Source organism: Phocaeicola oris (assembly GCF_021295095.1).
In the GTDB taxonomy this organism is placed as follows: domain Bacteria; phylum Bacteroidota; class Bacteroidia; order Bacteroidales; family Bacteroidaceae; genus Phocaeicola; species Phocaeicola oris.
On the sequence record NZ_JAJLQX010000001.1, the window covers coordinates 230,687 to 288,357 of the forward strand.

Annotated in this window: 48 protein-coding genes, 2 tRNA genes, 2 pseudogenes and 1 riboswitch (2 of these 53 running past the window's edge); of the genes and pseudogenes, 22 read left to right on the plus strand and 30 right to left on the minus strand. The window is 37.1% G+C overall.

The window, feature by feature from the left end; all coding sequences use genetic code 11:
- Window positions 1–2,280, minus strand: partial view of a DUF5113 domain-containing protein gene (locus LO761_RS01045; protein WP_272816480.1) — the 5' portion only. 2,163 nt of this gene lie to the left of the window's left edge; the window shows 2,280 of its 4,443 coding nt (coding positions 1–2,280); it begins with the start codon at window positions 2,278–2,280; the stop codon falls past the left edge of the window.
- A 580-nt stretch (window positions 2,281–2,860) separates the two neighbouring features.
- On the opposite strand from LO761_RS01045, the gene LO761_RS01050 reads away from it, so the two are divergent.
- Complete coding sequence (locus tag LO761_RS01050; RefSeq protein ID WP_272816481.1) at window positions 2,861–3,241, plus strand: desulfoferrodoxin family protein; 381 nt, start codon at window positions 2,861–2,863, stop codon at window positions 3,239–3,241.
- Window positions 3,242–3,481: 240 nt separating this feature from the next.
- Here LO761_RS01050 and LO761_RS01055 read toward each other — a convergent pair whose 3' ends face one another.
- The 15 genes from LO761_RS01055 to gyrA all read right to left on the minus strand — a co-directional run bounded on the left by LO761_RS01055 (window position 3,482) and on the right by gyrA (window position 19,700).
- On the minus strand, window positions 3,482–3,970 hold the full coding sequence (locus LO761_RS01055; protein ID WP_272816482.1) for a ferritin: 489 nt from the start codon (window positions 3,968–3,970) through the stop codon (window positions 3,482–3,484).
- A 735-nt stretch (window positions 3,971–4,705) separates the two neighbouring features.
- A complete protein-coding gene (locus tag LO761_RS01060) occupies window positions 4,706–4,882 on the minus strand; it encodes a histone H1 (protein WP_272816483.1) in 177 nt (58 codons plus the stop codon).
- 230 nt (window positions 4,883–5,112) lie between these two features.
- Complete coding sequence (locus LO761_RS01065; protein ID WP_272816484.1) at window positions 5,113–6,900, minus strand: sensor histidine kinase; 1,788 nt, start codon at window positions 6,898–6,900, stop codon at window positions 5,113–5,115.
- 5 nt (window positions 6,901–6,905) lie between these two features.
- Window positions 6,906–7,592: a response regulator transcription factor gene (locus LO761_RS01070; protein ID WP_272816485.1), complete on the minus strand. Its 687-nt coding sequence runs from the start codon at window positions 7,590–7,592 to the stop codon at window positions 6,906–6,908.
- 108 nt (window positions 7,593–7,700) lie between these two features.
- Window positions 7,701–8,747, minus strand: coding sequence for a type I asparaginase (locus tag LO761_RS01075; protein ID WP_272816486.1), 1,047 nt, complete (start codon window positions 8,745–8,747; stop codon window positions 7,701–7,703).
- Window positions 8,748–8,836: 89 nt separating this feature from the next.
- The gene (gene trpA, locus LO761_RS01080; protein WP_272816487.1) at window positions 8,837–9,613 is read right to left on the minus strand and encodes a tryptophan synthase subunit alpha; all 777 of its coding nucleotides are present in this window, start codon (window positions 9,611–9,613) and stop codon (window positions 8,837–8,839) included.
- Window positions 9,614–9,633: 20 nt separating this feature from the next.
- Window positions 9,634–10,254 (minus strand): phosphoribosylanthranilate isomerase, encoded by a 621-nt coding sequence (locus tag LO761_RS01085; RefSeq protein ID WP_272816488.1) that lies wholly within the window; start codon window positions 10,252–10,254, stop codon window positions 9,634–9,636.
- The gene (gene trpC, locus LO761_RS01090; RefSeq protein WP_272816489.1) at window positions 10,251–11,030 is read right to left on the minus strand and encodes an indole-3-glycerol phosphate synthase TrpC; all 780 of its coding nucleotides are present in this window, start codon (window positions 11,028–11,030) and stop codon (window positions 10,251–10,253) included. Before trpC ends, LO761_RS01085 begins: the two co-directional genes overlap by 4 nt.
- A 1-nt stretch (window position 11,031) precedes the next feature.
- Window positions 11,032–12,027, minus strand: coding sequence for an anthranilate phosphoribosyltransferase (gene trpD / locus LO761_RS01095; RefSeq protein ID WP_272816490.1), 996 nt, complete (start codon window positions 12,025–12,027; stop codon window positions 11,032–11,034).
- Between the two features lie 10 nt (window positions 12,028–12,037).
- Window positions 12,038–12,601, minus strand: a complete 564-nt coding sequence (locus LO761_RS01100; protein WP_272816491.1) for an anthranilate synthase component II — start codon at window positions 12,599–12,601, stop codon at window positions 12,038–12,040.
- 21 nt (window positions 12,602–12,622) lie between these two features.
- A complete protein-coding gene (locus tag LO761_RS01105; RefSeq protein ID WP_272816492.1) occupies window positions 12,623–14,023 on the minus strand; it encodes an anthranilate synthase component I family protein in 1,401 nt (466 codons plus the stop codon).
- The gene (trpB, locus tag LO761_RS01110; protein WP_272816493.1) at window positions 13,992–15,221 is read right to left on the minus strand and encodes a tryptophan synthase subunit beta; all 1,230 of its coding nucleotides are present in this window, start codon (window positions 15,219–15,221) and stop codon (window positions 13,992–13,994) included. The genes LO761_RS01105 and trpB overlap by 32 nt, the downstream gene beginning before the upstream one ends.
- 295 nt (window positions 15,222–15,516) lie before the next feature.
- Window positions 15,517–15,801: a hypothetical protein gene (locus LO761_RS01115; RefSeq protein WP_272816494.1), complete on the minus strand. Its 285-nt coding sequence runs from the start codon at window positions 15,799–15,801 to the stop codon at window positions 15,517–15,519.
- A 74-nt stretch (window positions 15,802–15,875) separates the two neighbouring features.
- Window positions 15,876–17,099: a tetratricopeptide repeat protein gene (locus tag LO761_RS01120; RefSeq protein WP_272816495.1), complete on the minus strand. Its 1,224-nt coding sequence runs from the start codon at window positions 17,097–17,099 to the stop codon at window positions 15,876–15,878.
- A 24-nt stretch (window positions 17,100–17,123) separates the two neighbouring features.
- Window positions 17,124–19,700: a DNA gyrase subunit A gene (gene gyrA, locus LO761_RS01125; protein ID WP_272816496.1), complete on the minus strand. Its 2,577-nt coding sequence runs from the start codon at window positions 19,698–19,700 to the stop codon at window positions 17,124–17,126.
- Between the two features lie 588 nt (window positions 19,701–20,288).
- Here gyrA and LO761_RS01130 point away from each other — a divergent pair.
- The 3 genes and pseudogenes from LO761_RS01130 (at window position 20,289) to LO761_RS01140 (ending at window position 25,801) form a co-directional block, all read left to right on the plus strand.
- The gene (locus tag LO761_RS01130; RefSeq protein ID WP_272816497.1) at window positions 20,289–22,805 is read left to right on the plus strand and encodes an ATP-dependent Clp protease ATP-binding subunit; all 2,517 of its coding nucleotides are present in this window, start codon (window positions 20,289–20,291) and stop codon (window positions 22,803–22,805) included.
- A 99-nt stretch (window positions 22,806–22,904) separates the two neighbouring features.
- Window positions 22,905–24,956, plus strand: coding sequence for a molecular chaperone HtpG (gene htpG / locus LO761_RS01135; protein WP_272816498.1), 2,052 nt, complete (start codon window positions 22,905–22,907; stop codon window positions 24,954–24,956).
- Window positions 24,957–25,118: 162 nt separating this feature from the next.
- Window positions 25,119–25,801 (plus strand): annotated as a pseudogene (locus LO761_RS01140) (MIP family channel protein).
- 159 nt (window positions 25,802–25,960) lie between these two features.
- Here LO761_RS01140 and LO761_RS01145 read toward each other — a convergent pair.
- The gene (locus tag LO761_RS01145) at window positions 25,961–26,332 is read right to left on the minus strand and encodes a YccF domain-containing protein (protein ID WP_272816499.1); all 372 of its coding nucleotides are present in this window, start codon (window positions 26,330–26,332) and stop codon (window positions 25,961–25,963) included.
- A 152-nt stretch (window positions 26,333–26,484) separates the two neighbouring features.
- Between LO761_RS01145 and pgeF the strand changes: the two genes are divergently transcribed.
- Complete coding sequence (pgeF, locus tag LO761_RS01150) at window positions 26,485–27,261, plus strand: peptidoglycan editing factor PgeF (RefSeq protein WP_272816500.1); 777 nt, start codon at window positions 26,485–26,487, stop codon at window positions 27,259–27,261.
- On the opposite strand, the gene tilS is transcribed toward pgeF, so the two are convergent.
- A complete protein-coding gene (gene tilS / locus LO761_RS01155) occupies window positions 27,253–28,539 on the minus strand; it encodes a tRNA lysidine(34) synthetase TilS (RefSeq protein ID WP_272816501.1) in 1,287 nt (428 codons plus the stop codon). The genes pgeF and tilS overlap by 9 nt on opposite strands.
- A gap of 112 nt (window positions 28,540–28,651) precedes the next feature.
- Here tilS and LO761_RS01160 point away from each other — a divergent pair.
- A tRNA-Cys gene (locus LO761_RS01160) sits at window positions 28,652–28,723 on the plus strand.
- A gap of 53 nt (window positions 28,724–28,776) precedes the next feature.
- On the opposite strand, the gene LO761_RS01165 is transcribed toward LO761_RS01160, so the two are convergent.
- Window positions 28,777–28,863 (minus strand) — tRNA-Ser (locus tag LO761_RS01165).
- A 113-nt stretch (window positions 28,864–28,976) separates the two neighbouring features.
- Here LO761_RS01165 and LO761_RS01170 point away from each other — a divergent pair.
- A complete protein-coding gene (locus tag LO761_RS01170; protein WP_272816502.1) occupies window positions 28,977–31,478 on the plus strand; it encodes an endonuclease MutS2 in 2,502 nt (833 codons plus the stop codon).
- Window positions 31,479–31,540: 62 nt separating this feature from the next.
- On the plus strand, window positions 31,541–32,749 hold the full coding sequence (locus LO761_RS01175; protein ID WP_272816503.1) for an L-serine ammonia-lyase: 1,209 nt from the start codon (window positions 31,541–31,543) through the stop codon (window positions 32,747–32,749).
- Here the strand turns inward: LO761_RS01175 and LO761_RS01180 are convergent.
- The gene (locus tag LO761_RS01180) at window positions 32,746–33,330 is read right to left on the minus strand and encodes a DUF4738 domain-containing protein (RefSeq protein WP_272816504.1); all 585 of its coding nucleotides are present in this window, start codon (window positions 33,328–33,330) and stop codon (window positions 32,746–32,748) included. The genes LO761_RS01175 and LO761_RS01180 overlap by 4 nt on opposite strands.
- A gap of 166 nt (window positions 33,331–33,496) precedes the next feature.
- Between LO761_RS01180 and LO761_RS01185 the strand changes: the two genes are divergently transcribed.
- Window positions 33,497–34,870: a TrpB-like pyridoxal phosphate-dependent enzyme gene (locus tag LO761_RS01185; protein WP_272816505.1), complete on the plus strand. Its 1,374-nt coding sequence runs from the start codon at window positions 33,497–33,499 to the stop codon at window positions 34,868–34,870.
- Window positions 34,871–35,156: 286 nt separating this feature from the next.
- Here LO761_RS01185 and LO761_RS01190 read toward each other — a convergent pair whose 3' ends face one another.
- The 5 genes and pseudogenes from LO761_RS01190 to LO761_RS01210 form a co-directional block, all read right to left on the minus strand.
- Window positions 35,157–35,639: a TlpA family protein disulfide reductase gene (locus tag LO761_RS01190; RefSeq protein WP_272816567.1), complete on the minus strand. Its 483-nt coding sequence runs from the start codon at window positions 35,637–35,639 to the stop codon at window positions 35,157–35,159.
- Between the two features lie 15 nt (window positions 35,640–35,654).
- Window positions 35,655–36,002, minus strand: a pseudogene (locus LO761_RS01195) (rhodanese-like domain-containing protein); the annotation flags it as partial.
- Between the two features lies 1 nt (window position 36,003).
- Window positions 36,004–37,416, minus strand: a complete 1,413-nt coding sequence (locus LO761_RS01200; RefSeq protein ID WP_272816506.1) for a family 16 glycoside hydrolase — start codon at window positions 37,414–37,416, stop codon at window positions 36,004–36,006.
- Between the two features lie 5 nt (window positions 37,417–37,421).
- A complete protein-coding gene (locus LO761_RS01205) occupies window positions 37,422–37,814 on the minus strand; it encodes a DUF4891 domain-containing protein (RefSeq protein ID WP_272816507.1) in 393 nt (130 codons plus the stop codon).
- Window positions 37,815–37,829: 15 nt separating this feature from the next.
- Window positions 37,830–38,456 (minus strand): HdeD family acid-resistance protein, encoded by a 627-nt coding sequence (locus LO761_RS01210; RefSeq protein WP_272816508.1) that lies wholly within the window; start codon window positions 38,454–38,456, stop codon window positions 37,830–37,832.
- Window positions 38,457–38,638: 182 nt separating this feature from the next.
- Here LO761_RS01210 and LO761_RS01215 point away from each other — a divergent pair, with 182 nt between their 5' ends.
- From LO761_RS01215 to LO761_RS01230, 4 genes are all read left to right on the plus strand, one after another.
- Window positions 38,639–38,902, plus strand: coding sequence for a YtxH domain-containing protein (locus tag LO761_RS01215; protein WP_272816509.1), 264 nt, complete (start codon window positions 38,639–38,641; stop codon window positions 38,900–38,902).
- 574 nt (window positions 38,903–39,476) lie between these two features.
- On the plus strand, window positions 39,477–39,929 hold the full coding sequence (locus LO761_RS01220) for a putative quinol monooxygenase (RefSeq protein ID WP_272816510.1): 453 nt from the start codon (window positions 39,477–39,479) through the stop codon (window positions 39,927–39,929).
- Between the two features lie 207 nt (window positions 39,930–40,136).
- Window positions 40,137–41,390 (plus strand): carboxymuconolactone decarboxylase family protein, encoded by a 1,254-nt coding sequence (locus tag LO761_RS01225; RefSeq protein ID WP_272816511.1) that lies wholly within the window; start codon window positions 40,137–40,139, stop codon window positions 41,388–41,390.
- Window positions 41,391–41,434: 44 nt separating this feature from the next.
- Entirely contained in the window at window positions 41,435–41,818 is a 384-nt protein-coding gene (locus tag LO761_RS01230) for a VOC family protein (RefSeq protein WP_272816512.1), read from the plus strand.
- On the opposite strand, the gene LO761_RS01235 is transcribed toward LO761_RS01230, so the two are convergent.
- Genes LO761_RS01235 through mutY form a run of 4 tightly spaced genes read right to left on the minus strand, consistent with a single transcriptional unit; the run spans window position 41,797 to window position 45,382 of the window.
- Entirely contained in the window at window positions 41,797–42,453 is a 657-nt protein-coding gene (locus LO761_RS01235; protein ID WP_272816513.1) for a 4'-phosphopantetheinyl transferase family protein, read from the minus strand. The genes LO761_RS01230 and LO761_RS01235 overlap by 22 nt on opposite strands.
- Window positions 42,454–42,455: 2 nt before the next feature.
- Window positions 42,456–43,844: a gliding motility-associated protein GldE gene (gene gldE / locus LO761_RS01240; RefSeq protein WP_272816514.1), complete on the minus strand. Its 1,389-nt coding sequence runs from the start codon at window positions 43,842–43,844 to the stop codon at window positions 42,456–42,458.
- A 28-nt stretch (window positions 43,845–43,872) separates the two neighbouring features.
- Complete coding sequence (locus tag LO761_RS01245) at window positions 43,873–44,313, minus strand: single-stranded DNA-binding protein (RefSeq protein WP_272816515.1); 441 nt, start codon at window positions 44,311–44,313, stop codon at window positions 43,873–43,875.
- A 22-nt stretch (window positions 44,314–44,335) separates the two neighbouring features.
- Window positions 44,336–45,382 (minus strand): A/G-specific adenine glycosylase, encoded by a 1,047-nt coding sequence (mutY, locus tag LO761_RS01250; RefSeq protein WP_272816516.1) that lies wholly within the window; start codon window positions 45,380–45,382, stop codon window positions 44,336–44,338.
- A 184-nt stretch (window positions 45,383–45,566) separates the two neighbouring features.
- On the opposite strand from mutY, the gene LO761_RS01255 reads away from it, so the two are divergent.
- The 5 genes from LO761_RS01255 to LO761_RS01275 all read left to right on the plus strand — a co-directional run bounded on the left by LO761_RS01255 (window position 45,567) and on the right by LO761_RS01275 (window position 50,379).
- Window positions 45,567–45,842: an HU family DNA-binding protein gene (locus LO761_RS01255; protein ID WP_272816517.1), complete on the plus strand. Its 276-nt coding sequence runs from the start codon at window positions 45,567–45,569 to the stop codon at window positions 45,840–45,842.
- Window positions 45,843–46,089: 247 nt separating this feature from the next.
- On the plus strand, window positions 46,090–47,664 hold the full coding sequence (locus tag LO761_RS01260) for an Rne/Rng family ribonuclease (protein ID WP_272816518.1): 1,575 nt from the start codon (window positions 46,090–46,092) through the stop codon (window positions 47,662–47,664).
- Between the two features lie 585 nt (window positions 47,665–48,249).
- Complete coding sequence (locus LO761_RS01265; RefSeq protein WP_272816519.1) at window positions 48,250–48,828, plus strand: outer membrane beta-barrel protein; 579 nt, start codon at window positions 48,250–48,252, stop codon at window positions 48,826–48,828.
- A gap of 98 nt (window positions 48,829–48,926) precedes the next feature.
- Complete coding sequence (locus tag LO761_RS01270; protein WP_272816520.1) at window positions 48,927–49,484, plus strand: flavodoxin; 558 nt, start codon at window positions 48,927–48,929, stop codon at window positions 49,482–49,484.
- Window positions 49,485–49,656: 172 nt separating this feature from the next.
- Entirely contained in the window at window positions 49,657–50,379 is a 723-nt protein-coding gene (locus LO761_RS01275) for a hypothetical protein (RefSeq protein WP_272816521.1), read from the plus strand.
- Window positions 50,380–50,404: 25 nt separating this feature from the next.
- Here the strand turns inward: LO761_RS01275 and LO761_RS01280 are convergent, their stop codons facing one another.
- Window positions 50,405–51,322 carry a sirohydrochlorin cobaltochelatase gene (locus tag LO761_RS01280; RefSeq protein WP_272816522.1) on the minus strand — a complete coding sequence of 306 codons (918 nt, stop codon included), beginning with the start codon at window positions 51,320–51,322 and terminating at the stop codon, window positions 50,405–50,407.
- Between the two features lie 75 nt (window positions 51,323–51,397).
- Window positions 51,398–51,609: riboswitch (cobalamin riboswitch) on the plus strand.
- Window positions 51,610–51,662: 53 nt separating this feature from the next.
- Here LO761_RS01280 and LO761_RS01285 point away from each other — a divergent pair.
- The 4 genes from LO761_RS01285 to cobJ form a co-directional block, all read left to right on the plus strand.
- On the plus strand, window positions 51,663–54,011 hold the full coding sequence (locus LO761_RS01285; protein WP_272816523.1) for a TonB-dependent receptor: 2,349 nt from the start codon (window positions 51,663–51,665) through the stop codon (window positions 54,009–54,011).
- A 199-nt stretch (window positions 54,012–54,210) separates the two neighbouring features.
- Entirely contained in the window at window positions 54,211–54,732 is a 522-nt protein-coding gene (locus tag LO761_RS01290; RefSeq protein WP_272816524.1) for a hypothetical protein, read from the plus strand.
- A 30-nt stretch (window positions 54,733–54,762) separates the two neighbouring features.
- Entirely contained in the window at window positions 54,763–56,262 is a 1,500-nt protein-coding gene (locus tag LO761_RS01295; protein ID WP_272816525.1) for a PepSY domain-containing protein, read from the plus strand.
- 115 nt (window positions 56,263–56,377) lie between these two features.
- A protein-coding gene (gene cobJ, locus LO761_RS01300) for a precorrin-3B C(17)-methyltransferase (protein ID WP_272816526.1) crosses the window boundary here: on the plus strand, window positions 56,378–57,671 show its 5' portion. Its footprint extends 116 nt past the window's final position; only the first 1,294 of its 1,410 coding nucleotides appear in the window; the start codon lies at window positions 56,378–56,380; the stop codon falls past the right edge of the window.

Below are 57,671 nucleotides of genomic sequence, written 5' to 3' on the forward strand. Positions count from 1 at the left end.
TGTTTCTTCAGCATAGACATCCACTTCTCCACCTGCAGGCGTATATTTCCGCGCATTATCCATCAAGGTATTAATCATAAAGAGCGTTAATGCCTTATCTGCTTTTGCGATGGTAGTAGTGGGAGAGATATTTAGCTTTTGTTTTTTCACTTCGAAAGACTTACGGTTCTTTGCGACAATATCAAACAGTGAATTAATTTCAAAATTTTGAATGTTCAAACTCAGCGTTCCTTGACGCATCTTGATCCAAAGTGCTAAGATATCATTATACTCATTAATATTTGCAACGAGTTCGTTTATATAACTATATTTCTCTTGCTTAATTTTTTCATTATGAATGTAATCCCAATTAATGAGCTTATGAACTTCATTATTGATACGATCAATGTACGGCATGATACCTGTTACGATAAACAGACATGCTTTCTTGATAATATTTTGCTTCTTGTTTTCTATTAGGTGCTGTTCATGAATGTATTGTTCACTTTCCAACATTTTTTGTTCGTCACCAAGAGAGATAAAAGTGAGTCCGTTTTCTATAGTCCATGCTATGTAAGGAGTAATAACATTCATCAAGGTTTTATGGTCTTTCTTTAATTCATCCTTGGTGTAGAGGTGGACTTCTCCAATAGTTTTATTAGTTGATGAAGCTGTTAATAAGAACTTGTTGCATAGTAGATTATTAATTCTTTCTTCATCCGATGCTCCATCGATTATGTATATCTTTAAAGCCTTTCCATCAACTAATTTAAGAATATCATCTTTCACCGTTTCTTCGATGGCATTCGTTATATCCAAAACGTTTTCTGCATCTACAGGGACACAGGCTGTAATACTCTGACAGATTTCTAATGTCTTCTTTAAGTTCTCTGTGGAGACCGCATTCTTGATTCGCCAATTTCTATTCAAAAAGACAAGCAGGATGATAAGGATAACAATTCCCGCAGCAACAATACTCACAATAAGGTTCAGTTGGCTTGATTCTTTTTGCAAAGCCTGATACCGGCTTTCTAATTCTTTATCCTGACGGGTATAGTTTAACAGGTCTAAGTAAATATTTCTGTTATAATCGGACTCTTGTTTCATGCCTAACGCGGAATAAGTTACGCTGAGCTGCTCGCGTAATCGTGTAATCCATTCATGAACAGTTTTAATTCCATGACTATTCCATTCTAACTCCTTTGATTTTGTAGAGTTTGGAATGAAAGGGAAGAGTTGATCAGTGGAATCTTTGCAATGATAATACAGTTCATGATGCCGATTGACATAATTCAAAGCCTCTGTTAAATTAATAAGCGCATCTTGATATTTGCCTAATGCATTGCAACATGACGCGAGTGTACGATATGATCCTGAAATCTGGTACATATCCCCATATTTCTTGAATTTTTGAAGAGCCTCGTTTGCCATAGAGATAATCAGTGAATCCCAAGGCAAATCGTTTGTATTCAGCATGCGCATCATGTTTGGATGCTTCACCATTAGCAAATCATAGTTTTTTTTATCCATGAACAATTCGGCAAATGCTTGCAGACTGTTCGCTTCAAAATAGCTGTAGCCATTATTGTGAGCAATGTTATAACAATTAAACAGATAATTGAATTCACCAAGCGTAATATCTTCCGGAGTATCACCGCCTAACATTCCACCGGATCCTCGCATATAATAATAGTATAGCAGTTCGGATGTGTCATTCTTTAATATATAATCTTCTTTAATCAGATTAATTTCATCAAGGGACTGTTCTTCTTGTTGCAAATAATAGTAGTATACACCGGATGTGATATGAAATTCCGTACATGCATATTTGAAACGTTTCCATTCTTTAGGATCCGAAATAGAAATGGAATCTTCCTGAATACGTTTCATTCTCAGCATGGCACTGTTTCTATAATCGTAGAACTCTTTATTCATGGAGATGCGTTGATAAATCTTCATCAGTCCGATATCTGCGATAAGAAGTTCCAACTGGTTATCTGTATTATTATAAACGTCCTTAAATTGTTTCTCTGCATTATCAAAATCCATTCGCATGAAAGTGCAGAAACCAATATTGTTTAAGGCTTCAGCGTGCTCCGACGGTAAATCTTTTGATAATTTAAAGGCTGCATTTGCGGCAATTGCCGACTTATTCAAGTCAATATAATGAAAATGATAGGCAAGTCGGTTTAGTGAGTCTACTTCTTTCAGCATAGATTGGTTTTTCCCTTTCACGCAAGAGAAAGAGATACACGTAAGAATGCCGGCAGCTATCCAAAGAAGTATTATGTGTTTCCTCATTGTCCTTTTACACATCCATATTATATGACGCTTATGAGTAAAGCGGTTGGTCTTGATAATACACAAAGATAGCGTATTTGTCTGTATTCTTAGCGAAGATGAGAATAATTTTCAAACAAAGTTTCGGTGCTTTGACTATAAAATAAGGAGAGTTTGGCTAATGGATGTTTTTTAAAAGGATATCCATCTTTTTGGAAGTCCATTATATACAATTAATTTTAACTATATTATTAGTATGTTATATATTATATTCTTATTGATCCTTTTAATATACGTTCTTCAATCTTATTTTTCGGTATTTGCTCGCAAATGCATTTTGCCACGGCGTTTAGGATTCCTTCTCGGAAAGTCTTTTTTCAGGTGGCAGATTTGATTCTATAAAAATATAAATAAAATCTGTTGTGGATACGAACGAATTTTCTGATATTTGCATTAGAAAGTAAATCAAATACAGACAATTATGACAACAATTCCTATAACGAAAGGCTTATAAAGAGAAAGCTGAAAATGTAACGGAGGACAATAAGCAAAAGCGACATGTTTTAAATAATTGATAAAACCCTATTAAATTAATAAGCTAATGACTATTAAATTCTACAAATGCCGTCATTGCGGCAACGTAATTACCAAACTCGTGGACAGTACAGTACCTGTAGTTTGTTGTGGTGAGAAAATGACTGAACTTGTGCCTAATACCAGCGATGGAGCTGGCGAGAAGCACGTTCCTGTTATCAGTGTAAATGGTAATGTAGTAGATATAACAATCTCTACAGTACAGCATCCTTCAGTCCCTGAACATTTCATTCAGTTCATCGTACTTGAGACTTCAAACGGCTTTCAGATTAGGAACTTATCTGCCGGCGATACGCCTAAAGCATCTTTCGTGATCAAAGAAGATGAGAAAGTAGTTGCAGCTTACGAATACTGCAATCTTCATGGACTCTGGAAAAGCGAACTTTAATCATTGCAATGCCTATAAAGCGCGTGTGTCAACTATGTGAACAGGTCCTCTTTACGGAGTTCTAAGAACGATTTTGCTTCCCGACCGGATTGGTCGGGAAGCTTTACATTTGTGTCTTATATTGGAACATTATGAACACAGCTGTATTCTAAATTGTAACGAAAAAGCTTTAATCAGTTCTCCTGTTATTATTTATGTCAAGAATATTATTGCTGTGTGGCATGGCAACAGTTATGCGGTTTACTCTCTCGTTCCGAGTTCCTTGTCAATCATGTAAAGACCAACCTTGTCACCTTCCATGAACGAGAGTTTCTCGATGATTACCTGAACGCTTTTTTCTTCTTCAATTTGCTCGTCAATGAACCATGCAAGCATGTTTTGCGCTGCATAATCATTGTCTTTTGAAGCAATATCTACAAGATTATTGATCATTTCAGTAACCTTAATTTCGTGCTTGAGAGTATCTTTGAAAGCATCGAGAACAGAATTCCATTCTGCCGGCACTGACGCAATAGGATCAAGGATTGCTCTTTCATTCTGTGAACGGAGATAACTTATGAATTTCATTGCGTGTCCTTGTTCCTCCGCAAACTGTTTTGTGAACCAGTTGGATGCTCCTACGAAACCTTTTGTATAAGCATATTGAGCCATGCTGAGATAAAGGTATGCCGACCACATTTCGGCATTGATTTGGGCATTGATAGCCTTTAAAAGTTTGTTGCTAATCATAATTCTATAATTTTAAATTGTTTTCTTATACAAAAGTCTGAAATTTTTCTATATTGTACAACAATTTTCCTCTATGTTTGTATAGATTCAAATCTATGAATAAAACTTCGCGTGTTAAATCGGGGAGTTCCTGTTTCTTTGCAATTGCTTTTACCGATTAATTCTACTAAGAGGGCTATGTGGAAGCCTGCGAAGGAGTAATACGGTCTTATAACATGTTTAAACAGTGTTTTCCCTTTTTTGTAAGGTTTATTGAAAATGTCATAAAGAAATTGGCAAAAGTGATGCGTATGATTCATTTGTTTCACCTATGTGATTCACTTGTTTCACTTCTGTGAGACGATTGTTTCACCTATGTGATTCACTTGTTTCACTTCTGTGAAACGAAAAAATCTTCTGATGAATACAGCAACTTATATGGTTCACTATCTTTGTTCTTTCGTATCATTTTCCATGTTTCTACGTATCGTATCGATGGTTGGTTCATTTAAAAAACGTGTATTATTTTGTGAAGTACTAATAGTGATGCATTGTTCGTGTATATTGAATTCGTCGAATTCACTTTATTAGAAGAGTCTGTTTTGATGTTTTTGAGGGAAGATATAAAGAGAAGTGTATGCGTATAGGGAAAAGAATGGAACATAACTTTCATAGCGTGAGGGAATCATCTCGTTTTAACAAAAAAGACGCAAACCTTTAAAAGCTTGCATCCTTTTTAGTCCTTTTTTAGAAAAGTTATTTTTTAGATTCCTCTATAGAAACTTTTCTGAATTCTTTCATTAGTTTCTCAATCTCTAAAGAAGTTTTGCGAGCACGTGTGCCGGCAGCTTTGTTTCCCTTTTCTAACTGAGCTTCAGCATCTTTCAAATAGGCTTCACTCAATACTTTGTACTTAGCAATTAATTCTTCCATGATATTTGTTTTTAAATGTTTAAAATCGTAGTAAATTAAATACTTTTATTTTGTTATGTACAAGTTTTTAATAGATTTTTATTCTTTTTTAAGAGTTGAGATTGCAGAGAAACATAATTTCAGGGTACATAATAGAAGCAATATAGGGAATATTATTTTTTGAATGCCTTTGAAATTAACCAAATTCTCCTATATTTCGTAAGATTATCATAGCTATAAAAGATGCCTACTTAGTCTTTTTTCAAAGTAAAAATGAACTCAAGTCCTCCTCCCGGATTATTTTTCGCAAAGATGGTGCCTCCATGAATAAGTACGGCGTTTTTCACAATAGCCAAGCCCAATCCTGTACCTCCCGATTTACGTGAACGGCCTTTATCAATACGATAGAAACGTTCAAAAAGGCGATTGAGATGTTCCGGTGCTACACCAATACCCGTATCGGCAAAACTAAAATAATAATAATTATCGTCTTCGCGGAAACAATTGATAGTGATGGAAATATCCCGTCCGGCATAAGCTATGGTATTATCTATCAAGTTACGGAAAATAGAGTAGAGGAGGAGCTGGTTTCCATTAATTATAATATTGTCACTTAAGTTATTGTATACTGTAATGTGTTTTTCTTCTATATTTAAAGCAACTTCATTTATAATATTCTTTACTGTTTTACCAATGTTCACCGGTTCTAATTCAATCATATTTGGAGCCTCATCCATACGGGTAAGGACTGAAATATCTCGAAGCAGATTTGAAAGTCGGTCGCTTTGCGCATAACAGCGGTTAATAAACAAATCCAATTGCTCTTTTGTGATATTCGGATTTGTTAAGATAGTTTCCAAATATCCATGTATACTGCTAACAGGAGTCTTTAACTCATGAGCAATATTTTGAGTCAATTGTTTCTTCACTCGCGCTTGTTCCTCTTCCTGAGTAATATCATTGATAGTTACCTCAAAACTTTCATCTTGAAATACGACACAATCAATCGAAAAAATTCGACCATCTTTATCAATAGTGTATGATATTTGCTTTTCCCCGTTACGTCTATTCGACAAATCTGCTTCATATTTGTTAAGGAATTCGCAAACTGTTTCCATTTCCGGAATCGTCAGAAAGTCCTCTGTCTTATTAAGGTTCTTATCGGAAATAATATTGATATATTGCGTGAACAGACTGTTAACGATAATTTCTTTTTTATTTTTAGTGAACACGCCCAATCCTTCACGAGATATCTGAAGGTGAGTGATTAGCTTCTCACGCTCTATGTACAAGTCTTCTTTTGTTTGTAATAACTGCTTATACATTTGAATAATATGCTGGGAAATTTCACCTAATTCATTATTTGGGAACGACATCAAATCCTCCTCTTTTATTGGTAAATTCCGATCAGCTTTCAATGCAAACAATTTCAGTTGAGTAATTGATGTTCCTATTTTTTGCGTATAGCGGTAGAAAACCGCGATCATTATAATGCTGATGATAGCTGCAAACCAGAGAAAATGACGGTCAGCTTTCAAACTTTCTTGCAATGAGCCTGTGTATGGACGAGCCATACGGATAATGTAATGGCGGATAGGGTAGTACTTGGCCGAATAAAAGAACCGACCATTTAAACTTTCAGAATGTCGGACAATGGAATATCCGCTACCATTTTCCAATGCATCTTTGACCTCTTTTCGTCCTAAATGATTTTTAAAATGTGACAGATCTTTATCCCAATTATCATAAAATACGTTTCCTTTATCGTTGATTAGAGTAACACGCAAATCAGTGGCAGAATGTCCCAACACATAGGCATCAAGTTGTCGCATGTCGCATGTATCCATACGGATAATAAAGTCGTTCAATCGGTCGCTCATGCTTTGCAATTGCGTGTTTAGCAACTCTATTTTATATACTTTCTCGCGACGTTCCTGATATATTGCCATGCATGCGGCAAAAGCAATAAAAAGGATAAAGATAGACCAGAATAGTCGTCTTGAAAAAGGGATTATTCGTGTAGAAAGTTCGAGTGTCATAATTATTAATCTTGTTCAAAGCAATAACCATAACCTAAGCGGGTTACCACATTTTTTCCATATATTCCTATTTTTCTACGTAAACGGGTAATATTTACATCCACAGTCCGATCAAGAACATACGAATCCTCATTCCAAACCTGATTAAGAATCTCATCCCGAGAGAAAACTTTGTCTTTATTCTCAAGCAACAATTTAAGGATTTCAAATTCTTTTTTGGTGAGAGGAACATCTATATTGTCGACAACAGCTCTCTTCTGTAATAAATCCAAAACCAGACTTTTATAAATAAGTTGTGTAACGGGAATGTCTTCCGATAAAGAAGTCCGACGAAGTACGGCACGCACACGAGCGCTCACTTCCCTGAGAGAAAAAGGTTTTGATATATAATCGTCTGCTCCAATATTAAAGCCTGTTACTGTATCGTTCTCTGTATCCTTAGCTGTAATAAAAATAATAGGGACATTGGCTGTCTTCTTATCTTTCTTTAGCATGTTTGCCATTTTGAATCCTGAAATCTCACCCATCATAACGTCAAGCAACAGTAAGTCATATTTTCCCAAATCCAGCTTCAAGGCTTCTTCTGCTGAGTTAACCGTATCAACCGAGTAACCTTCTGTTTCCAAATTAAACTTCAGAATCTCACAAAGATCCTCTTCATCATCAACAACTAAGATGTGATATGTTTTCATATTGCGCTCCTTTTTCTATTACAAATGTAATTATTTACAAATTCCTTTGCAAAGATGAAGTACAAATGTTACCGGAATATGAAATAGATGTTACAATTTTATTTCTTATCAGACTGGAATGGTAAATTCTCCACACACAGGAATAGTCATTAGATAACGGATTTCTTCTACATTTTTATTGTGTCCCAACAAGAACATCAACTTTGTAATGACTGACTCTACTGTAGAATCATATCCACTTATTACTCCGGCATCCAAAAGATGAAGTCCTGTTTCATAGCGTTGCATTTCTACCATACCGGAAGGGCATTGCGAAATGTTAACGATAACGATTCCTCTGGCTGTAGCACTTTTCAGTTCGTCAATGAACCATGGTTTTTGTGGAGCATTTCCCGATCCGTATGTTTTAAGAACCACTGCACGAAGTCCAGGTGTATGGAGTACTGTGCTAATCACACCTTCTTGAATACCAGGAAATAACGTTAAAATGGTAACATCTGTACCATATACAAAATGTGGTATTAACGGACTATTATAATTTGGTTTCAGAATGCGATCATACTCATATTTAATATGTATACCCGCAGTTGCTAAAGCCGGATAATTATATGATCGGAACGCATTAAAATTCTCAGCGTTAATTTTTGTCGTACGGTTACCACGCAATAATTGGTTCTCAAAGAAGATACAAACTTCAGGAACTATAGCAGTACCGTCTGCGTTCTTCGCCGCGGCAATTTCAATAGAAGTAATTAAATTTTCTTTTCCATCAGTACGGAGCATGCCAATAGGGAGTTGGCTTCCTGTCAGAATAACCGGCTTATGCAAGTTCTGAAGCATAAAACTTAGGGCTGATGCTGTATAAGCCATAGTATCTGTTCCATGTAAGATAACAAATCCGTCATAATCATTATAATTATCGGTTATAATATGAACGAGTTTAGTCCATAACGACGGCTCCATATCCGACGAATCAATAGGCGGATTAAATTGTATAGTCTGAATATTGTAGTTAAAACGCTTCAATTCAGGCATATTCTTTTGAAGTTGATTGAAATTAACAGCTTCGAGAGCCCCCGTATCAGTATTTTGTTGCATTCCAATTGTGCCACCTGTGTAGATTAACAAAACGGAAGGCTTATTAGGATCAGACATATTGATTTCTTTATTAATTATGTCACAAAGATAGTAATAAGGTAATAAAAAGCAAAAGAAAAGCCTAAAAAATGACAAAATGTTTATTTTTAGTGTCTCAACTCATCTAATAGACATTTTGCCGCTTCCTCAGCGTTACCGTTTTCTTTCTCAAGGAGTGCAATGAATTTGCTCCCTATAATTGCACCGGCTGCATTATCCATTGCTGACTGATAAGTTTGCTTATTAGATATGCCGAAACCTATCATACGCGGATTCTTCAGATTCATTGCATTAATCCGATGGAAGTAAGCCAATTTTTCTTCATTAAAGTCTTTTTGTGCTCCGGTGATGGCTGCAGAGGATACCATATAAATAAAACCATTCGTATTCTGATCAATCAAACGAATACGTTCTTCACTTGTTTCAGGAGTAATCAACATAATCATTTTCAAATCATATTTCTCTACAATAGGCCGAAACTTATTCTGATAATCTTTAAAAGGAAGGTCCGGTAGTATTATTCCATCAACTCCGACTTCTTTGCTTGAACGACAGAAATTTTCAAAACCATATTGTATAATAGGATTCAAATATCCCATAAAAATCAAAGGAATATGTACTTCTTTTCGAATATCTTTTAATTGAGAAAATAAATGGCTAAGAGTCATTCCATTTTTTAATGCAACTGTTGATGCTTGTTGAATAACAGGACCATCGGCCATAGGGTCAGAAAAAGGAATACCAATCTCTATTATTTTAATTCCAACTTTTTCTAATGCTTTAATTACATTAACTGTACTATCCAACTGAGGATAACCTGCACAGAAATAAACGGAAAGGATATTACGCTTCTGTTCTTGGAATAACTTTGTAATTCTATTCATAAATTTTAATTGTTAATTCGTTAATTGTTATATTTGAAAACACTGATAAAAGAACTTAATGTGCTGATATCTTTCTGTGCGGGAGCAATTTCAAAACCACTATTTAAATCAATTCCTGCCCAACGTGAATGATGGAATCTTTTTAATTCAGTCAAGCTGTTCGGTTTTATTCCTCCACTCAATATAAAAGAAGTTTTTCCCTTATAATTATGCAATAATTCCCAATTAAATGTTTTGCCTGATCCGCCATATTCCTTTGATGTTGTATCAAAAAGGAAATAATCACAAACTTCCTCATAAGATTGAACTTTATTAAAATCAATAGTTTCGGCAATAGAAAATGCTTTGATCAGTTGGATAGGGCGATTATTTATTATCTCTTTACATTGTTCAACCAATTCTGTTCCATGCAATTGTATAAAATCTAAATGGAAATCATCTATTTTATCAAGAATCTCTTCTGTTGAGCTATTGACAAATACACCAACACGCTTACAGTTGACCGGAAGATAATCCGGCTTTTGCAGAACAAATCGTTTAGACTTTGGATAAAAAATAAATCCCATCATATCAATCAGATTCAAATTATCCAAGTCTCTGATATTCTTCGCTTCACGCATCCCACATACTTTTATTATCATTTTAATTTATTTATGAAGTTCTGTAACTCTGTACCAGGATCAGAGGTTCCCATCAAATACCCTCCAATAAGGAATCCTTTGAATCCAACCTTTCTTAATTTCAAAACAGTTTCAGTATTTAAAATCCCACTTTCCGACACTAATACTTTATCTTTAGGTAATAGTTCAATCAATTTGAATGAGTTTTCTATTAAAGTATCGAATGTTCCAAGATTACGATTGTTAACTCCAACCATATCAGTATCATCCTGAATATACTCTAACTCGTGTTCTGCATGCACTTCAAGAAGAACTTCCATATCCAGTTCATGAGCTTTATCCGTTAGTTTTATGCATTCTTCCTTTGTCAAACAAGCTGCAATAAGCAGTACAGCATCAGCTCCAACAAATTGAGCTTGATATAACTGATATTCATCAATAATAAAATCCTTCCGAAGAATAGGAATATTAATCTTATCACGTACTGTATGTATATCCTTCAATGAACCACCAAAATACATTTGATCAGTTAGAACAGAGACAGCAGTAGTTCCTGCATTCTCATACGATGATATAATTTTTATAGGATTTGCATTCTGGAAGATCCATCCTTTAGACGGAGACTTCCGTTTAAATTCAGAGATGATACCGGTATTTGAAGCAATCAATGCTTCTTTCATACTATGGTGAACATTTTCTTTATAGTTCTCATTGAAATAATTTTCACTGACTACTGCTTTCTGTTCTTTCAACTCAATTCGTTTATGAGCAACTATCTCTTTCAAAATATCTTTCATACTAACTATTTAATTCAATGAACTTCTTTAATGTGTTTCGTGCTTTACCACTCTCTAAAGATTCACGTGCAATACAAATCGCTTCTTCAATAGATTTATTACTGTCTATCGTTTGAATGGCAAAAGCTGCATTAGCAACTACAGCATTAGTTTGGCTTTCTGTAGCTTTGTTTTCCATTACATTATCAAAAATCTTTGTAGCTTCTTCAGGTGTTTTTCCTCCATAAAGCTCTTCAGGTTTTGCAATTCGGACTTCTAACTCTGAAGGTTTATAAATCTTCTCGTAATTTGGTGTAGCTACTTTGAATTCATTCGTCAAAGATATCTCATCGTAGCCATCAAGACTGGTTACTACTGCGAATCCTATTCCTAATTTTTGAAGAACATTAGTATAAAGGCGTAATTGCGCAAGGTCGGCAACACCAAGTAATTCGTATGTAGGGATACATGGATTGACTAACGGACCAAGTAAGTTGAAAAATGTACGAACTTGAAGTTCCTTACGGATAGGACCAACAGCCTTAAATGCCGGCATAAATAATGGTGCATGCATATATACCATGTTCGATTCTTCCATAGAACGGAGGAGTTTATCCTGATTGGAAGTAAAGACAACACCATGTTGCTGCATAACATTACTCGCACCGCTGACTGATGAAGCTGCAAAGTTCCCTAATTTCGCTACATGATAACCCGCACCGGCAACAATAAAGCAAGCGCATGTTGAAATATTGAATGTATTTTTTCCATCACCACCAGTTCCAACGATATCAATAGGCTTATATGCCTTCAAATCAACCTTTACACGAGTTTCTAAAGCCGCGTCACGAAAACCAAGTAATTCGTCAACTTTAATTCCACGCATTTGGAATGCAGTTAGTATGGCTGCAATTTGTGAATTGTTATATTTTCCATCCGATATGTTTAATAATAAATTTCTTGTCTCTTCACGAGTCAATTCTTCGTGATCAAAAAGACGTAATAATATCTCTTTCATCTTTATTGTTTTAATGTTTTAAAAAATTAGAAATAATAACTTCCCCGTCCGGAGTAAGTACTGATTCCGGATGGAACTGAATGCCATGGATATCATATTGCTTATATTTCAGTCCCATAACATAACCTTCTTTGCTAAAAGCAGTCATTTCCAAACAATCAGGAAATAAATTAGTTGAGACAACCCAAGAATGGTATCGTCCGGTAGGAACTTCACATGGAAGACCATCAAAAAGATAATCGTTATCCTTTAATATAGTTGGAGTTTGTATTCCATGGAATACCTCAGTAAGATTAATAAGTTTGGCACCAAAATACTCACCAATAGCTTGTTCCCCTAAACAAATGCCAAGAATAGGCTTTTTTCCGGAATAATTTTTGATGACATCCAATAGTAAACCGGATTCGGAAGGAATTCCAGGTCCAGGAGAAAGAATAATCTTATTGAATGGTTCTAAATCTTTCATCTCAAACTGGTCGTTACGAACGACAGTTACCTTTCCGCCCAATGCTTTCACTATATGACTTAAATTGTATGTGAAAGAATCGTAGTTATCAATAATAACTATATTCATATTTTTATCCGATTTTATAGATTACATTTTCTCTGCCATTTCGATGGCTTTTTTTAACGCGCCTAATTTATTATTTACTTCTTGTAACTCTTTCTCCACATTACTCTTTGCAACAATGCCTCCACCGGCTTGAAACCATAATATATTATTCCTACTAACGAAAGAGCGAATAGTAATAGCCTGATTCAGATTCCCGTTCAAGCCAATAAATCCAATGCAACCACCATACGCGCCACGATTATGAGGCTCATACTTAGTTATAAGTTGTAACGCTTTAACTTTAGGAGCACCACTCAAAGTCCCGGCCGGAAACGTATCAATAAAGGCTTTAATATGATTGACACCCTCATCAAGTTCTCCGCTAACACGACTAACCAAATGAATAACATGGCTATAATACTGAACTTGCCGGAAGAATTCGACTTTAACATCATGACAGTTACGACTTAAATCATTACGAGCTAAATCAACCAGCATCACATGTTCGGCATTTTCCTTTGGATCATTGACCAGCTTTTGGGTTAATTCTTCATCCAACTTTTTATTTCCTGTTCGTTTGGTTGTTCCGGCAATAGGATCAATGTATGCACGTCCGCTTTCAATTCTATAATGTGTCTCAGGCGATGAACCAAAAATTCGAAAACCTCCGAAGTCGAAATAAAATAAATAAGGAGAAGGGTTGATACTCCTCAATGCACGATATAACTTGAAGTCATCACCCTGATATTTCTGAATAAACCGGCGTGAAAGAACTATTTGAAACACATCCCCACGCAAGCAATGAGCAATTCCTTGACGGATATTTTCACAATGTTCTTCATCAGTCAATGTACTTGTTGTAGAACCGACAGCATGAAAATCGTAAGTAGTATAGTTTCGATTATGAATAGCTTTCTCTACAACATGAAGTTTGCTTTTCTTTTCGTCCTGCAATAATTCAATAAGCATCATTTCATTTCTGAAGTCATTGAATACGATGATATACTTATATAAAATATATAGCATATCAGGCGCGTCATTGATTTTGTCTGTGGTATCCTTAACAGGAATATGCTCAAAATAACGGATAGCATTAAATGAAGTATAACCGTATAGGCCTGTATAATTGTTATACTCACCTTCCACCTTAAAACTGTTGAGGAATTCTGTAATAGCATCTTCTACCTTATAATCATCATTGATTAGTTTTACCTCTTTTGTTTCATCAGGAAAACTAAATGTTACTTCTCCATGTCCAATGGCAAAAGAAGCCATTGGCTCCAACCCGATAAAAGAACGGCTATTCTCGGCACCATGATAATCTGAACTCTCCATCAATGCGCTTTGAGGAAAAACATCACGCAATTTCAAATAAGTACTTACCGGTGTATGAAGGTCACCTAATACTACTTTATAATTGGTGTGATAAACAAAAGTTTTCATATAGTATGTTTTTAAATTGATTCTGATATTTTAAATAAGTCTCTATATCTTTATCGCCACGACCGGACACTGTCAATACCACAATATCATCTTTTTTAAAATGCATGTGAGGCAAAGCTCCAAGAACGTGAGCAGATTCCAAGGCCGGAATAATACCTTCCAAGCGGGTCAATTCATACCCTGCATGTATAGCCTCATCATCATTAACTGCTATCACCTTCGCACGTTTCTGCTTTACTAAATTTGCATGCATCGGACCGATACCGGGATAATCTAATCCAGCGGAAATAGAATAGGGCTCTTCAATCTGGCCATCTTTGCTTTGAATGACAAGCGTTTTGGATCCATGAATAATACCCATTCTACCCAACTGGATAGTTGCAGCCGACATTCCTGTATTGATGCCTTTCCCTCCGGCTTCAGCCAACACTATTTGTACTCTTAAATCGTCTATGTAATGATAAATCGTACCGGCAGCATTACTTCCTCCACCAACACAGGCCATCAAATAATCCGGATAGTCTCGCCCTTCTTTTTCCCTGAGTTGCCATTTAATTTCCTCGCTAATAACCGACTGCAATCTGGCAACCATATCCGGATATGGATGTGGACCAACGGTAGAGCCAATAACATAATAAGTATCTTCAGGATGACAAACCCAATAGCGAATTGCCTCGTTTGTTGCGTCTTTCAATGTCATATTACCCGAAGTTACGGGATGAACTTTTGCGCCAAGCATCTTCATCTTCTCTACATTAATATGCTGACGCTCAACATCTGTCTTTCCCATAAATATGGTGCATGGCAAATTAAGTAAGGCACATGCGGTAGCAGTTGCCACACCGTGTTGACCGGCTCCGGTTTCTGCAATAATATGTGTCTTGCTCATTCGTTTTGCTAACAATACTTGTCCCAATGCATTGTTTATTTTATGAGCTCCGGTATGATTCAAATCCTCACGTTTTAAATAAATCTTTGCGCCATAACGATTGCTCAAACGATTTGCATAATAAAGAGGAGAGGGGCGACCTGCATAATCCTTCAGCAGTTGACGGAATTCTTGTTGGAAATCATCACTTTCCAAAATTGTAAGATACACTTTTTGTAAATCTTCTACACATTGATGAAGTATTTCAGGTATATATGCACCTCCAAATTCACCATAATAACCTTCTTTATCTACCAAATAAGTTTTCATTGTTTCTATTTTTTTATTTCAAATTCTCGAATTACTTTTAATAATTGACTATGCATAATAAAAAAAGGCCTGTCGCAAGTTCGACAGGCCTTTTTTTATATTTTATTGTTGATATTAATATATACGGCTTATACCCTTACGACTTATAGAGTTGTAAGTGGCACCACCAATACATATTAACCAAACTCAAATGTTTCATAAAACTTATACTTTCTCTTTTTATGACATCGCAAATATACATCTTGTTTTTATAAAACAAAAGAAATTCTATCTTTTTTGAACAAAACGGATGTTTTTAACGTAAAATTCTTTTGCTATGAAACAATCCAAAGCATTTTGAAGAATGTCTGTCAAAGAATCGGACAACAATATTTAAAGAGATAAAGTCGTTTCCGAAAGTCATTCCTCCAAATTTATTATTCGTAATGACAATTATTGACTTTATACGGACATTCTTATTATAATCAGTATTATGTTTAATTACGTCTGTATAAATCAATCCGATATACTTTCTCTGAACGAAACTATTTTCCATATAATCGGCTAATTTATACTCCTGCAACTCAACAATAGTGTTCATGCCTTCCAATTCCGAACAAAATAAAGGCTGTCCTCTTTGTGGGACAGCCTCTTATTTATTTTAAAGTTAGAATTTTATAATCCTAATTCTTTAGAAAGAGAATCATACTCAGATTTATTAAGCTTCCAGTAAATGTTCAGCAAATAGTTACCCCATAATTGTTTGTTATCCGGAGCTAACTCTTTAGCCTTCAAATAATAAGGAAGAGCTTTTTCGTATAATTCCTTAATCTTGGCATCGTTTGTATTATAAGCCAGATCATCGATGGCAATTTTAGAGTTTTCCTCTACGATAGCTTGAGCCGGAAAGAAATAGCAATCACCCAATTTCGCGTATGCTTCCGGAAGTAGTTCCTTTCCAATTCCAATAATCTGATTCATCGTAGCTTCAGCACTGGTATAATCTTTCTTCTCATACTGCAGAACACCTTTTACATAGAGCAAATATGGAGTCTCACCTTGCTGAGAAAGCAACTGATCAACCTGATTTAAACCTTCATCAATCTGACCTTTACGAATGTAATTATCCATTAAATTGCCAACGAAATAGTCCTGTTTCGGGAATCTCTGGAATCCTTCTTTAATAGTCTCTAACCATTTAACAGAATCGCCATTGTCTTTATCGGCATAAGCTTCAGCCAAGAACATTAAAGAACGGTATCCTTCGTTCTTATCTGTCTTACCTATTTGACCATACTTCAGTACATTTGCCTTATCGTTCAGCAGTTGAGCAGCAAGAGCCGCGTAATTTGCATACATAGTATTCAAAGTATCATTCTTAACTGCGTCATCATCGGCAAATAGTGGATCTTCAGAAGAATCAACAAACATGCTGAAATACTTGAATGCGCTTTTATAATCGCCTTTGTTATATGCGTCGGCACCACCATTAACCAAGTTAACGCGCACTTTTTTCAAATCATCTGCTAATTTCTTGTGTAATTTAGCCTTCTTCAAAGCGCCGTTAGCAACTGCTGCTTTCTCTACTTCATCGGCCTTCATGTAATACTCAAACATGTTTACCAAGCTGTTATAAAGCTTAGTTGTATCAGCCTTCTGATTTGGCAAATACATCTTCATGTTCTCTGTGTCATACATAGATTTCTGGATATCACCAGCAATCTTCCATGTCTGAGGATCATTTGCTGTCTCAGAGTTTGTCAAAGCTGCTTGAATCGTCTCGGCTGCTTTCTCCGGAGCATCCTTCATCTGACTTTTGGCTTCTTTAACTACACTTTCTTGGGAGTAAGCAAAAGTTCCAACTAATAATAAAGCCACTGTAAATAATACTTTTTTCATAAATGTGTGGATTTAATTGTTGATTTAATTATCATTATTATTTTCATTCATATCACTACTCTCCTCTTCTATTTGAGGATTGTCTTCGTTAACGGATGGTTCTGTTGTTGTTAAGTTTTCATCATCAACATCATCTTCCATCTTGTCTTCATTTGCTTCGGAATTTACTTTGCAAACAGATGCAATCTCATCATTCCGTTTTTCCAGATTGATTAGACGGACACCTTGAGTAGCACGACCCATAATCCGTACATCAGCCAATTTCAAACGAATCGTAATACCCGATTTATTAATAATCATCAGGTCATGATCGTTCGTAACACTCTTAATTGCGATAAGTTTACCGGTCTTATCGGTTATATTTAAGGTCTTTACACCTTTACCTCCACGATTTGTCAGACGATAATCCTCTATCTCTGAACGTTTTCCGTAACCCTGCTCTGAAACAACCATAATTGTTTCATTCTTTGGGTCTTTGATACGAACCATTCCTATAACATAGTCGTCACCATCATCTAAAGTCATACCTTTAACACCGGTAGCTGTACGTCCCATCATACGGACTGTATGTTCGTTAAAACGAACTGCGCGACCATTTCTATTTGCTATGATAATTTCATCTTCACGACGAGTCAAGCATACATCAATTACTTCATCGCCTTCTAATATATTAATAGCATTAATACCATTAGTACGCGGACGTGAATACTGTTCAAGCAAAGTCTTCTTCAAAAGCCCCCGCTTAGTACAGAACATCAAGCAATGTTCATTAATGTATTGCGTATTGGACAAATCCTTAATGCGGATATATGCTGTAACAGCGTCTCCGGGTTCTATATTCAGTACATTTTGAATAGCACGCCCTTTTGAAGTCTTATTGCCTTCGGGTATTTCATAAACTTTCAGCCAGAAGCAACGTCCTTTCTTTGTGAAGAACATCATCGTATTATGCATTGTAGCCGGATAAATGTGCTCAACAAAGTCAGTATCACGAGTTTCGCTTCCCTTCGAACCGACTCCGCCTCTGTTTTGTGTACGGAAATCAGATAACAAGGTACGCTTGATATATCCTAAATGAGAAATAGTAATTACTACATCATCGTCGGCATAGAAATCTTCCGGATTAAAGCTATCGTCAGCGTCATAACGGATTTGAGTACGACGTTCATCACCATATTTCTCTTTTACTTCTATCAGCTCATCTTTAATAACTTTCTTGCAAAGTTCCGGATCATCAAGGATAGACTGCAAATAAGCAATTTGTTTTTCAAGTTCCTCGTACTCTGCGTGCAACTGTTCTTGAGATAATCCTGTCAACTGACGGAGTCGCATCTCAACAATGGCTTTTGCCTGAACATCATCCAAGTTGAAACGTTTGCATAAATTCTCTGTGGCTTCTTGCGGAGTTTTTGAGGCGCGAATAATATGAACAACTTCATCAATATTATCGCAAGCAATAATCAAACCTTCCAGAATATGAGCACGTTCCTGAGCCTTCTTCAAATCGAACTTAGTTCGACGGATAACCACATCGTGACGATGTCTGATAAAGTATTTGATTAGATCTTTCAGATTCAAGCATTTCGGACGTCCGTTTACCAAAGCGATATTGTTGACGCTAAAGGCAGACTGCATAGCGGTAAGTTTGAATAACTTGTTTAATACCACATTTGCGTTCGCATCGCGCTTAATATCAATGACAATTCGCATACCTTCACGATCGGACTCGTCATTGACATTTGAAATTCCTTCAATTTTCTTATCGTTGACCAACGAAGCAATATTTTCAATGAGCTCTTTCTTATTAACATTATAAGGTATCTCTTCAACGATTATCTTATCGTGATTCTCTTCGCTTTCTATCTCAGTTTTGGCACGCATAACAACACGTCCTTTACCTGTTTCATAAGCATCGCGAACGCCGCCGATACCGTTAATAAAACCACCGGTTGGAAAATCAGGGCCTTTGATATATTTCATTAGTCCGGCAACATCAATGTCGGGGTCGTCAATATAAGCGATACAGCCGTCAATTACTTCAGATAAATTATGTGTAGGCATGTTAGTAGCCATACCGACAGCAATACCGGACGCGCCGTTCACTAACAGATTCGGAATACGAGTCGGCATTACGGTCGGTTCCTTCAATGTATCATCGAAGTTGTTGACCATATCAACCGTTTCTTTGTACAAATCTTGCATCATTTCCTCGCCGATCGGTTTCAAACGAGCTTCAGTATAACGCATTGCGGCTGCGCTATCACCATCGATAGAGCCAAAATTACCTTGCCCGTCTACCAACGGGTAACGCATAGCCCAGTCTTGAGCTTGGCGAACTAACGCGCCGTATACTGAAGAATCACCATGTGGATGATATTTACCGAGAACCTCTCCTACGATTCTGGCACATTTCTTATATGGTTTATCTGATGTATTACCCAGTTCCATCATACCATAGAGAATACGTCGATGAACCGGCTTAAATCCATCACGAACATCTGGGAGGGCACGAGCAACGATTACTGACATAGAGTAATCAATGTACGATGACTTCATTTCCTCGTCGATGTTAACCTTTATAATTCTGTCTTGATCTTGCATTTAAAATAGTACCTTATTTATAATATCTAAAAAACCTTGTAAAAATACGACTTTTACCCCATATACGAAAAGATTTAGGCAAAAAAGTTGTTTCTTTACTTGTTTTTAGGACAATTTACATCGAATGTTAAATCTTCTTGCCGATTTATACTAAACTAATTCATCAGGTGTACTATATAAATAAGGTATAGATAAAATAAATTGGCCTATACATGAATCACCGCGTAAGAATATTTATCCTCAACAGATATTTTTCGCTTGCGAAATAGCAATTATATGGGACGAATTAATCATAACCTTTGAAAAACTAATCGTGTTTTCTTATAAACTAAACTTCTCACCAGTTGTGGCAAAGGTCTCTCACGATAGGTGGTAAACATCTCTCACCTATCGTGACAAGCGTTTATCACGAATGGTGAGAGACTTAATTGTTCAGAAAATTGGAATAACTCGTCTTTTTAAAAAGATTAAATTTCTTTTTTTGGCACGTTATTTGTCTAAAAGAAAGAAATAATGATTTCATTGATAGATGTAAATTTTAAAGTGTATATTTGTAATTAGAAAAATTAGACTTAGGAGGTTAATTTTATGAAGAATCAATTTTCACAACGGGTGACCGACATAATAACTTATAGCAAGGAGGAAGCATATCGCCTTCAAAACGATTATATTGGCGCAGAACACTTATTGCTGGGACTGATTCGTGAAGGGGAAGGAAAGGCCATAGATATTCTCAACGCGCTTCATGTCAACTTGGCGGAAGTGAAAAGAAGTATTGAGGAACTATTAAAACTCCACTCAAAGGTAAATGAGAATACAACAAACGAAGACATAAACTTTAATGAACAAGCTTCGCGCGTTTTAAAACTCTGCATACTTGAATCAAAACTGCTGAATAGTGAAATTGCCGATTCTGAGCATATTCTTCTGGCAATTATGAAACTTGACAAGAACGACGCGCGGAATCTGCTGGAAACATACGGTGTTACTTATCAGAATGTGTACGATCAACTTTCGTTGAAGCCGGATGTTCATAACGGATTGGGGTTTAGCGAGGATGAAGATGATGATGATGAGAATATGCCACACAGTAATATAAATGGCCCGATGGGGACTCAACAACAGACTCGTATTCACCAACCAAAGAATGACACGCCTGCTCTCGATGCTTTTGGAACGGATTTAACCAGAATGGCTGAAGAAGGAAAGCTTGATCCTGTTATAGGACGTGACAAAGAGATAGAGCGAGTAGCTCAAATCCTTACACGGCGCAAGAAAAACAATCCGGTTTTAATTGGTGAGCCGGGGGTTGGAAAGTCTGCTATAGTAGAAGGACTTGCTTTGCGAATTGTTCAACGGAAAGTATCGCGCATACTGTTCGATAAACGAGTAGTATCGCTCGACTTGGCTGCGGTGGTAGCAGGAACAAAATATCGCGGACAGTTTGAAGAACGTTTGCGTTCTATCCTTGCCGAGTTAAAAAAGAATACGAATATCATTTTGTTTATCGATGAAATTCATACGATTATCGGTGCCGGTTCGGCAGCCGGTTCTATGGATGCCGCAAATATGCTGAAGCCTTCTCTTTCCAGAGGTGAAATTCAGTGTATCGGAGCAACCACTTTGGATGAATACCGTCAGAGTATAGAAAAAGACCGTGCTCTGGAACGTCGTTTCCAGAAGATTATTGTTGAGCCTACGACGCCGGAAGAAACACTCCAAATCCTTGAACAGATTAAAGATAAATACGAGGATCACCATAATGTGACTTATACCGAAGCTGCACTGAAAGCGTGTGTTTCGTTAACTGAGCGTTATATCAATGATCGCTTTTTCCCTGATAAAGCTATTGACGCGCTTGATGAGGCAGGATCGCGCGTACACCTTATTAATATAGCAGCTCCGAAAGAGTTGGAACAGCAGGAAAAGCGCATTGAGCAAATGAAGGTCTTAAAAAACCAAGCGGTTAAAGATCAGAATTTTGAACTTGCAGCCAACTATCGTGATAAAGAAAAGACGTTAGGTTTGCAATTAGACGCATTGCGCGACCAATGGGAACAGCAAATGAAAGAGAATCGTCAGATTGTTGACGAAAGTCAGATAGAAGATATTGTATCTCAAATGTCGGGCGTGCCTATTCAACGTATGGTTCAGTCGGAAGGAAAGCGTCTGTTGACGATGAAATCTGATTTGAAATCAAAAGTCATCGGTCAAGATAAAGCGATTGATGTACTTGTGAAAGCTATTCAACGCAATCGTTTAGGTCTTAAAGAGCCGAATCGCCCTATTGGAACATTCATGTTCGTAGGTCCTACTGGAGTTGGTAAAACCTATTTAGCCCAGCAATTGGCTTTACTCATGTTCGGATCAAAAGATGCCGTTATTCGGGTAGATATGAGTGAATATATGCAAGACTTTAACGTCTCCCGTCTGATTGGCGCGCCTCCGGGATACGTCGGTTTTGAAGAAGGCGGTCAATTGACAGAGAAAGTTCGTCGCAAGCCCTACTCTATCATATTACTTGATGAGATAGAAAAAGCACATCAAAATGTCTATAATATCTTGCTCCAAGTAATGGATGAAGGTCGTCTGACCGATGGTCAAGGTCGTACCATCGACTTTAAAAATACCATTATTATCATGACATCCAATGTGGGCAGTCGGGAGTTGAAAGAGTTCGGTAAAGGCATTGGCTTTACAGCCGGAACGGAGCAAACTATGGAGAGTTACAGTAATTCTATCATTGACAAAGCTTTGCATAAGCGTTTTGCTCCCGAATTTCTGAACCGTCTGGATGAAGTGATAAATTTCGAGCAGTTGAATATGGATTCGCTGATTAAGATTATAGATATTGAGCTAAAAGGGTTGGTCGACCGTATTGATAAGATCGGTTATCACTTTGTAATTGACGATGAGGCAAAGAAATTCGTTGCCGAAAAGGGTTATGATGTAGAATACGGAGCCCGTCCGTTGAAGCGAGCTATTCAGAAATACATAGAAGATGAATTGTCAGAGTTCATCCTTAATTCCGAACTCACCTCAGGCGACACTATTCTTGCGACCTACGATAAGGATAAAAACAAATTAGTTATGTCAATTAAGTAATAGTTGGACAGATAGTATAGACAAAATGTCAGAAGCACTCACTTCTGGCATTTTGTTTGTCATATCAGTCAACAAAACAAATAATAAAAACAACAGATTATGCAAAAAGGTAATATTGGGGTTACAACAGAAAATATATTCCCCGTTATTAAGAAGTTTTTATATAGCGATCATGAGATTTTTCTTCGCGAAATAGTTTCTAACGCAATTGACGCTACTCAGAAGTTAAAGACACTGGCTCAGTCCGGCGAATTCAAAGATGAGCTTGGCGATTTAACCGTTCATGTTAAGTTGGAAAAAGACACATTAACTATTTCCGATCGGGGTATTGGCATGACAGCCGAAGAAATTGACAAGTATATTAATCAGATTGCTTTTTCCGGCGCCAATGATTTTCTGGAGAAATATAAGAATGACGCAAATGCTATCATTGGGCATTTCGGTTTAGGATTCTATTCTGCGTTTATGGTTTCTAAAAAGGTAGAAATCATTACCAAATCGTATAAGCAAGATGCCAAAGCTGCTCATTGGACTTGCGATGGTTCTCCTTCGTTTGTGCTGGAAGATTCCGATAAAGCTGATCGTGGTACCGATATTATCCTTCATATTGATGACGACTGTCGGGAATTTTTGCAGGAGTCACGAATCAGTGAACTGTTAAATAAGTATTGTCGCTTTTTACCTGTTCCTATTGCTTTCGGAAAAAAGAAAGAATGGAAAGACGGTAAGCAGGTTGAAACTGCCGAAGATTTAATTGTTAACGATGTAGATCCGTTATGGACAAAACGTCCGGCCGATTTGAAAGACGAAGACTATAAGAAATTCTATCACGACCTCTACCCTATGGCCGACGATCCTCTGTTTTGGATTCACTTGAACGTGGATTATCCTTTCCATTTGACCGGTATCCTTTATTTCCCGAAAGTTCATCGCCATGTTGAACTCCAGAAGAATAAAATCCAGCTTTATTGTAATCAGGTTTTTGTAACTGACATTGTCGAAGGCATTGTTCCTGAGTTTATGACATTGCTTCATGGCGTCATCGATTCTCCGGATATACCTCTGAATGTGTCCCGTTCTTATTTACAGAGCGATTCCAACGTAAAAAAAATCTCTACATATATTACAAAGAAGGTAGCCGACCGCTTAGATCAGATATTTAAGGATAACCGATCTGAATTTGAACAAAAGTGGGATAATCTTAGGATTTTCATTAACTTCGGAATGCTGACACAAGAGGATTTTTATGAGCGTGCTACGAAGTTTAACCTTTTAAAAGATACGGAAGGAAAATACTATACCTTGGATGAATATAAGGAATTGATAAAAGGTGAGCAGACTGATAAGGACGGTTCAATAGTCTATCTTTACGCCAATAATAAAGATGAGCAGTATAGCTTTATACAAGCTGCAAACAACAAGGGATATAACGTATTGTTGATGGATGGCGAAATAGATGTTGCTGTAGTCAACATGTTAGAACAGAAGTTAGACAAGACTCGTTTTGTCCGTGTTGATAGTGATACTGTCGAGCGTTTGATTCCTAAGAAAGATTCTACAAAAGATGAATTGGAGAAAGCGGAGAATAGCCTTCTCTCTACCATGTTCAGTTCACAATTGCCTAAGAACGAAAAAATGGATTTTCATGTTATGACGGAGTCTATGGGTGAAAACAATGAACCGATTATTATTACTCAAAGCGAATATATGCGTCGTATGAAAGATATGGCAAATATTCAGGCAGGAATGGGATACTATGGCCAGATGCCTGATATGTATACCGTTGTTTTGAACTCCGACCATCATCTGATTAAAGATTTATTGAATAAGGCAGAAGAATCATGTAAAGCTGCTCTTACTCCTATTGATGTTGAGATGACTACCATCCGGAAACGTCATGATGAACTTTGGGCAGCTCGGCAGGGAAAGAAAGATGATGAAGTACCACAGAGCGAGAAAGATGAGTTAGATAATATCAATAAAACTCTAAATGAAAAGAAAACGCAGAAAGATGCCATTATCACCGAATATGCTAAAGATAATCAAATTGTTCATCAATTGATTGATCTGGCACTTCTTCAGAATAATCTGTTGAAAGGTGAAGCTTTGAGTGAATTCATCAAGCGAAGTGTGAATATGATTAAGGAATAATAAGCTGTCTTTTACAAGCAAAAGGGTCGAATGGTCGTTATAAATCATTCGACTTTTTTTATTTGTCATAAAAATTAAAAAAGTAACTAAAAAATTTGATTCTTTCTTTATTTCCGCTACATTTGATGTCTGATAATATTATTTTCTTAAATAATTATAGTTATGAAAAAGTATTTAGCAGAATTAGTTGGTACGTTTGTATTAACATTTTTGGGTTGCAGTGCAGCTGTTAGTTTGAATTGCGGTTCCGATGCGGCTTCGGTTGTGGGGGGACAGCTGTTGCGTTTGGTTTATCAGTTGTTGCTATGGCATATACCATTGGCGGTATTTCCGGTTGTCATATCAATCCGGCTATCACTTTAGGAGTATTCCTTAGTGGAAGAATGAGCGGTAAAGACGCAGCTATGTATATGGTTTTCCAAGTTATTGGCGCTATTATCGCCGCTGCTGTTTTGGCTGGCATCGTTGCTACATCTCCGGGGCTGGCTCAAGGCACAACAACCGGTGCAAACGCTTGTGCGGCAGGTACAACTAATGGTTTATTCGTAGAAATTGTGCTTACCTGTATTTTTGTTCTCGTTGTGTTAGGCGCAACTGCAAAGACTAACGGCGCGACTAACAATTTTGCAGGCTTGGCTATTGGCCTCTCTTTAATCCTTATTCATCTGGTCGGTATCCATTATACAGGAACATCTGTTAATCCGGCGCGCTCTATCGGTCCTGCTCTTTTTCAAGGTGGTCAGGCTCTTGCTGAACTTTGGGTATTTATTGTTGGCCCTTTCGTTGGCGGTGCTCTTGCTGCCGGAATATGGAAAGTTATCAGCCTTGATAAGAAAGAAAACTAATATCTATTTTGATGATAAAAGGGCGGCTTGATAAGTCGCCTTTTCTTTTGTTTCTATATATCATGATATGAGTTTAATGAATTTGCAAAGTTCTTTTTAGATGGATACACACGACTTTGAGAGAAAGCTATTATTTCGATACGTAAGAATGTAGAATAACTACCGCACTATCTGACGCCCAAAAGGAGTCAGCGCAATGTGTGCCATCTTCATGTGTTGCTTCCCAAATGGAGCGCCAATAATGGTAATATAAAGAAGTATTCCGAAAAATACATGCGTAAGGGCTATCCATATACCGCCTATGAAGAACCAGATAAGATTCATCAACGTACTAAGACAACTCGGCTGACCGGCTGCCGGACGGACTTTCGAACCAAAAGGCCACAAGCATAACATCCCAATCTTTAGCGTTTGTAATCCGAAAGGTATGCCAATGATTGTAATCATCAGAGCAACACTTGCCAAGAAATACTCAATAGCTGTTTCTGCTCCACCAAAAATCAACCAGATTATATTGCCTAAAACTTTCATTCTCTTTACCTTTAAACGATATTTGGGACAAATATACGAGATAATTTTCTTAACTTCGTAACCAAATTAATAATTGATATGAAAAAAACGGAAAATGTACTTTTGGGCAAAAGACAGAGAAACTATATTTAGCAAGCATTAAAGAAAAGAAAATGAGCTATCAAATAGATAAACACTACATTACTTATCGCCTATTCGATTCGCACCCCGAAATGACAGCTTTCTCAACTACTCGTCACGGAGGAGTTAGTGATGGAACATACGCTACATTTAACTGCACCATTCACGGAGGAGATTCACCGGAACATGTTAACAGGAACTTACAACTACTCTCCGGCTCCTTGCCGAATCAGCCGGATCGTTACATCATTCCGCGTCAGTGCCATAAAAATACAATATGTTTTATAGAAGATAAAGATACTGAATATAACTTGGAGGATGTAGATGCCGTAGTAACAAATATTCCGAAAGTATGTGTATGCGTGTCTACGGCCGACTGTGTACCCATACTTCTTTATGATTCTGCAAAGCATGTGGTTGCAGCCGTTCATTCCGGTTGGAGGGGTACGGTAATTCGTATTATAGAAACTACGATTGATGCGTTAAAGCAGAGATACGATTGTAATTCTTCCGACATTTTGGCATGTATTGGACCAAGCATTTCACTTGCAGCCTTTGAAGTTGGCAATGAAGTGTACGATACATTTCATCATGCCGGATTTGATATGCGTTTAATAGCCAGACATTACAATAAATGGCACATCGATTTATGGGAAGCCAATCGTCAGATACTGCTTTCGAAAGGTGTACTTGATAAACATATTGAAGTGAGTGGCATTTGTACTTATTATAATAATGAAGACTTTTTCTCTGCACGTCGGTTAGGGAAAAAATCAGGACGCATTCTGAACGGAATAATGCTACTTTAAACAAACAATTGCAACACGGCAAGTATCCTCAGTCACGCAATAACGATTGTCAATACGCTCCTCAATCAACCAGACAATATCGGAACCTGAGCAAGCCACGAACTGATGCTGCTTTTGAAACAAAGAGAATTTCCGATCTGTCAAATAATCGGATACATTCTTTGTTCCTTTCATTCCGAAGGGAACAAACTTATCCCCATGCTTCCAATGACGGACAGTAAGTGGCAGATGGAGCTTGTCGGCATCTAAATAAGCTAAATGTTTATCCTTCTTGATTTGAAAATCAGCATCATAATTAACTATTTTAATATCTAATTGAGGGATAATAACTTGATGATTCTTATTAAAAGCAATAATTTCAGTTCGATCTCGAACTATATCCCATTCTTTAGACGAGAATTGTTTTCCGGATTGACCGTCAAGACTCTGAATAATATCTTTAATCTGAGCAGAGTTGAATCCCAAAGGAGACAAGATTTCAAATAAAACGGAGGAAGGAGCAATCTCTCTTTTTAATTGAGCAATATCAATGATCTTTTCATCCTCTTCATCTTTTAATAATACGCGATGTTTCGATTCAGTTATTGCAACATTATAGACTTTTGCCACATCAGACAGATGATTTGCTGTATCTATGATTGCATCGTTCACAGAAGGATTCATTCTTTTTAAAATGGGCATCACATCCAATCGGATAATATTACGTTTCACTTCATCAATTAAATTTGTACTATCCGTTACATAACTCTGATGTAGTTCGTCCAGATAAGTTAACATCTCATCCCTGCTTACTTCCAATAGCGGTCGAATAATATATCCGTTCTTTGCTTGAATCCCCCGAAGTCCGTTTATTCCCGTTCCACGAATAAGGTTTAAAAGAATAGTCTCCACACTGTCATCACGATGATGAGCTACGGCAATTACATCAGCATTCGTTTCAGTTTTCAAAGCATCGAACCAAGTATAACGAAGTTCACGGGCAGCCATCTCAACAGACAAATGGTTTTCATTAGCGTAATCGATCGTTTTAAAAGACTTTACATAAAGTGGTACGTGCACTTGATTACAGAGATTTCGAACAAACTCCTCATCCCTGTCCGACTCTATGCCACGTAAATGGAAATTGCAGTGGGCTGCAATCACATGATAATGTAATGCAAGCAATACACGTAACAAAGCAACGGAATCCGGTCCGCCACTCAGTGTCACTATCACCTTCTGTTCCGGAAGAATGAGTGATTTCCGGTTGATATACGACTGAACTTTCTTTTTAAACACGAAACAAAGTTAAGACAAATCTCTATCTTTAGAAAAAAAACGGAAATAAGATTTGGTGATTCCGAAACTTAAGCCTATATTTGCACCGCTGAATGAAACAATCAAGGCGAATGGTACCTTGGATGAGTGGCTTAGTCAGCGGTCTGCAAAACCGTGTACGGCAGTTCGAATCTGCCAGGTACCTCAATAAAATTAAAAGGAGTTGGGATAAAATCTCAACTCCTTTTGCTTTTCCAGCGGAGAGACAGGGATTCAAACCCTGGATACGGTTACCCGTATGCCGCATTTCGAGTGCGGTCCGATCGGTCACTCCGGCATCTCTCCCTTTTTGACTTGCAAATTTAAACGCTTTCTACAACTAAAACAAATAACTCTTCTGAATTTTGCAATAAATCTTTTTGTATAGTAATTTTGTACCCTTATATAATAAGGTAATAATGGTATATCCGAAAAACTACGAACAAAAGATAGGATTCGATTATATCCGACAGTTATTAAAAAGTAACTGTCTGAGCACTCTTGGCATGCAGAGGGTGGATGAGATGACATTTTCCAATCAATTCGATGATATAAACAGCAAGCTCGATCAAACCGCTGAGTTCGTCCGCATTATTCAGGAGGAAAGTAATTTTCCTTCTCAATATTTCATTGATGTGCGTTCTTCTTTGAAACGAATCCGTTTAGAGAGGATGTATTTAGATGAACAAGAACTCTTCGACTTAAGGCGTTCTCTGGAAACAATACGTGATATTATTTGTTTTCTTACTAAAAAAGAAGATGAAGACGATAAAACAGATTACGTTCCTTATCCGGCATTATGTAAGTTAACAGGTAATATTCAGGTTTTTCCTCAACTGATTAATAAAATCAATCAACTTCTTGACAAGTTCGGAAAGATTCGAGATAATGCTTCCCCAGCCCTGAGTGATATTCGAAGAGAACTGGTCAAAATGGCAGGAAGTATTTCACATACACTGAATAGCATTTTAAGGAGTGCTCAATCGGAAGGTTATATTGACAAAGATATCACTCCTACTCTTCGCGATGGACGATTGGTTATTCCTGTGGTTCCGGCATTAAAGCGAAAAATTAAAGGTATTGTTCACGATGAATCGTCATCCGGTAAAACCGTTTTTATAGAACCTGAGGAAGTTGTTGAAGCAAATAATAAAATCCGTGAATTAGAAAACGATGAACGAAGAGAAATAATTCGTATCCTTACGGAATTCTCTTGTGTCATTCGTCCACAAATTCCGGAAATACTGCAATCATACGAATTTCTTGCTGAGATTGATTTTATTCGTGCGAAAGCTCTATTCAGCATCCAAACAAAGAGTTTGAAGCCTGAATTTAATAATGAATTGATTCTTGATTGGGGAACAGCTATTCATCCCATTCTTCAGATGTCTCTTGCAAAGCATGGAAAGAAAATCGTTCCTTTAGACATTGAACTGAATAAGACACAACGTATTCTTATCATTTCCGGACCAAACGCAGGAGGCAAGTCCGTTTGTCTAAAAACTGTCGGGTTACTTCAATATATGCTCCAATGCGGTATGCTCGTTCCAATGGCGGAAAGTAGTAAAACAGGTATATTCGATAGTTTATTTATTGATATTGGTGACGAGCAAAGTATAGAGGACGATTTGAGCACTTATTCTTCTCATCTGACTAATATGAAGATGATGTTGAAATCTTGTAATGAACGCAGTTTGATTCTGATTGATGAATTTGGAGGTGGAACAGAACCTCAGATTGGAGGTGCCATAGCAGAAGCTTTATTGAAACGATTCAATGAAAAAAATACTTTCGGAGTTGTTACAACTCACTATCAGAATCTAAAGCATTACGCCGAAGATCATGAAGGTATTGTAAATGGCGCTATGCTTTACGACCGTCATTTAATGCAAGCTCTTTTTCAATTGCAAATAGGTAATCCAGGAAGTTCGTTTGCTGTGGAGATAGCCCGAAAAATTGGTCTGCCCGATGATGTGATTACTGACGCGTCTGCTATTGTTGGTCAGGACTATATCAATTCGGATAAGTACTTGCAAGACATCGTTAGAGATAAACGTTATTGGGAAACCAAACGACAGAATATTCGTCTGCGAGAAAAACGAATGGAAGAGATTATTGCCAAATATGAGGCTGAGATTCAAGAACTCGACAAGAACAGAAAGGAAATTATTCGAAAGGCGAAAGATGATGCCGAAGAACTGTTGAAAGAGTCGAATGCCAGGATCGAAAGTACTATTAAAGCGATTAGAGAGGCTCAAGCTGAAAAAGAACAAACGAAAATCGTCCGTAAACAATTAGAGGATTATAAGTCTCAAGTTAAAGAGGTTTTTAATGATGATAAGATAGAACAGAAAATGCAGAAGTTGCGTAGAAAACAGCAACAGAAGCAAGAGCATAAAGAGAAAAAGATGCCAAAAACGGCGATCACTTCTATCGAAAAGAAAGAATTGCCCATTCAGGTGGGGGATTCGGTAAAGATTAAAGGTCAGACCGTCATTGGAAAGGTTAGTGAAATAAACGGTAACAATGCGATTGTAGTCTTCGGAATACTAAAAACCAACATAAAGGTTGATCGATTAGAACATGTCGCAAAACAAAAAGTAGCCAATCAACCCATTGCGAAAAGCACGTTTGTCAGTACACAAACGCAAGACCAAGTATATGAAAAGAAACTGAATTTCAAACAAGATTTCGACGTTCGTGGAATGCGAGGTGAAGAAGCTATTCACGCGGTAACTTATTTCATAGATGATGCTATTCTTCTGGGTGTTAGCAGAGTTCGTATTCTTCATGGAACCGGATCGGGAATTCTCCGGACATTAATCCGACAATACTTGGCTACAGTTCCCGGAGTTGCTCATTTCGAGGATGAGAATGTTCAATTCGGAGGAGCCGGTATTACCGTTGTCGATTTAGTTTAAAGGAAAATAAAGAATAGAATAACAGATAATTTCATATTTTTGCAATCAATTTAAATAATTAAATGAAATCATTACGCGAATTATATAGAATAGGTAACGGACCATCAAGCAGTCATACTATTGGTCCACGTCGTGCAGCTTTGAAATTTCTTGCCAAGCATCCGGAGGCAAAAAGTTTCGAAGTAACGCTTTATGGGAGTCTGGCTGCAACCGGAAAGGGACACATGACCGATAAGGCGATTCTCAATGTGCTTGAGCCGGCCGCTCCTACTGAAATTATCTGGAAATCACATGTCTTCCTCCCATTCCATCCTAACGGCATGACTTTCAAGTCGAAAGATAAGAAAGGAAAAATGACTGATGAATGGACTATTTACAGTGTAGGTGGTGGTGCCTTGGCAGAAGAAGGTTTTGACGATCGTTCCATTCCCGACATTTACGATATGAACAAGATGGGAGAAATTCTTTATTGGTGTGAACATACGGGAAAAACTTATTGGGAATACGTCGATCAATGTGAAGATTCCAATATATGGAATTATTTGGACGAAGTATGGAACGTAATGAAACAATCTATTGAACGTGGGTTGGATCATGAAGGTGTGTTACCCGGTCCGCTTCATCTTCAGCGTAAAGCACCCACTTATTATGTAAAATCAATGGGGTATAAAGATAGCCTCCGCTCGCGCGGATTGGTTTTTGCTTATGCTTTAGCGGTAAGTGAAGAAAATGCGTCGGGAGGGCTGATTGTTACTGCCCCTACCTGTGGTTCGTGTGGTGTATTGCCTGCCGTGCTGTATCATCTTCAAAAAAATCATGGATTCAGCGACACCCGTATTCTACGAGCTTTGGCGACTGCCGGATTAATCGCTAATGTTGTTAAAAGAAATGCATCTATTTCGGGAGCTGAAGCCGGTTGTCAAGCTGAAGTAGGAGTTGCCTGTTCTATGGCATCTGCCGCTTCGTGCCAATTATTTGGAGGTAGTCCAGCGCAAATAGAGTATGCCGCTGAAATGTCGCTTGAACATCATTTGGGAATGACTTGTGATCCTGTATGCGGACTGGTTCAAATTCCATGTATCGAACGTAATGCTTATGCGGCAGTTCAAGCTCTTGACGCAAACATCTATGCATCGTTCACCGACGGACGTCATCGTGTATCATTCGATAAGGTAGTCGAAGTCATGAAACAAACAGGACACGACCTGCCTTCTTTATATAAAGAAACCAGTGAAGGCGGATTGGCCAAAGGATACCGGCAAATGGATTAATCCTCAGAACTTTCGACGCTATCGACTACTGTAACAGGTATGTCGACAGCATCTTCATCTTTATCGATACTCATTTTTCCGAATGGTGTAATGGTAACTGAAAAAGGTATGTATAAGTCACTGCCGGGATAGCTTACGCTGGCAGCTAAAATTATATTTCCGTTAGCTTTTTCGGTTTTCTCTACATCAAATACCACTCCTTCGAGAATGGTTTTATTCAAATAATTATCAGATAAGAAAGAAGAAAAATCTCTTTTTACAAATGTTTTGCTAAACAAACGGGAATGATCCTGACGAGTAATGGTAACAATTATCACATTGTCGCTAAAAGTTCCCATATCCGACTTTACAAGTGGTAGAGAATCACTTGGAATACGATTGATATATAATTGATAGTGTTTAGTACCCGCGACAATTTCCTGTTCAACCAACCAACTCTTCATGCGTTGAACACCGGTTTGTTTGTCAACACTGTCAATCTGATACATCAATTGTTTCTTTGCTTTCATATCCTCCGTCTTTGTATTTTTACAACCAGTCATAAAGAATGCTCCAAGTAACAGTATAGTAAGATATCTCATAACTTTCATTTTATTCTCACAAAATAACAGAAATAGATTGGTACTTGCAAGGAAAGAACAAAGATTTTCATTTTCTAAGAACTTTCTATCATTAGTTACTAATTTCTACTATTTTTTAACTACATTTGTCAATCAAAAAGAACTATAATATTAATTTTTTAATAGAATGAGCAATAAACAAAAACGTTTTTTCTTATCGGAAGAAGAAATTCCAAAGTATTGGTATAATATTCAGGCTGATATGGTTAACAAACCTCTGCCTCCTTTGAATCCTAAAACAAAAAAGCCTTTGAAGCCGGAAGATCTCTTCCCTATTTTTGCTAAAGAAGTTTGTTATCAGGAATTGAATCAGGAAGACGCATGGATAGAAATCCCCGAACCGGTTCTTGAAAAGTATAAATTTTATCGTAGCACACCTTTGGTTCGTGCATACGGACTGGAGAAAGCATTGGGTACTCCGGCACATATTTATTTCAAGAACGAGAGTGTCAGTCCGGTAGGTTCACATAAATTGAACTCTGCCCTTGCTCAGGCTTATTATTGTAAGATTCAGGGAGTTACCAATATCACTACGGAGACAGGTGCCGGACAGTGGGGAGCAGCTTTATCGTACGCCGCCAAGGTGTTTGGCCTGGAAGCTGCCGTATTCCAAGTTAAGATCAGTTATGAGCAAAAGCCTTATCGACGTAGTATGATGCAGACATTCGGTGCTATTGTCACCGCATCGCCATCTATGTCAACTCGCGCAGGAAAGGATATCCTTACCAAATATCCTAACCATCAGGGATCTTTGGGTACCGCTATATCTGAAGCTATTGAATTAGCCATGAATACTCCGAACTGTAAATACACTTTAGGTTCTGTTCTAAATCATGTTGCTTTGCATCAGACAATTATTGGTCTGGAAGCAGAAAAACAAATGAAGATGGCGGGGGAATATCCTGATATCGTTGTCGCTTGTTTCGGTGGCGGTTCAAACTTTGGAGGTATATCTTTCCCATTCATGCGCCATAAGATTTTGGAAGGCAAACAGACTCGTTTCATTGCTGCAGAGCCTGCATCTTGTCCTAAACTTACTCGTGGAAAATTTGAGTATGACTATGGTGATGAGGTTGGTTATACGCCATTACTTCCTATGTATACATTAGGACATAACTTCCAACCGGCCAACATTCATGCGGGTGGCTTACGTTACCATGGTGCCGGTGTCATTGTTTCACAGTTATTGAAAGATAAACTCATGGAAGCTGTTGATATTAAACAGTTAGAGTCATTCGAAGCCGGTGTTTTGTTTGCTCAGACCGAAGGAATTATTCCTGCTCCTGAATCATGTCATGCTATTGCAGCTACCATTCGTGAGGCAAAAAAATGCAAAGAGACGGGCGAAGACAAGGTTATTCTCTTCAACCTTTCCGGACATGGCTTGATTGATATGACTGCTTACGACCAATTCTTAGCAGGTAACTTGCAGAATTATGAGTTGAGTGATGCTGAAATTTCTAAAGATTTGGAAAATGTAATTCCATTACAACCTAAATAAACGATGTTATTTTAATAAAGAGGCTTCCTTTCAAAGGGAGCTTCTTTTGTTTTCTATTGATAAGATGTCATTCATAAACAAAGTCGCTCAACTGATGCATATCAATCGTTCAACTCATCCGCATGAATCGTTCAACTCATCCGCATGAATCGTTCAACTCATCCGCATGAATCGTTCAACTCATCCGCATGAATTACTCAACTCATACGTATCACTTTTTCAATTTATAAAGAAAAAAAGATAGGTAGATCCGTATGACCTACCTATCTGATATATATGACAAAGTTTACTTTAGCTCATCATCGATTCTCTTTACCAAATCGGCAAATTCTTCGGGCTTATAAAGACGGGTGCGCATCATAATCTTTCCTTCTTTATTAATCAAAACATTACGTGTAATGCCCGACTCTCGTACAGCATATTTTGCATAGATTTCGGCTCCAGGGTCTAATCCAAGCGGATACGTCACACCGGTTTGCTCAGCAAACTTCTTCACTGTCTCAATTGGTTCGTCACGGTCGATGCCTATTAAAACAAAATTCGGATCATCCTTGTATTGCTGCCAAATTTCACTTTCTATATGCGGCATCTCTTTTCGGCATACACCACACCAACTGGCTGTAAACTGTAACATAACCACTTTTCCACGGAGCTTACTCAGTGTAACTTGTTTCCCATCGACCAGTGTAATGGTAAAGTCTGGCGCTTCGTCACCATCGAAAACAATGTAACCGTTCTTATCCGACTTTTCCAAGGAGTCCTCTCCCATAGACTTTTTCCATGTTTTAATTCCACCGCCCAAATTAATCATCCTATAACCGGCTTCAGTTAACAGAGTAGCTGCTTTGGCACTGCGTATACCTCCCAAGCAATATACTGCAACCGGCTTATCTGTCGTTAACAATTCTTTTGCTTGATCGAGGAAATCAGTTGCTTTCATATCAATATTCATCGCGTTTCTAATATGACCGGCTACATATTCGCTATCAGTTCGCACATCCAGCAACTGAATGGTATCGGAATCAATAATCTTAGCAAATTCTTCTGCGCTGACGGTTGCAAACTTTTCCTGACTACATGCCGAAATAACAATACCGGCACTTATTAAAAGGAGAGAAAGAATCTTTTTCATATTACTTTTTTTGCCCAAAATGATTATAATCAACTGCTTGGCGAGTATTACGAATACTCATTGGCGGAAACCAAATATCATCGGCAGTAATACCACATTCCTTTATAGCCTGAATAGCATACTCACACTTTCCAAAATTAGCGTCCACATTGTTCGTTCCAAAAGTGAACTTCAAACCACGCTCTTTAGCTTTCTTAATAATAGCTATACTGGGTATCTTATATCGCGGACTGATTTCCAATGCGATATGATATTTTTCTAATACATCAAGTACTTTGTTTACACGTTTGTCTGTCCAATACTTATCATAATCAGCCTGCATGTCATCAGGAATATATGTAGCATTGGCATAAATATCGACAGGCTCATTGGTTAAAATTTTCACAATCTGATCAACGATGAGATCCATATATTGTTCCATATTTAAACCTTCACGCTTCACTTCTTCCGGATGATAAATACGGGATATACGGTTTTTATGATCGACAATGGTCATGGCGTCAGTAAACAAATAGTCGAACAAGCCTAATGCTTCCTTAGAAAAGACAGTTGACCAGCGGCGTCCTTCACCCTGCGCGCCACGCAAGAACGGCATATCTTTAACTTCATTAAAATAATCGTATGCTTCGGCATCGTTAGCAAGCATACGTCCTACTCCACCTTCGCCAAGATTTGGAGCAACACCGTAATTAATGCCATAATTCATAGACATAGCGTGCGCCATCTCCTTAGTCAGTCCACCTTTCAAATGAACATGGTAATCAATAACCGGGAAATTCTGCTGTTGCAACTTAATAATCTCATCGTTCTGCTCATCAATAACAGGCATGGTATCGTTAGGATTAACTGCAGTCTTATCTAACGGAGTGATAGTTAAATCGCTAAACTTAACATCGCCCTTCTGTCCTATCAGCACAATTGGTCCTTTACTTAATATTTTATTTGCATTCTCCGGGATACGATATGGATTCTCAGGCTCTGTATAACAAACCACATCCATTCCATTGATACTCACTTCAATGTTCTTTCCACGAACAGCAATTTGAAAATCAAAAGGCTGACCATCGGTAGCTAAAGAACGGTACAGGTTACGAACCGTTGATAAACTTCCTGTCTTACGAGTTCCATCTATTGGTCCGTTATGAAAAAGAACTTCGTATCCTTGGTGGAATCGAAGGGAAGCTACACCTTCCGCGTCGGCAATTGCCTTACCTTTTAAAATAAAATTCTGATACTCTCCTTTGGCAGTCAGTTGCTGACCGGCTACCAAATCAAATTCTGAACTTTCAACAGCTTTGTTATTCACATCGCTGAACTGAAGGGCTTGTTCTTCACCCACTTTCTGTCCGCAAGCCGCGAACAAGAATGTCATTATGGCAACAAGTGCCATGTTTAATAATGTAATTTTCTTCATAATATTTAATTCATCCAGTTGACTACATAATGTAATTGCAAGTATTGGCGTCCGGGTTTAACATATCCTTGTTCCATCACATTTTTCCTGATTGTAAATACTTCCAGACGCTTTTTCAAATAACTCTCCACTTTCATTGTCTGTTTTTTACAGTAACTCAGTACTTCAACTTTACCGAACGGAGACACTTCAGCATATACTTTCACGTTCCGTGTTATAGCATGGAAAGGGAGTTCTCGTCCTCTGGTATAATCCACCCAAAGAATGGCTGTTGCCTTACAAGTATCGCATTCCTCATCAAGTCCCTTATCATAAAGATTCCCTTTAAGGAAAATAGATAAAGGAAAGAAAGACAATAGGATAACAACAATAATTATTAATGTAATGTGCTTCTTCATTGTTTAGATGCTATATTATATCTTTTGTTCTTGGTCTGTAGAATTTTCAATTGACTTTGTTCTTTCGAATGCAGACTCTGCGTCAGTCACATCCTCTGCTTCCACATCAACAATCGTTTTCTCAGCTTGTTCTATAAATTTACGAAATCGAATAATTCGTATTATATCGGTAATAGCGTAAATAATAGCACTCATACCCAATATTATAATAGGTACAGTTCGGGCTGTAAACGGATTAGCCAAAACCAAAACACCTGCAAATAGAATTAATATAGAAAAGAAATAGTATGCGCCCGATACCTTTGTCAGATTCTTTATGGCAACAAGTCGAGATATTTGATGGATACCGGCAAGAACAAGTACTGCACCCAAGACATACATTAATATATTAGCGAAGAACCCCGGCATAACCATCAGCCAGAGTCCGAAAAAAGCACTTCCGATGCCTGACAATGGAAAAGGCAAACCTTGTTTCTGCCTATTTATATAATATGAAAAGATAGTAAACATCCCTGGGATAAAAAACAAAGCTCCTATTAATATAATAAGATAGATGGATATCTCATTAGGAAATAAAATAAGAAGTATTCCTACGGCCAATGCACAGACGCATCTTATAATAGCATAATTTAGTATCTTCATTTGATAACGTATTTAAAAGGATAGTGCGAATATATATATTTTTCTTAAATTAGATTTGTTTTTGCGTCATAAATATTGCAAATGAAAAGAAGATTTTGTAGTTTTACATTATGAAGCATAAGAGGTTTAGATTCTCTATTGTAACAGTTGGATAGTTATTTATAGTTTAAAAAATAAAGATTATGAGAAAAGGTGAATTTCTTTTAGGTATGGCTCTGGGAACGATTGTTGGTGGAGCTCTCGGTTTCTTATCACAGACAAGAAAAGGTCGGAGATTCAGAAGAGACATGAAGCACAAGCTTGAAGATTTGCAAGATGAGGTATGCGATTATGTACAGCGTGCAAAAGACAAAGCGACAAACGTTAAAGACGATGTTGTAGAAAAAGTCAACAAGCAGGCTGATGCTATTAAAGAAAAATTGAATACTTCTGAGGATTACGATTAATTAATCCCAAAAAATTAGTTATAAAGCTCAGATTAAAAGGTCTGAGCTTTTTCATGTTTTCATAAATATGTCTTCAATGCTGATGGTCAACAAAGTGTTATCGTGTCCATTTTATTGAAGATATTCTCTTTGATATTTGATAATATAAAATTTTTCTGTAATTTCTTATAAAAAAAAATAGCAAAAAAGTTTATTTTTATAAATAAAGATCGTATATTTGTAGCGTAGTCAATAGGCTGTGAAGTTTATTGATTATTCTAATCGAAAGATTAGATAAATAGAATAGTTTAGTTAAGTCTAGTTTAGTTTTTGTGTTGTAATAGAAGTTCTCACGGGCGAGTGTGAACTTCTATTTTTGTATATAAAATACCTGATTGCTCCCATTTTTGGTGTGCAGACAGAGGCGGTTGATGTCGATTTGTAGGTATTTTTAATACGGATGACGTTTGGCTATGTCTCCAAGTCTTTTCTTTTCTTTTTTATCATGTTGATGTGGTAAGGTCTCTTTTTGAAACAATTTTTATTGTCACTTTATAAATAAATATTGTAACTTTGTAAATAAAAACAATATAATATGAGAATATCGTTAAGAATGATTTTACTTTCTGTTTTGATAGTATCATCCACCAAAATAGATGCTCAAGAGCCAAATATGGAAAAGACAAAACAAGGCGATTCTCTTCAAAGCGCAGAGGAAAAAGTTATTACCGTTAATCTTTATTATACAGGGAAGAACGGATCGGCAAGGAAGTTTGTTGAGGAAATGGAAAGCAGTGGGACTGTAACTGCCATACGGAATGAATCGGGTAATTTGCGTTATGAGTATTTTATCTCGATTTCCGATCCGGAAACAGTGCTGCTCATTGACAGTTGGAGCAGTCAAGAAGCTATAGACATTCATCATACATCGCCTATGATGAAGACGATAGCGACTCTCCGCGAAAAATATGATTTACACATGAAAGTTGAGCGTTATATTAAAGATGAAGGTTTTCGGGTGAAAGATGATGAGTTTATCCGACATTAAGGAGAATGGAATGAGAGAAACGGTTCATCTCTCCAAGTGATACGTATGAATCGCTCAACTCATCCGCATGAATTGCCCAACTCATCCGCATGAACCGGTTAACTCATACGTATCACTTTGCCGGATGATGACCGTCTCTTTCGGAAGAGATACTTATCCCCCACCAACAGCCTATGGAATAAGAGAATTCGTTAAATAATTAAATATATGAATAGAATACGTCTTGTGCTCTTACTCTGCTTCTTCATGGCATCGGGTATAATGTACGCGCAAAAAACTACAGAACAAAAAATGGAGGTAAATATGTTGAAAGAGAACAATTTTATGAAGAATGATCCTGAATTTGCAGAACGTTTTGACCGTTTTGCTTTTGGTGAAGTGTACGATCAGACGAAGACACAAATAGACGACCGCGTACGCTATATGTGTTATATGGCAACTTTGCTTGGTTGTCAAGGTGTTGATGTTTACAAACCTTTATTGCAAGATGCCCTTGATAAGGGAGTGACACCAATTGAAGTAAAAGAAATTATCTATCAGGCAACTGCTTACCTTGGTCTTGGGCGTGTTTATCCGTTTCTTACAGTCGCTAATCATGTTTTTAAAAAGCGAGGTATAGAATTACCATTGGAACCACAGAGTCAGACCATTATTTCTAACCGTCGTAAAAAAGGAAACCAAGTGCAAATAGACATCTTCGGCGAGCGGATACGTGAATCGTGGAAGAATGCTCCTGAAGACTCGCGTCACATCAATGAATGGCTTGCCGATAATTGCTTTGGTGATTACTACACTCGAAAAGGATTGACAATTAAGCAGCGCGAGATGATCACTTTCTGTTATATTGCCGCACAAGGAGGTTGTGAATCGCAATTAAAAGCGCATATTATGGGTAACTTCAGTGTTGGTAACGACAAAGATTTTCTTATTGCTGTCATTTCCAATAATATCCCTTTTATTGGTTATCCTCGCGCATTAAATGCGCTGAATTGTATTCGTGAGGTTGTAAAACAAACAGAATCATCTGAAGCATCATTAAACATAAGTAAATATAATATTACTAAAGAACAATTGGTGTTTCCTTTTGGGCAGCCTAACACTGCTTACGCTAAATACTTTATTGGCCATTCATACCTTGCGTCTATTGCTTCAGGTGAAGGTAAGTTGCCGGTTCATAATGTAACTTTCGAGCCGGGATGCCGGAATAATTGGCACATCCATAAAGGTGGTGGGCAGATTCTAATCTGTGTAGCCGGTAGAGGATGGTATCAGGAATGGGGAAAACCGGTGCAGGAACTTAAACCGGGCGATACCATCGATATTCCCGCAGGTGTAAAACATTGGCATGGCGCAGCCAAAGACTCATGGTTCCAACATATAGCACTTGCCGTACCGGCAGAGAATTCGAGTACCGATTGGCTGGAAGCTGTATCGGATGAAGAATATGGAAAATTGAAGTAGAAAAATAAGTATTAAAATAAATCTTAAACAAAGAAAAGTTGATAATGAAAATTGAGCATTTGGCGATTTGGGCAGACGATATTGAATTATTGCGTAATTTCTACGTGAAATATTTCGGCATGACTGCTAATGAAGTCTATATCAATGAGAAAAAAGGATTCCGTTCTTATTTCCTCTCCTTTGACGATGAAGACACTCGGTTAGAAATAATGAGTCAGGGAAAGAAAACGGATTCTTTGCCAAATCAAATGAAAGGGTTAGCACATTTTGCCATATCGTTGGGAAGTGAAGAGAAAGTTCTGGCACTGACTAAACAATTGCATAACGATGGGTATTGTATATTGAGCCATCCTCGATATACCGGTGATGGTTATTTTGAATCGGCATTTGCAGATCCGGAAGGTAATTATGTGGAACTAACAGTATAAGTAAAAACAAAATCAGGATATAGAAAATAATGAATTTGGAATATTTGTTTTTCTGTTGACCCCAATTCCTGAGCTTGAAAGGTTCCATTTTGTCGGAGATCAAAAGGGTAAACGCGCATATTATTTAATAAATCGACATCTATCTCTCCCATTATTTTAAAGATGGTTTCTTTTGCCGACCAATGAAGCAGCATGGCATATATTTCATTGGAACGAGATGGGATTATTTCTTCCAGTTCTATTGCTTTTGAAACTGTTGATTCCTCATCCGGACGGATAAATCGAGAAGAAACACGACGAACCCGATCGTTATATTGTTCAATATCCAAACCGATTTCACTTGTTGGATGAAGTGCCAAAGCTACATATCCTTTTGTATGAGAAATACTGATATGCCATTTATTATCAGAGAAATAAGGTTTACCGGAAAGATAATATTCTATCTTTCTTTCTTCATCTTTTAATAACGTTTTCAACAGAACACGAACTGCCAGTTTTTCCTGTATTCGTTGTCTGTTATTTGTATAATCGAAATGGGAATGAATTAAAAAAGAACTCAACTCCTCGTTGGATTCGGTTACTTTCCAAATACCATATAATAACTCTGAATCTTGTTTCTTATATAGAAGAGGCATCTTTAATCTTCTTTCTTTTCTGTATTCGACTTCTTTTCCTTGGCATCGTTATCAGCAGACTCAGTTATAGAATCGACAATAACCTTTACTTGTTTAATTCTTCGAGTGTCCATAGCTAACACTTCAAAATGAAAATTCTTATAGTCCATTTTCTCATGCAAGCGAGGAAAATCACCTTTTATTTCAAGCAATAAACCTGCTAACGTATCAGCGTCACCTTCTATATCCTCAAATATATTCGTATCACTGTCAAGTACTTTATAAAAATCACTCAGAAGAATTTTTCCTTCAAAGATAAATGTATTGTCGTTCAGCTTTACATAATTACGTTCATCTTCATCATATTCATCATTGATTTCACCAACAATCTCTTCTATAATATCTTCCATTGTAACGATGCCGGAAGTTCCGCCAAATTCATCAACAACGATAGCCATGTGTACTCTGTTTTGCTGGAATTCACGAAGCAAATCGTCAATCATTTTTGTTTCCGGAACAAAGTATGCCGAACGAACTAAGCTTTGCCAACGAAAATTATCAGGTTTTTTTAGATGAGGAAGTAAATCTTTAATGTAAAGAATACCTTTTATATTATCAGGCGATTTGGAATAAATAGGAATTCGGGAATATACATTATCAACGATGCACTTCAGTACGTCAGGATAAGTAGTATTGATCTCCAAGCCTACCATATCCATTCGAGGAGTCATAATTTCTTTTGCTGTTTCGCCACCGAAGCGAATTATGCCTTCCAAAATATTACTCTCGTCGAAAATCTCTTTTTTATCCGTCAGTTCTAAAGCCTGTGATAAGTCATCAACCGATATATTATATTTTTTCTTGTCGACCACTTTCTTCATAAAGAAAGAAGATCGAACCAGCAGATTAGATAATGGAGAAAATATTTTTTTTAGAATACACAATGTGTGTGCGGCTTTCCTTGCAAACTTTAACGGATATTGGGCGGAATATATTTTAGGTATGATTTCGCCGAACAATAATAACAGAAAAGTCAGGATAATAGTAACAACAACAAATTGTAGAATCACTGAATTTCCCCACGAAATAATATTAGCGAAGAAATAGTTCAGCAACATAATGATTGTTACGTTCACAAAATCATTGGCTATCAAAATGGTTGCTAATAAGTGTTCGGAATCATTTAATAAAGATTTAATACGTTTATCAACCATATTTTCCTGCTTGTCCACTTCATTTAAATCACTTGGGGAGAGAGAAAAGAACGCTATTTCAGATGCAGAGACAAAAGCAGAGCATCCTAAAAGTATCACAGCTAATAAAAGTGCTACAATAGCACCAAAACTCGGTGCCATTACCGTAACACCATTGAATAGAGATTGTATCTCTGATATGAACGAATCAGAATCCAAAGAGATCAGATTTAGTTAGACTTCTTTTTTAGAAAGGCAAATTATTTGAATCTGATGATTCCTGTGCCATATTCGTATTTTCCAATGGCTGTGAGACTTCGTTAGCCGTTGTAGTAGTTTGTTGACGTTGACTACTTCTGTTGGAAAGCATTTCCATATTATCAACATAAATCTCTACACGAGTGCGATGAACACCATTCTGATCGTCATATTGACGGCTTCGTATCTTGCCTTCAATATATAACAAATCACCTTTATGAACATATTTTTCAGCAACCTGAGCCAAACCTCGCCATAAAACAATATTATGCCATTCTGTACGATCAGGAACTTGTGTGCCATTTGCTAAAGTATAGCCACGTTCGGTAGTAGCCAAAGGAAAACTCGCTACAGCTTGATTACTATCATAATATCTTATGTCCGGATCTTTCCCGACATTACCAATTAATTGAACTTTATTTAAGGACATAATTAAAAACTTACTTTGTTTGCTACAAAGTTAGCGAAAGAAACTGATTTATCAAGCGAGATACCGCAAATTTATGTATATCATTAATCTTTATTTTATGATAATTCTTAAAAGATTCTGAATCTTCAGGCAAATTTACTTCATAAAAATTAGCATATATTATCCGATGCGAAAGTACGTGCTTCACTCCTTTCTGAACCAATTTGAATACTGGCTTGTCGTTTGAGGAAATCATATTATGTAACTGAGGCAAAGAATAAAACTCTTCCTCCGAAACTGCTCGATCGGTTTCTATCATAGGAAACTCATATAAATTTTTCCATATATCATCTGCAATCCGTTTGTGAATGACGGTTTCTTCTCCCATCCGGACAAAGATGTAATTATAATATCTGTTACTTGTTTTTGTTTTATGTTGCTTCACGGGAAGGGTTTCAACTAACCCTTTCTTATATGCTATACAACAGTCAATTAGAGGACAAAACATACAATTTGGGTTGTTCTTTGTGCATTGTAAAGCTCCAAATTCCATAATAGCTTGATTATGAAGTGCAGGGCGGTTCTTATCTAATAACATTTTTGCCGCTTCGGAAATCATTCTTTTCCCCTCTCCGGAATCAATAGGTCTGTCAATACCCAGCCAGCGAGACAGAACACGATATACATTTCCGTCAACGACTGCGTATGGCATATCGTAAGCAAAAGAACAAATGGCAGCAGCTGTATATTCGCCAACACCTCTTAAATTTAAAACATCTTCCAATGTTTTCGGAAACTCTCCTATTTCTGCTATTTGTTTAGCTGCCATATGTATATTTCGAGCTCGTGAATAATAACCTAATCCTTGCCAACATTTTAAAACTTCATCTTCCTCAGCTTCTGCTAATTTAAACACATTAGGGAAACGACTGACAAAACGTTGATAATAATCAAGTCCCTGTTCTACACGGGTTTGTTGGAGAATAATTTCTGATACCCAAATTAAAAAAGGGTCTTTTGTTTTTCTCCAAGGTAAATCACGTTTATGCTCCTCGTACCAATTAATTATAGTGTTACTAAAATCATTCATAATCCATTTATTAAAAGAAATACTTAATTCTGAAGCAAAATTAGAAGATAAATACTTAGCAACTAATTTTTTAAGAAATTATTTTGTGAAATATTTCGTTTCAAAATGGAAAAGTACTATATTTGCAGTCCAATTTAGCGAATTATGTAATAAACATTTGTATAACAGTATAATTTAGGCAAAAATGACTAAAGCAGATATCGTTAATGAAATTGCAGAAAAGACAGGAATGTCTAAGCCAGAAGTATTAAATGTGGTTGAAGCATTTATGGTAAGTGTGAAAAACTCTCTCACAAATGGAGAGAATGTCTATCTCCGCGGCTTCGGCAGTTTCATAGTTAAAACACGTGCACAGAAGACAGCACGTAACATCTCGAAGAACACTACGATTATTGTTCCGGAGCATAAAATTCCAGCCTTCAAACCAGCTAAGACTTTCACTATTTCAGTAAAGAAATAAGGAAAAATATTATTAACAATTTAAACTTTTAGAGCTATGCCAAGCGGAAAAAAGAAAAAAAGACATAAAATGTCTACTCATAAACGGAAAAAAAGATTACGTAAAAACAGACATAAAAGCAAATAAATAGATTTGTTGTCTGTTATTGACACAGAAATAAAGAACAAACCACAAAAAGTAGAATATATAAATACTTAGTAGGTTTGTTCTTTATTTAGGAAAGAAAAGTGATTAAAAAAACATTGATGTGACAAGCGAATTAGTAATTGATGTACAACCCAAGGATATTTCTATCGCTCTTACCGAAGATAAGCAGTTGGTGGAATTCCAAAAAGAAGGAAGGAGTGCTTCTTTTAATGTGGGAGATATGTATTTCGGGAAAGTTAAGAAGATTATGCCCGGATTAAATGCCTGTTTCGTAGATGTCGGTTTTGAAAAAGACGCTTTTCTTCACTATTTAGACCTCGGTTCTCAATTTTATTCTTTTCAAAAGTATTTGAAGCAAGTTTTAAGCGATCGCAAAAAACTTTATCCTATTACAAAAGCTACAATGATGCCAGATATCGACAAAAATGGTACGGTATCGGATGTTTTAAAGCAAGGGCAAGAAATCATTGTACAAATTGTAAAAGAACCTATATCAACAAAGGGACCACGACTAACATGTGACTTGTCGTTTGCAGGACGTTTTCTTGTCCTCATACCGTTTAATGATAAGGTATCTGTTTCTCAAAAAATTAAATCAAACGAAGAACGCGCCCGTCTGAAACAATTGATACAAAGCATCAAACCTAAAAACTTTGGAGTGATTGTACGAACTGTTGCGGAAGGAAAACGCGTTGCGGAACTCGACGCTGAGCTGAAACTATTGCTTCAAAGATGGGAAAGTATGATCACAAAGGTACAAAAGTCAAGTAAACTGCCTGCATTGGTCTATGAAGAGACAAGCAGAACAGTTGGTATGCTTCGCGATTTGTTTAATCCTTCTTATGAAGCCATTTATGTAAACGATAATACCGTTTTACAAGAGATTAAGGATTATGTCAAATTCATTGCCCCTGAACGGGAAAGCATTGTAAAATTGTATACAGGTCAGTTACCCATCTTCGATAATTATGGAATAACCAAACAGTTGAAAGCTTCGTTTGGGAAAATTGTAACGTATAAAAGTGGTGCGTATCTTATTATTGAGCATACAGAAGCACTGCATGTGGTTGATGTAAATAGCGGTAACCGTTCGAAATCGACCAATGGACAGGAAGAGAATGCCATTGACGTAAATTTAGGTGCCGCAGATGAATTGGCACGACAACTCAGACTCCGTGATATGGGAGGAATCATTGTCGTTGACTTTATTGATATGAACTTGGCTGAAAACCGTCAGAAGCTTTATGAAAGAATGTGTAAAGACATGCAAAAAGATAGAGCAAAACATAATATATTGCCACTCAGCAAGTTCGGTTTGATGCAGATTACCCGTCAACGAGTACGTCCTGCTATGGATGTTACCACTGACGAACTTTGTCCTACATGTTTTGGTAAAGGTCATATTAAATCATCTATTTTGTTTACGGATACATTAGAGAATAAACTTGATTACTTGGTTAATAAGCTGAAGATTAAGAAATTCACACTGTACATTCACCCCTATGTTGCCGCTTATGTCAACAAGGGAGTCATGTCCTTAAAGAGGAAATGGCAAATGAAATACGGATTTGGCATTAAGATAATTCCAGATCAGAGTTTAGCTTTTCTCCAGTATAAGTTCACGGATGAACATGGAGAAGAGATCGACATGAAAGAAGAAATGGAAATTAAATAAAATAAGAGGATGTGTCAAAATGAGCACATCCTCTTATTTTTATGTACCAAAGATCTATTTATATTATTGTATATCGAAATGGTATAAGATGAATTGGGGGTAAATCTTCATAAGCAATCAAATTACATAAGCTATTGGAAGCTATGAGATGATGAATCTATGAGCCTATCTATATTGATTAAATTTATCATCAAGATGAACCGACAAAGTGATACGCATGAACCGTCCAACTCATACGGATGACTTTAACAACTCATGCGGATGAATTAACTAACTCATCAGCATCACTTACTCAACTCATCAGCATCACTTCAATCGCTCATACGTAACAAATGTTGTTATTGTATGTTTGCTCAAACAACAACCATTACGATCCCTAAAATTTAACTATAAAAAAACATCTAATGACATTATCTTCAGAATTTTTATTTCGTACCTTTGCCGGGCTGTAAGCCTAAATTCATTATCTTCTACGCAACATAAAGGTAAATGAATGTGGGAATATGGCTACATTTGCGACAGCCGATTGTTGCCACAAAACTTAATTGGAAAGATTTATTATGTTGCGAAATTAAAAATAACAAAATGAAAAGATATTTGTTTCTCATAGTTTGTATTTTCTGTTCATCCATGACTTTCTCTCACACAATAGGCTTTAACGAAAAGCGCATAAAACCAGCCAACAATATCTTCAAACTCAGTTATGGCCCGGGTGTGTTATTATCAACTTTCTATGACTACGGCGAAATATACAATAACGCCACCATGATTGAACTCTCTTTGGATTACGAACATGTATGGAATAACGGTTTCGGCTTTGGTATCAATGCTTTACAAAATCACTGTAACAAAGGTGACTTCAATGTCTTCTATATCGGCCCAAGCTTTGTTTATAATTATACCACGAACAAAGGTATTCGTCTTGATACCACTTGTGGCGTCGGTTATGCCGCCAATGATTTTGATTATCGCAAGTCGCGAAACGGTGTCGGTGTGTTTGTCTCTTTCAGCCTTGATTATATGTTTACCAAACACTTTGGCTTTGGAGTCGAAATTCGTGACATGGTTACTTCTTATAAGAAGCCGAAAGAATTTAAGAGATTTAAAGGTCGTTATGCCATCGATTGGGCAAGTGTCTCATTAGGTGCACGTTATTATTTCTAAACTTGTACAAAAAAGAATTCTTTCTGTTAAAAGCATCCATTTGTTTTCAAAAAAGAATATAACTTTGCAGATGGTAAAACAATAAAACAAATAAAATTATGAAACGATTTTTATTTATTACGCTCGCGCTCTTCACCTTAAGTTTAGGTGTAAGCGCTCAAACAAATGAAGGAGGTAAGAAAATGAAGACATTAGTCGCATACTTCTCTGCTACCGGAACAACGGAGAAAGTTGCAAAAGATTTGGCAGACGTTATAAAAGGTGACCTGTTCAAAATAGAACCGGCCAAACCATATACCACAGCTGATTTGAACTGGAACGATAAAGAATCGCGCAGCACAGTAGAGATGGCAGACAAATCATCTCGTCCGGCTATAGCTAACAAAGTTCAGAATATGGCTGACTACGACATCGTATTCATAGGATTCCCTATCTGGTGGTACACGAACCCAACTATTATCAATACATTTATGGAAAGTTATGATTTTACAGGCAAGACGGTAGTTCCTTTCGCCACTTCCGGGGGAAGTAACACCAAGAAAGCTGAAGCCGATATGAAAAAGCTCTACCCAAATGTCCATTTCCGTCAAGGCAAGTTGTTGAACGACGCTGACAGAAACACGTTGATTAACTGGACTTCATGGCTGAATAAATAAATTTTAGTTTTTGAGGAAGAAGCGGGTCTATTGCTGATCCGCTTTTTTTATTTTACAATTTCATAAGCAAATATGCTATTTTCTTCATAAAAAATAAAAAAATAAAGCTAAATATCATTACTTCCTGTCAACTTAACCATTATGACATTATATTTGTCGGAAAATTAAAAATATGAGAGTTAAACATTGGACTTTGTTTTTATTATATGTTCTTTGCTGCATTTCTATGGCAAACGCGCAAACAAGACAAACAACAAGAACCGGTACAAAAAAGCAAACTTTCAGTGCTGATGACTCTCTAAGGATAAGACGTCAGAAAGATAAAGAAGAAATAAAGTTAAACCAAGAAGCTGTTAACGCTATTATCTTTAATTATATGGATGATGCTCCTACCATTCTTGATGCCCCAAAACTTGATCAGCACAAAAAGAATTTGGAGTTTCGTGAAGATGCTGTGAAAGATATGGTATTTATAAAGGAACAGAAAAGCAGAAAAAGAGTTACCATGCAACTGAATCCGAACAGTCACTCAAGTATATACGATGTAAGTGAGAATGATATCCGCAATCGTCCGGTAGCTCCTTTTACAAAGGACGATGGAACAATGCAAGCAGGTATCGGCGTCCGCCATACCTTTGACGCTCAAAAGTTGCTTACGGAAAATTTAACGAAACGCGGACGAACCCTTCGCCATAACCGAAAATACGCCAATGCCTGGAAGCATTATCGTGACGATATTCCGGAAAAAGGAGATTCCATAAAGAAAGATTCTACCATTATGCTGCAAACAATGTATGACATGGCAGACCGTCTTTATCCTCTGAAAAAAGATTCTCTTTCGAGCCAAACGAAAATAGCATTAAAGCACAAAGTAGATTCCCTGAAAATTAAATAAATAACTTATATCTTCGTATTCACCTTTACTTGCTATAAATAGCTTTTTTGGTCATTATGTCCATCGTTGCATGATTCATGGCAAAGCGTATATGATTGATAAATATATCTTGTACCTCCGGAATCTGACCAAGACCTTCAATGTGGAGCTGTACCTTGAAGCCTTCTTTCTCAAGCATCTCTTTCCATTCTATCGAAATATCGTTTTGAGCATGATCACCTGCAACGAACATAAACGGAACAAGGGTAATCACCTTTGCTTTTGCAGCTTTCAACTGAGACAACATAGTCTGAAAAGTAGGATATCCTTCAATAGTTCCTACATGATAATTAGAATGTCCTTCAGCTTTCAACATATAGTCTATCTCACTGTAAATAGCAGTCGACGGATTCGTGGTTCCGTGTCCGACCAGTACCACATGTTCATGCTTTTTTGTATCGGCAGGAACACGCCGTGTAAGAATAGAAACCACTTCCTGCGCATCCTTTACATCGTAGAGTAGTGGATTCCCCAGCCGTACCACCTTAAAAAACGGAGCAACACCCGCTATATCTTTCTGTAACGACTCGTTTTCCCATCCGGTAATAATGTTCGTACTCTGCACCAATACGCGAGTATAACCTTCAGAACGAAGTTTCAAAAGCATATCGAGTGGAGTCAGTTTCACTATTCCACGAGTTTTCAATCGCTTAATGATAATACGTGACGTATAAGCCTCGAACATATCCAGATCAGGGAAAGTAACTTGAGCCTTCTTATTAATAGCATCAATAGTAAGTGCACGAGTATCATCGTGTGTAGTCCCGAAGTGCACCATCAACAAGGCAACCTTCTCCCCTTTCTCCATATTCTGAAGAAAATTACTTTCTGAATAATCCTCTAAACCCTGCCCATAACATCCAACCGAAATAAGACCAATGAGAAAAAAAAGTATCTGTTTCATGATATCGTTTGTTTATTTTCAGCAAAGGTATATTTTTTTAGAGTAATTCATACAATATATAAAGAAATTGATTATTTTTGCGCTTGGAAATCAGGTGAGACAATGACTGACCGGTCGGAGTCTTTAAAAGGGAATTCGGTGAAAGGCCGAAACAGTACCCGCTACTGTAAGATCCAGTTCCTTGAAATATAGGAATTTACATTTCTACAATACCACTGTCCGGAAGTAATAACGGATGGGAAGGTGAAGGATCAAGTCAGGAGACCTGCCCGATAACCATAATTAACGAAGTTCCCGGGTAAGGAACTTATTTAATAACTTAAATTACACTTTTCTTTTTATGAAGAAACTGTTTGTTTCTGTCCTGTCAATTATGATGGGATTATCTGCAAGTGCGCAGAATGACAAGAAGGAATACACCAATTTCAACGATACGGTGCTTTCCATTAATGAAGTACAGGTAATGGGAAAAGACATGTCGAGGTCTAAAGCTTTAAAACTGGATGTACCAAAACGTTATTTACCTATCTCAACAGCCACATTGCCATCCGAGGTTTTAACTAACCGTGATATTACGGACATTCAAAGTGCGGTACAATTTATCCCGGGAGTTCGTTTTCAAACCTCTTATGGTGCTTTTCAACAAGTTTCAATCCGCGGATTCGATAAATCAATTGTCATGATAGACGGTGTCCGTGATGAACGTTCGGCCATAGACAACTCATATCCTTTCATGGATCTGTCATCAATCGAAAAGATAGAATTGCTGAAGGGTCCTTCATCCGTACTCTACGGTTCATCATCCGTCGGTGGTGTGCTGAACATCGTTCGTAAAGCTCCTATCGCTAAAAATAACTTCAATGCCCGTATAGCTTATGGAAGTTGGTACAACAAACAGGCTACAGTAGGATTTGGCGGCAAACTGACCGGACCTGTCAACTATCGTGCCAACATCAACTTCCAAAATACCGAAGGATGGAGAGACAATAAAATAAATCGTTTGTCCGGCTATTTTGTTTTAGGCGGGAAGATAACCGAAAAGGATGAATTCGATATTCGCTGGTCGGGAAACCACGATTTCTACTCAACCGAAATCGGTTTACCCAACATCATGCCGGAAGATATTTATAATGCTTCTACAGGATCTCTTTATTTAAAAAAGAATGACGAGCTTCCCGGACTTGATAGGAAATGGAGATACAACAGTGAATCGGACTTTATGTACAACCGCTCACAGAATATCTCCGGTCAGTGGAAACATACTTTCAGCGATAAAGTGAAGTTGATGGACAAACTCTCGTACAGCTACGATGATATCGATTATTTCGGAACAGAGTCTCTGGATTATCTCACCAGTACCGATCCTATCTATCCTTATTATTACGAGTCAGGTAATAAACGAACTTATATCAGTCTTGATTCCTTATATTATAGTTATCCATTAAGATTCTCACACATCGCCAAGACATTAAACAATCAGTTGGAACTGAACGGTAAGTTCAATACCGGTTCTATAAAACACAATTATTTAGCCGGCTGGTCTATCATCTATCTGGATCGTACCTCATACAGCGGATACAACTTTGGCAAAAAGGGCGACGATGTAATCGGCCCCGGTCTGACAGGTCATGGTACAACTCACAACCCGCACAGCATCGGTTGGATGGAAACTAAGTTCAGTAAGGCAACTCCTCAGTACACACTCATGAATGGATTCTATCTATACGACTTAATAGAGTTCAGCAAACAATGGAAAGTCTTGTTGGCAGCTCGATACGATTTTTACAACTACAAACGTGCTTCCGGAATCAATACAATTAATGGTGGTCGCAAGCATGAGGCAGTGAATGGCGATGAATATTCTAAGATTAAAAACCACGCTTTCACTTTCCGTGTCGGCGGTGTTTATCTTCCAATGGAAGAATGGTCAATCTATGCTTCTGTAGGTTCGTATTTCAAACCTATCCGAACATTCTATAACGATAATACCATATACGTTGACAGAAACGGTCATCCTTATACACCTACAAAAGGAGAAGAAGTATTCAAGCCGGAAAAAGGTATGCAGGCTGAATTGGGTACCAGCTATGAACTGACAAATAAATTGAAAGTTGATTTTAGCATCTTCTATATTAATAAGTATAATATGACTCGCACATTGGCTAATAAAGGTGAAGTTATCAATGGTGAAACCTTAGATAAGAATGTCATAGGACAAGTTGGCCGTATGGATTCTAAAGGTTTCGATATTGAATTAACTTATAATCCTATCCCTGGCATGACTTTCATGACCGGTTATGCCTACACTGACGCACAAGTTCGTGAGATGGAAGATAATATTTGGATGAGCAGTGACGCAACAAAGGGCAAGCAATATCCTCGTATTCCTAAAAATACTTTCTTTGTATTGGGAGACTATACAGTTCAGAAAGGATTTTTGAGAGGATTTGGAGTCAATTTCGATGTGGACTTCCAGGATAAGGTTTACCGTAACAGTGCTAACACTACATACTTTGATTCTTTCTGGTTGACTAATCTTGGTTTCAGTTATAAATTCAAGAACGGTATTCGTGCCGGATTGAATATCAAGAATTTATTCAATGAGAAATACTGCAACCAATCATTAGGAAATCAGTTTGTACCAAGTGCGCCTCGTAATTACATGGCATCTTTATCTTACTCATTCTAATTATGAGATCAGCTGTTTCATGTACAAAATTTGATAAAGAAAACTGTAACAAGATACAAACGACCAACTTTATTCCTAAACATGTAAAGAAAATAATAATAAATGCTCAAAGTGATTATTCAAAAAAATTTAGTGGTTATTGTTCCTATAAAGATTTATTTTCTAATGTATCATGGGATAGTTGCAAAATTATAATAAAATGAAACATATATTTTTCTTTATAACTATTTTGTTTGTGAACATAGCAGAACTAAATGCACAAATACCTACAAACAGTCAAATTATTGAAGTTGCAAATAAAGTTTATGCTAAGCAAAAGTATAAGAACTTCCAAATAAAAAATGGTGATCCTATTATAGAAGAACAAGAAACAATCTACCTTCCCCCTGAAAAACTGAATAAGATAAGAAAAATTTCTTCTTTTGGAGGAGCAAAAGCCGGCTGCAAATATTATATCGTTAAATATCCATGCGACATGAAAAAGTACCAAACAGAAAGCCGCTATTGCATGCAAGTCTATATTTGGGCAAATTCTTTACGTGCCTTTTCTGTAAAATTAGGTAATGGCATTATATTTAAAGAAAATGTTGGAGGCAACGGGAAACCTGATTGGGAAGAAAAAAGCAGAAATTGTCACATAGAATATAAGGGAGATACCGAACTTCTGAAAAATGCGCCCAATAGTGCTTTATATGGTAAAAACATACAATGTGCTTTGTAATGGAGATATGGTTATTGAAATAAATTAATTATGATAAACAGGTTTATATACACCTTACATAAGATACTGGGAACAATTCTCAGTATCTTATTCCTGATGTGGTTTCTAACGGGAATTGTGATGATTTATCATCAGTTTCCATCGGCCAATAGGGATGAGAAAATGGCAAAGTATGATGCTCTACCAGATTCACTTCCTTCAATCGACAATATAGCTCAACGACTAACGAATAAAAAGCCCAAAAGACTCAGTGTGTATTCATACTTAGGAAAAACCTACTTCAGCGCAAGTGAAGAAATAAGTACGCGAAGCAGAAACGGCAATCCGGAAAGACTGATGGCCGACAGTACACAGATAATTCCGGTGGTAAATGCTGACTATATTAATAAGGTAGCTGCTCTATGGTGTGATGGACCGATAGCAAAAGTAGACACTTTGAATAAGTTGGAGCAATGGATTCCATTTGATCGGCTGAAGAAAGACTTTCCAATCTATAAGTTCTACTTCAGTGATAAAGACCGAACACAATTATATATTTCTTCCATTACAGGAGAAGTACTTCAACAAACCACTCATGCCGAACGGATATGGGCTTGGATAGGAGCTATTCCCCACTGGGTATACTTCACATGGCTTCGCCATGATGTAGATTTGTGGAAAGATGTCATTATCTGGATTTCTATTATAGGCATCTTTATGCTAATAGCTGGATTTTACATTGCTATCCGATCGTTCCGTATATCAGTAAAGCGTGGAAAAGGATTAAGCAGCCCATACAAAAAGAAATGGTATCGTTATCACCATATCTACGGAACCATATTTGGCATATTCCTCCTGACATGGATTCTCAGCGGTATGTACTCACTCACCGATACACCAAAATGGTTGGGTAAAGAATATAAGGAATATCCCTCACACAAAATAATGAGTCAAGGGGTTCTTCCACTCAATGAATATAAGTTGGACTACCGAAATGTAATTCATCAGTACACAGGAAAGGTAACTCAAATAACGTGGAGTAGTTTTTACAATATTCCCATCTATCAAATACAATTAAAAGGTGAAGATAAAATGTTGTATGTTGATGCATCAGAAAATAGTATCGTATCACTTGATATAACAAAAAAGATAGTAACTGATGCCATACAAAAAACACATGGAAATGAACCATTCACCATTACTAAAATGACAGAATACGACAATTATTACCTCGACAGAAAAGGCAAACTTGATTTACCTGTATGGAAAGTCAAAGTAGATAATGCCGACAATACCGTATATTATATCAATCCCAATACAGGAAATTTCCGTAGTGTAAACAACCATTCACGATGGCATTTCCTACTCTATCAAGGTTTTCACAGTTTAAGGTATAAAGTTTTTATAGGTCACAATACTTTATGGACAGTAGTGATGTGGGGATTATTACTTGCAGGAGCCTTTGTATCACTTACCGGTCTGGTATTAGGTATTAAATATATTATCCGCTTATTCAAAAAACCAAACAAGCTCAACAACACAAACAATTAACACAATTAATTAATTCAATTTATGGAAAATGAATAATGGAGAGAGCATAAGCAATCTTCATTATTCATTTGATTTTAAAAACAGAAGCGTTAAATTTGCACTAAAATTGAAGATTATGAGTACAAAGAGAATAACAGTGGTTGGCATAGGACCAGGAAGTTCTGAAGATATTACTCCTGCCGCAATGAACGCCCTGAAAGAAGCTGATATCATCATTGGCTACAAATATTATTTCCAATTTATCAATCCATTTCTGTCCCAGCAGACAGAGTGTATAGATACAGGAATGAAACGAGAGAAAGACCGTGTTCAACAAGCTTTTGAACTTGCGGAACAAGGCAAAAAAATAGTAGTAATCAGCTCTGGTGATGCTGGGATTTATGGTATGACTCCACTGGTCTACGAAATGAAACGTGAGCGAAACAGTGAAGTTGAGGTAGTTTCCTATCCGGGAATTAGTGCGTTTCAAAAGGCAGCTTCTATTTTAGGTGCTCCTATAGGACACGATTTTTGTATCATCTCTTTATCCGATCTGATGACTCCATGGGAAATTATTGAAAAACGTATTTTAGCTGCATCCATAGGAGACTTTGTTACAGCTGTATATAACCCTAAAAGCAATGAACGTTACTGGCAGCTCTACCGTCTGAAGGAAATCTTTCTCAGCGAAGGACGCTCTGAAAATACACCTGTTGGATATGTTCGTCAAGCAGGCAGAAAGGAACAGACAACCACTATCACTACCTTAGGGAAATTCAATCCGGAAGAAGTGGATATGTTCACTATTGTTATCATCGGGAACTCTCAGTCATATACTTGGAATAATCGCTTTATTACTCCTCGAGGATATTATCGTGAAGACCAAAATAAGGAAATAAAGATTGGACAAAGCATTATGATCAATAGTTTCCGTACCATTGAGAAGGAGCTGAAGAATAAAGATATTCCTCTTGATCGTAAATGGCCGTTACTACATGCCATTCATACTACAGCCGACTTTAATATGGAAGATATTCTTTATACCGATAAACATGCTGTAGAAATCCTTTATAATAAAATTATCAATAGAGAATTGAAATATATTATTTCAGATGTAAATATGGTAGTCAGTGGCATTCGTAAAGGTGCTTTGAGCCGCCTAAATATTCAAGCTCTTTGTTACTTAGATGATTCTCGTGTAGCAGATATGGCTCAAAATGAGAATATAACTCGCACACAAGCTGGAATCCGATTAGCTGTAACCGATCATCCTGATGCTCTTTTTGTCTTTGGAAATGCTCCTACAGCCCTTATAGAGTTATGCCATTTGATTCGAAAACGGAAAGCCTGCCCCGTTGGAATTATTGCAGCGCCTGTAGGATTCGTTCATGTAAAAGAATCCAAATACATGGTAAAACCATTCACCGAGA

What these genes read in the sequence shown, in the direction of transcription:
- LO761_RS01050 (WP_272816481.1), top strand. Translation starts at nt 2,861, where the DNA reads ATGACTATTAAATTCTACAAATGCCGTCATTGCGGCAACGTAATTACC.
- LO761_RS01055 (WP_272816482.1), bottom strand. Translation starts at nt 3,970, where the DNA reads ATGATTAGCAACAAACTTTTAAAGGCTATCAATGCCCAAATCAATGCC.
- LO761_RS01060 (WP_272816483.1), bottom strand. Translation starts at nt 4,882, where the DNA reads ATGGAAGAATTAATTGCTAAGTACAAAGTATTGAGTGAAGCCTATTTG.
- LO761_RS01065 (WP_272816484.1), bottom strand. Translation starts at nt 6,900, where the DNA reads ATGACACTCGAACTTTCTACACGAATAATCCCTTTTTCAAGACGACTA.
- LO761_RS01070 (WP_272816485.1), bottom strand. Translation starts at nt 7,592, where the DNA reads ATGAAAACATATCACATCTTAGTTGTTGATGATGAAGAGGATCTTTGT.
- LO761_RS01075 (WP_272816486.1), bottom strand. Translation starts at nt 8,747, where the DNA reads ATGTCTGATCCTAATAAGCCTTCCGTTTTGTTAATCTACACAGGTGGC.
- trpA (WP_272816487.1), bottom strand. Translation starts at nt 9,613, where the DNA reads ATGAATAGAATTACAAAGTTATTCCAAGAACAGAAGCGTAATATCCTT.
- LO761_RS01085 (WP_272816488.1), bottom strand. Translation starts at nt 10,254, where the DNA reads ATGATAATAAAAGTATGTGGGATGCGTGAAGCGAAGAATATCAGAGAC.
- trpC (WP_272816489.1), bottom strand. Translation starts at nt 11,030, where the DNA reads ATGAAAGATATTTTGAAAGAGATAGTTGCTCATAAACGAATTGAGTTG.
- trpD (WP_272816490.1), bottom strand. Translation starts at nt 12,027, where the DNA reads ATGAAAGAGATATTATTACGTCTTTTTGATCACGAAGAATTGACTCGT.
- LO761_RS01100 (WP_272816491.1), bottom strand. Translation starts at nt 12,601, where the DNA reads ATGAATATAGTTATTATTGATAACTACGATTCTTTCACATACAATTTA.
- LO761_RS01105 (WP_272816492.1), bottom strand. Translation starts at nt 14,023, where the DNA reads ATGAAAACTTTTGTTTATCACACCAATTATAAAGTAGTATTAGGTGAC.
- trpB (WP_272816493.1), bottom strand. Translation starts at nt 15,221, where the DNA reads ATGAAAACTTATTTGGTAGATAAAGAAGGTTATTATGGTGAATTTGGA.
- LO761_RS01115 (WP_272816494.1), bottom strand. Translation starts at nt 15,801, where the DNA reads ATGAACACTATTGTTGAGTTGCAGGAGTATAAATTAGCCGATTATATG.
- LO761_RS01120 (WP_272816495.1), bottom strand. Translation starts at nt 17,099, where the DNA reads ATGAAAAAAGTATTATTTACAGTGGCTTTATTATTAGTTGGAACTTTT.
- gyrA (WP_272816496.1), bottom strand. Translation starts at nt 19,700, where the DNA reads ATGCAAGATCAAGACAGAATTATAAAGGTTAACATCGACGAGGAAATG.
- LO761_RS01130 (WP_272816497.1), top strand. Translation starts at nt 20,289, where the DNA reads ATGAAGAATCAATTTTCACAACGGGTGACCGACATAATAACTTATAGC.
- htpG (WP_272816498.1), top strand. Translation starts at nt 22,905, where the DNA reads ATGCAAAAAGGTAATATTGGGGTTACAACAGAAAATATATTCCCCGTT.
- LO761_RS01145 (WP_272816499.1), bottom strand. Translation starts at nt 26,332, where the DNA reads ATGAAAGTTTTAGGCAATATAATCTGGTTGATTTTTGGTGGAGCAGAA.
- pgeF (WP_272816500.1), top strand. Translation starts at nt 26,485, where the DNA reads ATGAGCTATCAAATAGATAAACACTACATTACTTATCGCCTATTCGAT.
- LO761_RS01170 (WP_272816502.1), top strand. Translation starts at nt 28,977, where the DNA reads ATGGTATATCCGAAAAACTACGAACAAAAGATAGGATTCGATTATATC.
- LO761_RS01175 (WP_272816503.1), top strand. Translation starts at nt 31,541, where the DNA reads ATGAAATCATTACGCGAATTATATAGAATAGGTAACGGACCATCAAGC.
- LO761_RS01180 (WP_272816504.1), bottom strand. Translation starts at nt 33,330, where the DNA reads ATGAGATATCTTACTATACTGTTACTTGGAGCATTCTTTATGACTGGT.
- LO761_RS01185 (WP_272816505.1), top strand. Translation starts at nt 33,497, where the DNA reads ATGAGCAATAAACAAAAACGTTTTTTCTTATCGGAAGAAGAAATTCCA.
- LO761_RS01190 (WP_272816567.1), bottom strand. Translation starts at nt 35,639, where the DNA reads ATGGGAGAGGACTCCTTGGAAAAGTCGGATAAGAACGGTTACATTGTT.
- LO761_RS01200 (WP_272816506.1), bottom strand. Translation starts at nt 37,416, where the DNA reads ATGAAGAAAATTACATTATTAAACATGGCACTTGTTGCCATAATGACA.
- LO761_RS01205 (WP_272816507.1), bottom strand. Translation starts at nt 37,814, where the DNA reads ATGAAGAAGCACATTACATTAATAATTATTGTTGTTATCCTATTGTCT.
- LO761_RS01210 (WP_272816508.1), bottom strand. Translation starts at nt 38,456, where the DNA reads ATGAAGATACTAAATTATGCTATTATAAGATGCGTCTGTGCATTGGCC.
- LO761_RS01215 (WP_272816509.1), top strand. Translation starts at nt 38,639, where the DNA reads ATGAGAAAAGGTGAATTTCTTTTAGGTATGGCTCTGGGAACGATTGTT.
- LO761_RS01220 (WP_272816510.1), top strand. Translation starts at nt 39,477, where the DNA reads ATGAGAATATCGTTAAGAATGATTTTACTTTCTGTTTTGATAGTATCA.
- LO761_RS01225 (WP_272816511.1), top strand. Translation starts at nt 40,137, where the DNA reads ATGAATAGAATACGTCTTGTGCTCTTACTCTGCTTCTTCATGGCATCG.
- LO761_RS01230 (WP_272816512.1), top strand. Translation starts at nt 41,435, where the DNA reads ATGAAAATTGAGCATTTGGCGATTTGGGCAGACGATATTGAATTATTG.
- LO761_RS01235 (WP_272816513.1), bottom strand. Translation starts at nt 42,453, where the DNA reads ATGCCTCTTCTATATAAGAAACAAGATTCAGAGTTATTATATGGTATT.
- LO761_RS01245 (WP_272816515.1), bottom strand. Translation starts at nt 44,313, where the DNA reads ATGTCCTTAAATAAAGTTCAATTAATTGGTAATGTCGGGAAAGATCCG.
- mutY (WP_272816516.1), bottom strand. Translation starts at nt 45,382, where the DNA reads ATGAATGATTTTAGTAACACTATAATTAATTGGTACGAGGAGCATAAA.
- LO761_RS01255 (WP_272816517.1), top strand. Translation starts at nt 45,567, where the DNA reads ATGACTAAAGCAGATATCGTTAATGAAATTGCAGAAAAGACAGGAATG.
- LO761_RS01265 (WP_272816519.1), top strand. Translation starts at nt 48,250, where the DNA reads ATGAAAAGATATTTGTTTCTCATAGTTTGTATTTTCTGTTCATCCATG.
- LO761_RS01270 (WP_272816520.1), top strand. Translation starts at nt 48,927, where the DNA reads ATGAAACGATTTTTATTTATTACGCTCGCGCTCTTCACCTTAAGTTTA.
- LO761_RS01275 (WP_272816521.1), top strand. Translation starts at nt 49,657, where the DNA reads ATGAGAGTTAAACATTGGACTTTGTTTTTATTATATGTTCTTTGCTGC.
- LO761_RS01280 (WP_272816522.1), bottom strand. Translation starts at nt 51,322, where the DNA reads ATGAAACAGATACTTTTTTTTCTCATTGGTCTTATTTCGGTTGGATGT.
- LO761_RS01285 (WP_272816523.1), top strand. Translation starts at nt 51,663, where the DNA reads ATGAAGAAACTGTTTGTTTCTGTCCTGTCAATTATGATGGGATTATCT.
- LO761_RS01290 (WP_272816524.1), top strand. Translation starts at nt 54,211, where the DNA reads ATGAAACATATATTTTTCTTTATAACTATTTTGTTTGTGAACATAGCA.
- LO761_RS01295 (WP_272816525.1), top strand. Translation starts at nt 54,763, where the DNA reads ATGATAAACAGGTTTATATACACCTTACATAAGATACTGGGAACAATT.